The organism is Kitasatospora sp. NPDC087315 (genome assembly GCF_044744345.1).
GTDB lineage: Bacteria > Actinomycetota > Actinomycetes > Streptomycetales > Streptomycetaceae > Kitasatospora.
This window is the reverse complement of sequence record NZ_JBIUYD010000001.1, coordinates 316511-370743: the sequence shown is the minus strand read 5'-3', so window position 1 is coordinate 370743 and position 54233 is coordinate 316511. Positions and strand designations below refer to the sequence as shown.

Sequence of the window (54233 nt, the reverse complement as noted above, 5' to 3'; positions counted from 1 at the left end):
ACCGGCAACGTCCGCGGCACCGGCCGTTTCACCGACTGGGACGTCCAGGCCGTCTACCGGGCGGTCGGCTACTACTCGGACGAGCTGCCCAAGCTGCCCTTCGACCTGGCCTCCGGCACCGTCCCCAACCAGGCCGGCCGGGTGCTGGCCGCCGACAGCAGCCACGAGACCGCCGTCTACGTCACCGGCTGGATCAAGCGCGGTCCCGTCGGGCTCATCGGCCACACCAAGGGCGACGCCAACGAGACCGTCGCCTGCCTGCTCGACGACCACACCGCCGGCCGCCTCCCCGGCGCCACCGCACCGGAGCCGGACGCCGTCACGGCCTTCCTGGAGGAACGTGGCGTCCGCTACACCACCCGGGACGGCTGGTACCGGCTCGACGCCCACGAGCGGGCCCTGGGCGCGGCGGAGGACCGCGAGCGCGTCAAGGTCGTCGAGCGGGAGGACATGCTCCGCCACAGCGGCAGCTGACCGGGTGCCGTCGGGACCGCCGGGGCGGGCGGAGCGCCCGTCCGGCGGCCCCGACGGGGCGGACTACCGTACGGCCGACCGGAGTTCGCCGATCCGGTGGACCGCCCCGGTGAAGGCGGCGCGGTCGAGCCGGCCGCCGTCCAGCGCCTCGGCGAGCGCGGCCGCCGCGTCGTCGCCCTGCTGGACGTCCCGGGCCGAGCAGAGCAGCAGGTCCATCCCGGCCTCGGCGGCGGCGATCGCCCGGGCGCCGGTGTCGCCGTACGGGGCGAGGGCGCCGGCCTCCAGGGCGTCGGTGACGGTGACGCCCCGGAAGCCGAGGCGTTCGCGCAGCTCGCCCTGGACCACGACCGGCGACAGGCCGGCCGGGCGCTCCCCGTCCAGCGCCGGGTAGACGGCCCAGGAGGCCATCACCAGCCGCACCCCGGCGGCGATCGCGGCCCGGTACGGCTCCTCACCGCGGGCGCGGAGGTCGGCGAGCGGGACGGGGAGGGTGACGGGCCGCTCGTCGGTGTTCTGGTCGCGGGCGGCGGAGCCGAGGCCGGGGAAGTGCTTGGCCGTGGCGGCGATCCGCAGACTCTGCTGGGCGGCGAGGAAGGCGCTTCCCAACTCGCCGACGGTGGCGGGGTCCTGGCCGTAGGAGCGCTCGAAGTGGTCGATGAAGTCGTCGGCGGTGTCGTAGACGTCGAGGACGGGTGCGAGGTTGACGTTCAGACCGGCGCCCGCGAGGTTGCTCCCGGCCCCGGTGCCCGAGCGGGCGGCCTCGGCGAGCGGGTCCGGCGCCAGGCCGGTCCGGCGGGCGGAGAGTTCGGGCGCCCCGGGCAGCCGACGGATCTTTCCGCCCTCCTGGTCGGTCATCAGCAGCAGCGGCGCGGACCCCGGGGACTCCGCCGCGGCCCGCTTCAACTGGTCGACGGCGGAGTGGAGTTGTTCGGTTCCGGTGATGTTCTCGCCGAACAGGATCACCCCGGCCGCCCGGCCCTCGCGGATGGCCCGGAGCAGGGCGGGCGGCGGGACCGGGCCGGGGTAGGAGTAGACGATCCGCCGGCCGGCGAGCAGCCGGGACTCCGGTGTGGACATGGGCGTCGCCCTCTCGGTCGGGGCGGGCGACCACCGGGCCGCCCGATGGGGTGTCCACGCCGACCCGGCCAGGACCGGGAGCAGGGCGGTGAGCAGCACCGCGAGCGCCGCGGCACGGACGGTCCGCCGGAGCGACGGCATCGGGCCTCCCGGGGTGGGGGTGGGGGGTCGGTGCGTCACGGTACCGAGACCGGTCCGGCCCCGGGCCGCGCAACGCGCCCGTCGGCGCCCCGCGTCACCCCACCCGCCGCCCCCGCCTCACCCCATCCGGCGCAGCAGCCGGCCGAGCACCGCGATGCCGTCCTCGATTTCGCCCGGTGCGCCCGCCGCGTAGCCGAGGACCAGCCCGGGCGGGTGCGGCAGCCGGGCGTGCCAGGACAGCGGCTGCACCTTCACCCCGTGGGCGAGGGCCGCCGCGGCGAGTTCGGTGTCGGAGCAGCGGAGGCCCGCCGGAAAGGTGAGCATCAGATGCAGCCCGGCCGCCGCGCCGTGGACGGCCGCGCCCGGCAGGTGGGCGCCGATCGCCGCGATCATCGCGTCCCGGCGGCGGCGGTGGCGCCGGCGCAGCAGCCGCAGGTGCCGTTCCAGCTCGCCGGAGTCCATCAGCCGGGCCAGGACCAGCTGCGGCAGGACGGCGTTGCCGAGGTCCGCGAACCGCTTGGCCGCGACGACGGCCTCCCGGTACCGGGGCGGGACGAGCAGCCAGCCGGTGCGCAGGGCGGGCGCGAGCAGTTTGGAGACGCTGCCCGCGTAGCAGACCCGGTCGGGGAGGACGGCGCGCAGCGCGGGCACCGGGGGCCGGTCGTAGCGGTGCTCGGCGTCGTAGTCGTCCTCGACGACCAGGCCGCCCTCGCCGGCCCAGCGGATCAGTTCGCGCCGCCGCCCGCCGCCGAGCACCACGCCGGTCGGGTACTGGTGGGCCGGGGTGACCAGGACGGCGGGGGCGCCGGTGGCGCGCAGCGCGTCCACCCGGAGGCCTTCGGCGTCCACCGGTACGGGCGGGGTGGCGGTGAGCCAGTGGCCGAGGTGCTGGCGGGTGCCGAGCGAGCCCGGGTCCTCGACCGCGATCTCGGTGATGCCGCTGCCGCCGAGCACCTGGCCGAGCAGACCGAGCGCCTGGGCGGTGCCGGCGACGATCAGCACCTCGTCGGGGTCGGCCCGGATGCCGCGGTTGCGGGCCAGCCAGTGGGCGACGGCCCGGCGCAGCGCGGGGGTGCCGCACGGGTCGCCGTAGCCGAGGTCGTGGGGGCGGAGGCCGTCGAGGGCGGCGCGCTCGGCGCGCAGCCAGGCGGCGCGGGGGAAGGCGGCGAGGTCGGGCACGCCGGGCGAGAGGTCGATCCGGGCGGGGGCGGCGCGCAGCGCGTCGAAGGTCTCGGGGACGGGGTCGGCGTCGAACAGTGCGGCGGGTTCGCCCGGGTGCCACGACCGCCCGGGTGGCGGCGGGTCCGCGGCGTCCGTCGGGGCGGGCCGGGGCGGGGCGGGCGCGCCGACCACGACGGTGCCGCCCCTCCCCCGGCCGACGACCTGGCCCTCCTCGGCGAGGCGCCGGTAGGCGTCGGTGACGACCCCCCGGGAGACCCGCAGCTCTCCGGCCAGTACCCGGCCGGCGGGCAGCCGGGTGCCGACCGGGAGGCGGCCGTCGGCGATCGCCTCCCGCAGCCGCCGGGCCAGCCAGTCGGCGAGCCCGCCGGGCGGGGCGTCGGCGGTGTCGAGCTGGAGGAAGTCGGAGGCGCCGGCCCTTTTGGACCTGTCAACGGCGCTCTCATTGGACCTGTTCACCGGTCCATTGTGCGGCCAGGGTGGGGGCATGACCACGGAGACGACGCACCGCACGGCGGTGCACGAGGACGTTCAGGACCACCGTCCCGGCTATGTGCACGGGTATTCGGTCACCGAGGCGCGGCGGCTCGGCGAACAGGCCGACACCCTGGCGGAGTTGCTGCACGCCGGTACGGCGTACCCGGCGGGCGGCCGGGTGCTGGAGGCGGGCTGCGGCGTCGGGGCGCAGACGGTGCACCTGCTGGCGTCCAGCCCGGGCGTGCGGCTGACGGCGGCGGACCTCTCGGCCGAGTCGCTCGCCCGGGCGCGCGAAGCGGTGGCGGCCCACGCGCCCGGCGCCCGGGTGGACTGGCACCACGGGGACCTGCACGACCTGCCGTTCGCGGACGGCTCCTTCGACCACGTCTTCGTCTGCTTCGTGCTGGAACACCTGGCGCGGCCGCAGGCCGCACTGGCCGCGCTGCGGCGGGTGCTGCGGCCGGGCGGCACGATCACGGCGGTCGAGGGCGACCACGGTTCGGCCTTCTTCCACCCGGACAGCGCCCCCGCCCGGGCGGTCGTGGACCAGCTGGTCCGGCTGCAGGCGGCGGCCGGCGGTGACGCTCTGCTCGGCCGGCGGCTGCACCCGCTGCTGGCGGACGCGGGCTTCCGGGACGTCGCCGTCGAGCCGCGCACCGTGTACGCCGACGGGAGCCGCCCGGCGCTGGTCGAGGGCTTCACCCGGCGGACCTTCATCGCCATGGTCGAGTCGGTACGCGCCGACGCGCTCGCCGCCGGTCTCACCACGGCCGCCGCGTTCGACCGGGGGCTGGCCGATCTGCGCCGGACGGCGGAGCCCGGCGGGACGTTCCACTACACCTTCTTCAAGGCGGTCGCCGTGCGGCCCTGACGGGGGCGGCCCGTGCCGGGCGGACCGCCGTACGCGCGGGACTCGGCGCGTACGACGGTCCGCCCGGCCGGGCTCAGTGCTTCGTCGCGTCCTTGACCTTCTCGGCCGCCTGCTTGAGGTCGCTCTTCACCTGGGTGCCCTTGCCCTCGGCCTCCTTGGTCCGGTCACCGGTGACCTTGCCCGCGACCTCCTTGGCCTTGCCCCGGGCCTTCTCCGCGGCGTTGTGCAGCTTGTCGTCCGTACCCATCGCGGCGACTCCTCTCCGTGCCGGGCGGGCCGAGTGCCCGCCCAGCAGGCGCCTGCCCCGGATCGCCACGGCCATGCGGACGATTCCGGAGGAAAACCGGCGACATCGCCCCGGCGCCGCCGGCCGGGCGGGCCTCACGGCGCGAGCGCGCCCGCGATCCACCGCCGGGCCTCGGCGCCCGCCGCCGTCAGCTCCAGCTCTCCGGGCGCCGCCGCGGCCTGCACGACCAGGCCCTTGAGCACGGCGACCGCGACCACCGCGAACGCCTCCGGGTCCACTCCGGCCCGCACCTGCCCGGCCGCCGCGCCCTGGCGCACCACCGAGGCCACCCAGAGCCGCATCCGCGCGTCGAGTTCGGCCACCGCGGGGGCCAGCTCCGACGCGCCCGCCAGTGCCTCGGCACCCAGCACCAGCAGCGCCCGCTGGAGGTCGGTCGGGTGCCGGGCCACCTCCAGCCAGGTCTCCGTGAAGCGCAACAGCTCCTCGACCGCGCCGCCGCCCGCCCGCTCGGGCACGGCCGAGGCCGTCGCGTCGGCGAGCACCACCTCCTGCAGCCGGGCCAGCAGGACGGCCTTCGAGCCGAAGTAGTGGGTGGCCAGGCCCCGGCTGAAGCCCGCGGCCTCGCCCACCCGCGCCAGCGTCACCCCGGCGCTGCCGTGCTCCGCGATCAGCCGGGCGGCCGCGGCGAGCAGCGCCGACTCGGCCGCGGCCCGACGCTGCGCCTGGGTCCGCCGACCGGACTGCCCCGACGCCTCGCGCGCCGCCGAACCGGTCTGCGGGCCGGCCATCGGGCCGGTCATCGGGCCGGCCGCGGACCCGGTCGGTGCGGTCCGAGCCGCCGAGGGCTCCCCGTGATTGTCCATACCCCCATGATAGAGTCGAACTTGCTTGTTGAACAACAAGTAAGTCTGCGGGTCGGCGACCCCCCTGCCGCCGCCCCGTCGGAAGGGAGATCCGGATGACCGCCACCGCAACGATGCTCGCCGGACGGCTCGACGTCGCCCAGGGCGCCTTCGCCCTGGAAGAGGTCCCCGTCCCCACTCCGGGCCCGGGCGAGGTCCTGATCAAGGTCGAGGCCGCCGGCGTCTGCCTGTCCGACGTCCACCTGATCGAGGGCATGCTCAAGCCCCTCTTCCTCAAGGGCGACAAGGTCACCCTCGGCCACGAGGTGGCCGGCACCGTCCACCTCCTCGGCGAGGGCGTCACCGAGGCCCGGGTCGGCGACCGGGTGCTGCTCCAGGCCGGCGAGACCCGCGACGGCGCCGTCCACACCCGCGGCGTCGACTACGACGGCGGCTGGGCCGAGTACGCACTGGCGACCGTCGGCACCCTCGTCCCCATCCCGGACGACCTGCCGTTCGAGCAGGCGTGCTTCATCCCCGACGCGGTCTCCACCCCCTGGGCCGCCATCACCGGCACCGGCGCGGTGCGCCCCGCCGAGGCCGTCGGCGTCTGGGGCGTGGGCGGCCTCGGCGCCCACGGCGTCCAGTCGCTGCGGGCCATCGGCGCGTACCCGATCATCGCCGTCGACCCGCTGCCGGCCGCCCGCGACCGGGCCCTGGAATTCGGCGCCGACCTCGCCCTCGACCCGGCCGACCCGGACTTCGCCGCCACCGTGCGCACCGCCACGGGCGGTCGGGGCCTGGCCGCGGCGTTCGACTTCGCCGGGGTGGCACCGGTGCGCGAGCAGGCCATGGCCTCGCTGGGGGCGAACGGACGGCTGGTGCTGGTGGGCCTCACCGACAAGCCGCTGACGGTCACCAACGGCACCCTGCTGAGCTACCTCAAGCAGCAGATCCGCGGCCACTACGGCTCGGCACCCGAGGACGTCGTCGACCTGGTCGACCTGGTGCGCGGCGGGCGGCTGGAGTTCTCCCGCTCGGTGAGCGCGACCTTCCCCCTCTCCGACGCCGCCAAGGCCGTCGAGGCGCTGGAGAAGAAGGAGGGCAATCCGATCCGGCTGGTCCTCACGCCGTGATCCTCACGCCCCGGCAACGGGCGGGGCGCGCCGTCCGGACGGGCGCCCGTGCGGGGACTCCCCCGCGCGGGCGCCCGTCGCCGTCCCCGCACGGTTCGGACGCGGGGCGCCGCCGACCCGCCCTCACCGGTACGGACGGCGCCACCCGCGCGGCGACGGGCGGGTGACCGGCGGGCGGCGCGACAGCCGGAAGAATGGCCGCATGACGAGCCCTCAGCAGCAGCCGCGCGGCCTGACCTCCCTGATCCCCACCGGCCGGACCAGCAGTGCCGGTGACCGGGCCGCCGCCCAGCTGCTCCACCTGCGCGAGACCACCCTGCCCGCCCCGGTCGTCGCGGCCGCCGCCGAGCTCATCGCCGACCGCCTCGACGACCCGGACCCGGTCACCCGGGCCGCCGCCGCGGCCGTCCACACCCTCCTGACCGCCGCCCTGGAAACCACCACGCCGTCCCAGTGACGGGCCGCCCGGGCCGGGGCCGGGTCAGTGCGCGTCGTCCCCCAGCGCCGCGAGCAGCGTCCGCAGCGCGTCCACCAGCGCGTCGGTCCGCGCCGCGTCCAGACCGGCCAGGACGCGGCGTTCGGCGGAGAGATGGGCCGGCAGCGCCCGGTCGACCAGGGCGTGGCCCTCGGGGGTGAGGGCGACGTCCCGGCTGCGGCCGTCCGAGCCGCTGGGCGTACGGGTGACCAGACCCCGGGCCTCCAGCCGGTCGAGCCGCTGGGTGATGGCACCGGAGGTGACCATCGCGGACCGCATCAGGCCGGTGGGGGTCAGCCGGTAGGGCGGGCCGCTGCGGCGCAGCGTGGCGAGGACGTCGAAGGAGGCCGCGTCCAGGTCGTAGTCGGCGAAGTTCCGCTTCAGCTCCGCGTCCACCAGCCGGTAGAGCCGCTTGAGCCGGCCGATCACCTCCATCGGGGAGACGTCCAGGTCCGGGCGCTCCGCGCCCCACTGCTTCACCACTCGGTCCACGTGATCTGCCACCACTTCAGCCTAGAGGATTCCTTAGCGGTGAGATACCTCACACCACCCGATTGGACCCAGATGTGCCTTAGCGCTGAGATACATTGGCTTAGTGCTAAGGAATCGACTCGGAACCGTCCTGCTGACCGCCCTCGCCCCCGTCATCTGGGGCTCGACCTACCTCGTCACCACCGAACTGCTGCCGCCCGACCGCCCGCTGCTCGCCGGCGTGCTCCGGGCCCTGCCCGCCGGGCTGCTGCTCGTCGCCGTCACCCGCCGCCTGCCGAAGGGCAGTTGGTGGTGGCGCTCACTGATACTGGGCGCGCTCAACATCGGCGCGTTCTTCGCACTGCTCTTCATCGCCGCCTACCGCCTGCCCGGCGGGGTCGCGGCCACCGTCGGCGCCGTCCAGCCGCTGCTCGCCGCCGGACTCTCCGCCGGGCTGCTCGGCGAACGGCTCTCGCTGCGAACCGTCCTGTCCGGCATCGCCGGAGTGGCCGGGGTCAGCCTGCTGGTGCTGCGGGCCGGCGCCCGGCTCGACACCCTCGGGGTCGCCGCCGCGCTCGGCGGCGCGGTGGTGATGGCCACCGGCGTGGTCCTCGCCAAGCGGTGGACGTCACCGGCGCCGCTGCTCGCCACCACCGGCTGGCAGCTCACCGCGGGCGGCCTGCTGCTGCTCCCCGTCGCCCTCGCCGTGGAGGGTGCCCCGCCCTCCCACCTCACCGGCGCCAACCTGCTCGGCTACGGCTACCTCGGCCTGATCGGCGCGGCCGTGGCGTACGCGCTCTGGTTCCGGGGCATCCGGGCCCTGCCGCCGACCTCCGTGACCTTCCTCGGGCTGCTCAGCCCGGTGGTCGCCACCGCCCTCGGCTGGCTCGCCCTCGGCCAGGACCTCTCACCCGTCCAGGCCCTCGGCGCGCTGATCGTGCTCGGTTCACTGGTCGCCGCCCAGACCCAGCGCCCGCGCCCCGCACCGACCCCCGCACCGGCCCCTGCGGCAGCCGACGCGCCCGCACCGGCCCGCCTGGCCGAGCCCGCCTGAACCCCGCACCGCCCGGCTCAGCCCTCCTCACCCCCGGCGAGCGCACCGGCCGCTACCGGCTCGGCCGTGACGTACTCGTGGTGGACACCGAGGGCATTTCCATGGAGGACCTCGCCGTCGCCCTCCTCGACGAGGCCGAGCACCCCGTCCACCCGCACCCGCTTCACGGTGGCGTACTGAGGCCCGGGGGCTGCCCCCACCCCTGGACGGGGGCCCTCCTGATGGTCCGTCGGGTGGCCGGCGGGCCAGGCTGGACCCGCCGGAGATCCACCGCCGCCGGGAGACGGCCCGACCTCACGGGGGAACCACCATGCCTCGTCCACCGAAGCGGACGCGCGAGCGGCCACCGGGCCGGACCGCCCGGGCCGGCCTGCTGCGGGCCGCCCTCCTCGCCGCACTGTCGGTGCTGCTCCTGGCACCGTCCGCCGCCTTCGGACAGCCACCCGCCTCGGCCGGCACCGGGAACGCGACGGCGGACGTGGCCGCCACCGACGTCCGGTTCACCGGCGCCGACGGCGTCACCCTGCACGGCACCGTGCTCGCCCCCGGCGGCACGGGCGGCGCACCGGGGCCCGCGCTGGTGATGGTGCCCGGGGCCGGACCCGGCGGCCGGGAGGAACTGCGCCCCGCCGCCGAGGCCTACGCGCGGCACGGCATCGTCACGCTGGTCTACGACAAGCGCACCGACGGGTACTCGATGACCCACCGCGACTACTCCCAGCTCGCCGACGACGCCCTCGCCGCACTCGCCGCGCTGCGCGAGCGGCCCGGCGTCGACCGGTCGCGGACCGGGGTGTGGGGGCTGTCGGAGGGTGCCTGGGTGGTCTCGCTGGCCGCCGGCCGCTCGTCGGACGTCGCGTTCGTGGTCACCGCCGGGGCGGTCGGCCTCAGCCCGCTGCGCCAGCAGGCCTGGGCGTACGGCGGCTACCTGCGCCACCACGGCGTGCACGGGTCGCTGCTCCCGGCCATGCAGCGGACCGCCGCCCGGGTGGTGGCGGGCGCCGGGCTCTTCCCCGAGGCGGACTACGACCCGGTGCCCGCCTGGACCGGGGTGCGCCAGCCGGTGCTGGCCGAATGGGGCACGCTCGACCGGGAGGCCGCGCCCCAGGAGAGCGCGGCGATCATCCGGGACGCGCTCGACCGGGGCGGCAACACCCACTACACCCTGCGCGCCGTCCCCGGCGTCCGGCACAACCTCAACCGCACCGCCGACGACGGCTTCGACCGCCCGTCCGACCTCCCGCCGGACTACGCCGACGCCGAGTCCGCCTGGATCCACCACCTGGCCGACGGGCCGCCCGCGATCAGCGTCGACGCGATGCCGCCGCAGGAGTACCGGAGCACGGCGCTCACCCCGCTCGCCGGCTACGAGGGGCCGTGGCTCCAGCTCGCGGCCGTCCTGGTGTGCGGCGTCGGCTTCGCCGGCTATCCGCTGACGGCGCTGGTCCGCCGCCTCCGGCCCGGAGGGCGGGCCGACGCCCCGCGCACCCCGTCGGCCCGCCCCGCCCGCTGGCTGGCCGGCGCCGGGCTGACGGCCCTGGCCGGCGGCCCGCTCTACCTCCTCTTCATGGTCGTCACGGCGGGCGCCCTCCCCGGCCCGGTCCTGCTCGGCCGACCGCTGCCCTGGCTCCTGCTCCAACTCGCCGCCGTCACCGCGGTGGTGGCCGCCACCGCGCTCGCCGTCAGGTTCGCCGCCACGCTCGCCGTCCGCCGCCGGCGCATCCGCGGCGCCGGCGGCGGACCGGCCGCGGGCGCGTCCGTACCCGCCCGCGCCGAGCGGGTCCGGCTGGGCCTGCTGGCCGTCGCCGCCGTGGTGTTCGTCCCCTGGGCGCTCTACTGGGGCCTGCTGATCCCCTGACCGCCCGGGCCCGACTCCTGCGTGCGGGACCTCGTCGACGGCTATCTGCTGACCGGCCGCACCCCGGCCCGTGACCTCATCTGCCCGTCGCCGCAAGGTGCCTGAGACCGGACGGAGCCGCTGCCCGCGGGCGGGACCGACGAGTGCCGGTCCCGCCCCGGGCACTCGGGGCGGCCCGACCGCGGTCAGTGGGGTGCGTGATGGGTGTCGCCGACATGCTCACCGGTCTCGTGGTCGGGGAAGCTGACGGCCAGGGTGACGCGGTACTCGAAGACGTCGTCCCGGTGGCCCGGGACGCGGGCCCAGGCGAGTGAGTGGACCTCGGCCTCCGGGGCCTGGCGGCACCAGGCGGCGGCCTCCTCCAGCGCGCGGGCGGCCGAACGACCGGTGCACACCACCGCCGTGTACGCCGCGACCGACACGTCCCCGCCGCTCCGGCCGACGCGGGACACCGCCCGGACGGCGGCCGCGGCGTGGGTCAGGTCGCGGGCCAGGTCGTCGATCACCCGAGGTGGCGCCGGCAGGACGGCAGGCCCCTCGGCGACGGTCTCCGGCAGGTTCGTGCTCACTGTCAGGGCCTCCATCCGCATGGTCAACGGGCACAGCATGCCGGGCCGCGATTCCTGGCATGACCACTTTCACCAGAACGTCACCCGCCCGGGGAGGCGATGGTGTAGAACCGGCCGCCCGCACACCCGTCCTGACCGTGCACGGCGGGTTCGGGGCGGCGCATCGGGCCAGGTCAGGGCTGGCGGCCGCAGGCGCCGCCGGGGAGCCCGGGCGGGCAGGTCTGTACCACCCCCGTGCCCCGAACCGCCCGTTCCGCCCCCGGGCACGCCCGGTTCACGTCCGTTACGCGCCCGGGCAACTCCCGTTGCAGGAACGGAAAATACCGGCCGACGGCAACCAGTAGCATCCTGACCGTCGCAGTCCGCCGAAGCGGCGGGCGCCACCGGAAGGAGTCCCCATGCAGGTCAACTCATCGATCCAGGAAGGCCGCCGGTACGGCTGGCTGCCCGCGCTGGCACTCGCGGCGGTCGCGGTGGCGGGGTGTTCCTCCTCGGGCGGCGGTGGTGCGGCGGCCGCGTCCGCGCCGGTGTCCACCCCACCCGCGACCACGGCCGCCGCACCCGTCACGCCCGTCACGCCCGCCACACCCGCCGCCGGAGCGGCGAACCCCGCACCGACCGCCGCACCGGCCGGCAAGCGGCCCGCCGACGCCTGCACGATGCTGACGTCCGCCCAGGTCGTCGCCGTCGTCGGGACCGCCGGACCGTTCAGGGGCACCCACCCCGACCCGGCGAGCGACGGCAGCGCGGTCTGGGGCTGCACCTGGGGATCCCGCCAGTCGTACGCCGCCATCAAGGAGACCGCGCCCGACACGCTCGCGCGGGTCAGGGCCGACAGCGACCTCGCGGTCACCACCGTGCCGGGGATCGGCCAGGAGGCCGTCGCCACCGCGTGGAAGAAGGACGGCACCCGGCCGATCCTGTACCTGGTGGCGGGCGGTCACACCTACTCCGTCGCGGTGGTCAAGGACCGCGGTCCGGGCGACGACGTCAACGCGCCCGCGGAGACCCTCGCCGAGGCCGCGCTGGCGACGACGCTCGCGGTGTCGCTCACCTCCTGACCGGGCGCGGGCCGCCGGCCTTGCGCCGGTTGCCCGGACCGACCACCGTGAACTGCCCGTTCACCGAACCGTGGGGCCCCGGACCGCCATCGGCCACCCTGTCCGCGTCAGATCGTCGTGATACTAATCATTCCGGAAACGAGCTCTGTCATGCACTGGCAGGCACGATGTTGACAGCCTGTCCGTTCTCGGGGAGTCCGGACGGCAACGGGGAGGGGCACCGCATGATGGCGAGGTTCGGCAGCGGACAGGGTGGCCGCAGGCTGCGACTGGGCAAGCGGGTGACAGGGACGGCAGCGGCGTTCACGGCGCTCGCCGCGCTGACCGGTTCTCAGGTGACGGGCCTCGGGCTCGTCCCGGTCGCGGCCGCCGACGCCGCGCCGCCCGTCACCGACCCGGCCACGCGGGGCTCCTCCTTCCCCGTGCCGCCCGGCACCGTGCTGCCCACGGCGTTCGGCACGCCCGGCACCGGCGGCCCGGTGGACGGCGGCGGCCCGCTGGCCCTGCCGCAGCCGCCCACCACCCTGCCGGGCGACCCGTCCGCCGGGCCGTTCCGTACCGGGCCCGCGCTGCCGGAGACCGTCTCCGCCGCCTACCACAAGGCCGAGGCCGCGCTCGCGCAGCGCTCGCCCGGCTGCCACCTGCCGTGGCAACTGCTGGCCGCGATCGGCGAGGTCGAGTCCGGCCAGGCCGACCGGGGCCGGGTGGACGCCGCCGGGACGACCTACCGCGCCATCCTCGGCCCGGTGCTCGACGGCAACGGCTTCGCCGCGATCGCCGACACCGACGGCGGCCGCTACGACGGCGACAGCCGCTGGGACCGGGCCGTCGGCCCGATGCAGTTCATCCCCTCCACCTGGGCGGTCTGGGGCGTGGACGCCAACGGTGACGGCAAGGCCGACCCCAACAATATCTTCGACGCCGCCGAGGCCGCCGGGCGCTACCTCTGCGCCGGCGGGCGGAACCTCTCCGACCCGGCGCAGCTCGACCGGGCCATCCTCAGCTACAACAACTCGGGCGAGTACCTTCGGACCGTCAAGAACTGGATGGCCCACTTCGGCAGCGGCACCACGACCACCACCCCGGACCTCCCGGCCGCCGCCACCCCGCCGACCGCCCCGACGACCACGCCGACGCCGGTGCAGCCTCTGCCGAAGCCCTCGTCGAGCGCCGAGCCGCCGGTCACCCAGCCGTCGCCCTCCGGAAGCCCGTCCCCCACCACAACTCCCACGACGGTGCCCACCACGACCCCCGGCACCACGCCGACGGGGACGCCGACCGGGACGCCCACGCCCACCGGGTCGCCCTCGCCGTCCGCCACGGCGACCCCGACCCCGAGCGCGACGCCCACCGCCACACCCACGGCGACGCCCACCGGCACCCCGACCGAGTGCCCCACCACCACGCCCACGGCGGCCCCCTCCGGCACCCCGACCACGGGCCCGAGCCCGTCGGCGTCCGCCTCGGCCACCGCGACGCCCACCGCTCCCGGCTGCGCGACCGCCACCCCCGAGCCGACCTCCTCGGCCTCGGCGACCACGTCCGCGCCGACGGCCGCCGCCACCCCGACCGCCGGGCTCTCCCCCTCGCCCACCGCCCGCTGACCCCGCCGGCGCCGCCTCAGCCGTCCGCCTCCACCTCGTCGTCCTCGTCGTCGTAGCAGAGGCCGGCCTCCCGCTCCTGCTGCTCCTGCACCTTGAACGGGACGTCCGGGTCCCAGTCCGAGGTGCGGGGCAGTTCGGGTCCGTCGGGGCCGAGGCGGACGACCGGTTCGACGCGGACCAGCTGGAACCGGCGGTCGGCGGCCTCGACGCTGTTCCCGCGTTCGGCGTCGAGGCGGTCGGCCGCCTCGGCGTACCGGGCGCGCTCGTCCTCCGTCAGGTGCGGCAGCAGGCTCGGCGCGAACTCGCGCAGATAGGCGGCGAGGCTGTCGCGGGCGGCCTGCGGGGTCTCGCAGGCGTTGGTCATCGGCCCCCAGCGGCCGTCCTCGTACTCGGCGACGGCGCAGTGCACCGGCAGCACGAACACATTGGGGTACAGGTACGAGGCGAGCCGGGCCTCGGCCCGGACGTCCTCGGGAATGCCGTGGCCGGTCGGCACCAGGGACATCATGTCCAGCCGGAGGATGCCGTCCACCAGCGTGACGTCGGCGGCCGGGTCGATGACGAACCCGTTGACGCGGGAGAGCGCCTTGTACCCCTGGCCGACCGGGGCTGGGTCCGGATCGGTGGGACGCGGAGGTTCGACGCCCTCGGGGCCCCCGCGCAGGACCTGTTCCGCGCGGAAGATCCGGTACTGTCGCCCGGCGACGGCCAGTTCGTCGAGTCGCTCCCACTCCAGCCGCTGGTACCCGGCGGTGTAGGCGGCCCGTTCCTCGTCGGTGATCTCCCAGGTGGCGGCGCCCCACTGGCCGGGCTCGGCGAGCGCCCAGCAGCGGAAGACATGGCCGAGGTCGTCCCGGGCCGTCTGCGGGGTGGTCGAGCGGAACCCGAGGATCCGCCAGGCCCCCTCCTCGGTGCGTTCCAGGCAGCCGAAGACGGGTGGCATCATCAGCAGATTCGGGTACCGCTCGCGGGCCGCCCAGGCTTCCAGGCCCGCCACCGCGGAGACCGGGTCGTCGGTGTGGGCGATCCGAACGGTGAGGTGGTCCGGCAACTGCACAGCGTCATCATCCATGCAGCCAGTGTTAGCGGACGCCGTCGGCGGACCGCAGCCCGTTCACCGAAGTCCACCCGACCCGGGAATCCCTGAGGGACCGTCGGGCGCCGGCCCGGCTCGCCTCCCCCGGAGGCTCGGTCGGGCCGGGCGCGGTCGGCGCCGACGACTCGCACGCTGTGTTCGCTCGCTCCCTGCCACGCCGGTGGGCGGGCGGCGTCCGCCACCTGACCGCCCGGGCACGCAGCCGTGCCCGGGGCACCGGCGAGGGCGGTGCCCCGAAGCGGGGTCGGCTCTCGCATGAAGCGTCCTGTCACGCAGTCATATATATCGTTGATCTACATATAGCGTCCAGCCAATCCGGCGCCGAAGACGGAAGAACGCGGCGGCGACCCCGACCGCGGCCTTCCGCCGCGGGCCTCAGCCCGCCAGGGCGGCGCGGTGGGCGCGCCAGCGGTCCAGCAGACCGTCCAGCTCGCCGATCATGAACTCGAAGAACTCGGCGCTCTCGGCCAGCCGTTCACCGGCGACACTGTCCGGACCGAGCGTGGACTCACCGTCCCTCAGCACCCGCACCCAGCGCACCAGCAGTTCGTCACGCCGGGCCAGGGAGGCGAACCAGACGTCGTCGAACACCCGGTAGCGGTCGCGGCGCGAACCGGGCTCGCGCTCCTTGGAGACCAGGCCCGTCTGGCTGAGATAGCGCATCGCCCCGGAGACGGCCGCCGGGCTGATCCGCAGCCGCTCGGAGAGCTCGGCGGAGGTGAGCACGCCGCTGTCCTCGGCCATCAGGCAGGAGAAGACCCGGGCCGGCATCCGGGGAAACCCGGCCACCGTCAGCTCGGCCGCGAACCGCTCGACGAACTCCGAGACCGCCCCGGCGTCCCGCTCTTCCCGCTTCACCCGCACACCTTCCTCCAAGCGCCACATCCGCGTCCGCCCCGACTTTAGCGCCTTCCCAATATTCACGTTTTTCTGAAACTACGGTATCTTCAGGAGCATGACGAAGGCAATCGCCCTGTCCGGCCTCCGCAAGTCCTTCGGCCGGACCACCGCGCTGGACGGCCTCGACCTCACGGTCGAGACCGGCGAGGTGCACGGCTTCCTCGGGCCCAACGGCGCCGGGAAGTCCACCACCATCCGGGTGCTGCTGGGCCTGCTGCGGGCCGACGGCGGCACCGCCAGGCTGCTCGGCAAGGACCCGTGGAACGACGCCGTCGAGCTGCACCGCCGCCTCGCCTACGTCCCCGGCGACGTCGAACTCTGGCCGAACCTCACCGGCGGCGAGGCCATCGACCTGCTCGCCCGGCTGCACGGCAACCACGACCGCCGCCGCCGCGACGAACTGGTCGAACGCTTCGACCTCGACCCGACCAAGAAGGGCCGCGCCTACTCCAAGGGCAACCGGCAGAAGGTCGCCATCGTCGCCGCGCTGGCCTCCGACGCCGAGCTGCTGCTGCTCGACGAGCCGACCGCGGGCCTCGACCCGCTGATGGAGGTCGTCTTCCAGGACGTCGTCCTCCAGGCCAAACGGCAGGGGCGGACCATCCTGCTCTCCAGCCACATCCTGGCCCAGGTGGAGAAGCTCGGCGACCGGGTCAGCATCATCCGCCGGGGCCGGGTGGTGCAGAGCGGCACCCTCGGCGAACTGCGCCACCTCACCCGGACCACCATCGAGGCCGAGACCCAGCGGCCGGTCACCGGCCTGGCGGACCTGCCCGGCGTCCACGGCGTCCGCACCGACGGCAACCGGGTCCACTTCGCCGTGGACGGCGCCCGGTTGGACGCCGCCGTCCAGCGGCTCGGCGCGGCCGGACTGCGCAGCCTGGTCAGCCACCCGCCCACGCTGGAGGAGCTGATGCTGCGCCACTACGGCGACGAGCTGGCCGCGAACGGCCACCGCGGCACCGGCGACGAGCGCGACGGCGGGGCCCCGCGATGACCGCCACCACCGCCGCCTCCGCCGGCACGGCGGCCGGCCGCCCCCGGCCTCCCGGTGGCGTGCTGGCCGGCACCGGCGCGCTGCTCCGTTTCGACCTGCGGCGGGACCGCCTCCGCCTCCCGGCCTGGGTGCTCGGCCTGGGCCTGCTGACGCTCTCCACCGCGAACAGCCTCCACACCGTCTACCCGACCGCCGCCGACCGCGCCTCGATCGCCCGGGCCTCCGACAGCCCGGCGGTGCTCGCCCTGACCGGGCCCGCCCGCTACCTGGGCGACTACACCTACGGCGCCATGCTCGGGCACCGGATGCTGGGTCTGATGACCGTCCTGGCCGGTCTGATGAGCATCCTGATCATCACCCGGCACACCCGGGCCGAGGAGGAGAGCGGCCGCGCCGAACTCGTCCGCTCCACCGCGGTCGGCCGCCACGCCCAGCTCACAGCCGCGCTCGCCACCGCCGCCGTCGCCAACCTCGCGCTCGCCCTGCTGCTCGCCGCCGGGCTGCCCGCCCTCGGCGTCCCCGGCATCACCGCCGGCGGCGCCCTGCTGTACGGAGCGGCACACGCCGCCGCCGGACTGCTGTTCGCCGCCGTGGCCGCCGTCGCCGTCCAGTTCACCGCGCACACCCGGACCGCCTCCGGCCTGGCCCTCGCCGTACTGGGCGCCGGCTACGCCCTGCGCGCGGCCGGGGACGCCGGTGGCAACGGACTGTCCTGGGCCTCCCCGGTCGGCTGGCTCCAGCGCACCTACGTCTTCGTCGACGACCGCTGGTGGCCGCTGCCGCCGGTGCTCGCCCTCGCCGCCACCACCGGCGCGGCGGCGTTCGCGCTCAGCACCCGGCGCGATGTCGGCGCCGGGCTGCGCGCCACCCGCCCCGGCCCGCCCGTCGGCAGCCCCGCGCTCGGCACCGCGCTCGGCTTCCCGCTGCGGCTCCACCGCGGCCTGCTGGGCGGCTTCGCGGTGGCGCTGGTGCTGCTCGGCGCGATGTACGGCTCACTGCTCGGCGGCGCCGACTCGATGCTGAAGGACGTCGAACAGCTCAGGGACGCCCTGGCGCGGCTCGGCGGCCATTCCCTCGCCGACTCCTTCGCCGCCATGACCATGCTGGTCGTCGCCGTGGTGGGCGCCGTCTACGCGGTGCTGGCCACGCTGCGCCCGCGCGCGGAGGAGGCCGCCGGGCGGGCCGAACCGGTGCTCGCCACCGGCCTCTCCCGCACCCGCTGGCTGGGCGGCCATCTGACGGTCGCGCTGCTCGGATCCACCGCGCTGATGCTGGCGACCGGTCTCGGCTTCGGCCTCGCGGGCGCGGTCTCCACCGGCGACGGGGGCACGTTCCTACGGCTGACCGGCGCGGCCCTGGCGTTCGCACCCGCCCAGTGGGTGACGGTGGGTTTCGCCGCGGCCGTGTACGGCTGGCTGCCCAGGGCCGCGCCGCTGGCCTGGCTCGTCCCGGCGTACGCCTTCGTGATCGGCTACCTCGGCCCGCTGCTGAAGCTGCCGGACGCGCTGAACCGGCTCTCGCCGTTCGGCCAGGTGCCCCGGCTCCCGGCGGCCGGGATGGACTGGACGCCGCTCGCCGCACTCACCCTGGTCGCGGCCGCCCTGCTCGCCCTCGGCCTGGCCGGGTTCAAGCGGCGCGACCTGGAACTCACCTGACCCACCCGGCTCACCCGGCCCACGGCGCCCGGGGCCGGTGAACAGCCCGCGGGGCCCGTCCGGTTCGTCCCGGACGGGCCCCGCGGCGTCGCCGTCACAGGTACTTGACCAGCTCCGGCATCAGGTCCTGGAAGGTACGGCCGCTGGCCGGCTGGCCGATCGCGGCCATCTGCCAACCGGCGGGCGTGCGCTGCACCTTGGCCATGATCTGGGCGGTGTACGGACCGCCGCCGGTCAGCGTGTAGCGGGCCAGCTCGGCGCCGGTCTGCTCGTCCACCAGGCGGCAGAAGGCGTTCTCGACCTCCTGGAAGGTCTGCCCGGTGAAGGAGTTGACGGTGAAGAGGATCTGGTCGACCACGGCCGGGACCTGGGTCAGGTCCACCGTGATCGACTCGTCGTCGGTGGCGTCGCCCGCGCCGCCGGTCAGGTTGTCGCCGCTGTGCCGCACCGAACCGTCGTTGCTGGTGAGGTGCTGGAAGAACACCACGTCCACCGGCTTGCCCTCGGAGAACAGCACGGCCGAGGCGTCCAGGTCGATCTCCTGCGAGGCCAGCAGCTTGGCGAAGAACCCCTTGCGCTGGACGGCCCGCCAGCCGAGACCCATCCGCACCACGCCCAACCGACCACCGCCCGGCTTCTCCAGGCTCAGCTTCTGCCCCTTGGCCAGCGAAACGCTCATCGCGCCCTCCTCGTTCCTCCGCCTGCGCACCCTGAATCTACAGCACTGTAGAGCGGCCGGGTCCGCACGAGTCGCCTCTGGGAAACCCCGTACCCCGCTTCTACGATCATCACCACACGATCCTGGCACCGGGAGGGGTACGCGATGACCGACACGCACCACGACACGGACCGCGCCACGTCCGACAGCACCACCGGCACCACCGGCAGCACGGCCGACGGCCCACCCGCCGCCGCACCCGTCGACCCGCTCCACGCCGAACTGGACCGCCGCGCGGCCGAGATCGCCGACCAGGTGATCCGCTGGCGCCGCCATCTGCACGCCCACCCCGAGCTCCCCAACCGCGAGGCCGGCACCGCCGCGCTGATCGCCGACCACCTGCGCGCGCTCGGCCTGGACGAGGTGCGCACCGGCATCGCCGGCCACGGCGTGGTCGGCGTGCTGCGCGGCGGCCGCCCGGGTACGGGGGTGATCGCGCTGCGCGCCGACACCGACGCGCTGCCGGTGCCGGACCGCTGCGGCACCGACTTCGCCTCCACGGTCGTGGACGCCGACTACCCTGGCGGCCCGTTCCCCGTCTCGCACGCCTGCGGTCACGACTGCCACGTCGCGATCCTGCTGGGCGCGGCCACCGTCCTGGCCGGCGTCCGGGGGGAGCTTCCGGGCACGGTGCTGTTCGTCTTCCAGCCCGCCGAGGAGGGCCCGCCGGTGGACGAGCCGGGCGGGGCGCGCGTGATGCTCGCCGAGGGTGCGCTCGCCGACCCCGCGCCGTCCATGGTGTTCGGCCTGCACGTCACATCGGACCCGAAGGGGCACGTCGGCTACCACGCGGGCTACCAGCTGAGCGCCTCCCGGCTGGTCCGGATCGTGATCACCGGCCGGCAGACGCACGGGTCCTCGCCCTGGCGGGGCGAGGACCCGATGCCCGCCGCCGGGGCCGTGCTCACCGGGATCGGCCAGCTCTACCGGCAGCGCTCGGCCTACGACCCGGTCGCGGTCACCATCGGGCACCTGGAGGACGTCGGCCGGTTCAACATCATCGGCGAGCAGGTCACCCTCTGGGGCACCATCCGGTGCGCCGTCGAGTCGGAGATGGCCGAGGTGGAGAAGCGCCTGGCGACGCTGGCCGAGCACACCGCCCTGGCGTACAACTGCACGGCGCGGGTGGACTATCTCCAGCCGGTACCCGCCCTGCACAACCGGCCGGAGTGGGTGGCGGCGGCGCTGCCGACCTTCCGTCGGGTGGTGGGCGCGGACCGGGTCGCCGAGGTGCAGCCCTCGCTCGGGTACGACGACGTCTCGGAGTTCGTCAACGCGTTCGGCGGGCTGTACGTGATGCTCGGCGTGCAGGACACCGAGCGCACCGCCGAGGGCACGGTCGTCCCGGTGCCGGGCGGGCGCGGGGTGGCGGTCAACCACAACCCGCACTTCTACGCCGACGACGACACTCTGGTCACCGGTGTCCGGCTGCACGTCAACGTCGCCTGGGACCACCTCACGGGTGCGCTGGAGCCCGCCGGGGACTGACCCGGCGGGGCTGGACCGGGAACCGGGGGCGGGCCCCGGTTCCTGGTTCCCGGTTCCCGGTTCAGCCCCCGGCCTGCCGCCAGGCACCGAACCCTGCTCCCCCGCCGTTGGCCGGCGGCCGGTTCCCGGCGGGCGCGCCAGGGACTACGCCCGGAGCTCTCTCGTTCCGCCCTCGCTTGCCCCTTCGGGCGGATGCGAGGATGCGGGAATGTACAGGTATCTGACCGTTCGCTCGGACTGTCGCTACAGCGAGAGCACCCCGGCGTCTGTGCTGGTGGAGTGCCTGGACTCGGTGCCCGGCCTTCGGAGGACCGACCTCGCCTTCTACGAGGCCGAGGGTGGCCCTGACTGGCTCCATGTGACCCTCGCCGCGTGCGACAGCACCGGTAGCTACGCCGTCCACGAGGGCACGGTGCCCCAGCGGGTCAACGTGGTGGAGCTGATCTGCTCCTCGGGCGGCGGCCCCCCGGCCTACGAAGCCGCACAGGCACTGGCGGCGAGGATGGCCGCTCTGCTCGGCTGGGAGGTGGCGGACCCCGAGAGCGACGAAGTCCTGCACACAGGGCGCCGGTCGGCGACCTCCGGCGGAGACCGCCGCTGGAACTCCGGCGCGTGAGAACGGAGGGCCCGCAGAGCAGCTTCAGGTGATCCACGGACAGGGCTGAAGAGCTCCCGGCAGGCAGGAATTGCGTGGCGGCAGTCGCAGGATCCGGCGGTGGTCACGCCAGTGGCCGGCGAGGATGGCGAAGCTCGGCGCGCAGGCTCCGAGCTGCGGCAGTGCGTCGTGCACGGCGTTGCGGAACCCGGCCGCGTCCAGTCCGGTGGGGACCTTGATGCCGAGCACCAGCGGTGTCAGGGCGATCAGCCGGTGCGGGCTCTTCTCGTCGGATCTCCCGTTGCTCACCCGGCCCAGCGTCGTCCGGCCCCGCCGCAGGGCCCCCGTTGCGCCGACGGTGGGCGCGCCCACCGGGCCGGGCCCGGGGCGCTGTCGCCGGTCGGCCAGGATGCGCCCGCTACCCGCGCTCCAGCCGGACCAGGGCGTCGACGGCCTCGGCGGCCACCGGGTGGACCGGGTCTGCGTCGGGTGTCCGCCGGTGACCGGCCTCGGCGGTCACCGGGCGGCGGACGCGTTCCGCCCGGACGGTGCGCAGGCCGGTGGACGCGAGGTCGGCGAGCACGTCGTCCGGGGTGAACAGGACGCGCGGGTCCTGCGGGCCGCCGATGCCCTCGGTGAGGTTGGTGGTGTCGTGGCCGACCACCAGCAGGGTGCCGCCGGGGGCGAGCGCGGCGGCGGCGCGGCGCAGCGCCGCCCGGCGTTCGGCGGCCGGCAGGTGGAGGTAGGCGACCAGGACCAGGTCGTAGCCGTCGGCCGGGAGTTCGAAGGTGCGGGCGTCGCCGTGCCGCCAGGTGAGCCGGTCGGCGACCTCGTCGGGCAGGGCGGCGGTGAGCCGTTCGGCCCGTTCGACGGCGACCGCGGAGTAGTCGAGGCCGGTGACCTGCCAGCCCTGGCGGGCCAGCCAGATGCTGTTGCGGCCCTCCCCGGCGGCGACGTCCAGGGCGCGGCCGGGGGTGTGCCCGGTCAGTTCGCGGACCACCCAGCGGTTGGGTTCGGCGCCCCAGACCAGCTCGCTCGCGGCGTACCGGTCGTCCCAGTCCTGGCTGTCCATGGCTCGTCCTTCGTTCGGCGGGTCCGCTTCGTACGGTCACGGTACTGGCGGCGGGCCGGGGAACCCCCGCACGCCGCCGGGACCGCCGACGCTCCGTCGCGGCGCCGGGGCGGTCGGCCCGATCCGGAGGTCCGTCCCGGGGACAGCTCCGGAGGTCCGTCCTGGAGGTCCGTCCTGGAGTCCGCCAACCATCCATCGGGCGGGCACCCTTGACGGCGAATATTGGTCCAGTCCAATCTGTGATGTCGTGACACGGTGGCCTCCGGGCCGGCCGTGCCGCGGCACCGTACGCCCAGTTCGTGTCACCCGTCCCCGCGCGCCCCCACAGCGCTCGGTTCGGCTCCCCTGCGGCCCGCCCCGGGCCGTCGCACCGCCGGAAACCCCCACTCATCCGGAGGACATCGCATGCACGACAGAGTCCTGCCCGCACGCCCTGCCACCCGCCGGTCCACCGCGCCCCGCCGGCGCGCCACCGCGCTGGCCCTCGCGGCCACCCTCACCACCGGCAGCGCCGCCCTCGCCCTGTCGCTCAACACGGCCTCGGCCGCCGCGGTCAACCTGCTGACCAACGCCGACTTCGAGACCGGCACCCTGGCCGGCTGGACCTGCGCCAACGGGTCGGTCGTCACCACCCCGGTGCACGGCGGGAGTTACGCGCTCAGCGCCGCCGCCTCCGCCTCCGACACCGCGCAGTGCCAGCAGACGGTCACCGTCCAGCCCAACACCACGTACACCCTGGCCGGCTGGGTCCAGGGCAGCTACGTCTACCTCGGCGCGACCGGCACCGGCGTCAACGCCTCCACCTGGGCGCCCAACGCGACCGGCTGGACGCAGCTGAGCACCACCTTCACCACCGGTGCGAGCACCACCTCGGTGACGGTCTTCACCCACGGCTGGTACGGCACCGGCACCTACCGCGCGGACGACCTCAGCCTGACCGGCCCGGGCGGGCCGACCAGCAGCACCAGCCCCACCGCGTCCAGCAGCCCGACGGCGTCGAGCAGTCCGACCTCGTCCAGCAGCCCGACCGCGTCGAACAGCCCGACGGCCTCCAACAGCCCGACCGGCAGCGCCAGCCCCACCGCGACCGCCACGGCCACCGGCCCGGCCGGCGACGGCAAGGTGACCACGCCCACCGGGGTGACCGTCAGCAAGGTCACCAGCAACGCCGTGGTGCTCAGCTGGCAGCCGTCCACCCTGACCAGCGGCGACGGCCCGGTCTCCTACAAGGTGTACTCCGGCGGCCAGTTGGTGGCGACCTCGATGGGCACCTCGGTGGCCGTCAGCTCGCTGCTGCCCGGCACCGCCTACACCTTCAGCGTCCAGGGCTACTCCGGCACCCACGGCTCCGCCCAGTCCTCGCCGGTGAGCACCACCACCTCCGCCGCGCCCGCGGCGAGCCCGTTCCGGTCGGCCTACTTCGACCAGTGGGGCATCTACGAGAACGCGTACTACCCGAAGAACGTCGACACCAGCGGCGCCGCGAGCAAGCTCGACGTCATCAACTACGCCTTCGCCAACATCCACCCCACCTCGCACACCTGCTTCCAGGCGGTGAAGGCCTCCGACTCGGGCAACGAGAACAACCCCAACGCCGGTGACGGCGCGGGCGACGCCTACGCGGACTACCAGGACAGCTACACCGGCGCCAACAGCGTGGACGGCACCACCGACACCTGGGAGCAGCCGCTCAAGGGCAACTTCAACCAGCTGCGCCAGCTGAAGGCCAAGTACCCGAACCTGCGGTTCACCATCTCGATCGGCGGCTGGACGTACTCCAAGTACTTCTCGGACGCGGCCGCGACCGACGCCTCCCGCAAGGCCTTCGTCTCCTCCTGCGTCGACATGTTCCTCAAGGGGAACCTGCCGACCAACATCGCCGGTGACGCCTCGGGCGGGCAGGCCTCGGCGGCCGGCCTCTTCGACGGCGTGGACCTCGACTGGGAGTACCCGGGCTCGGCCGGCGGTCACACCGGCAACCACTACTCCCCCGCCGACAAGCAGAACTTCACCCTGCTGCTGAAGGAGTTCCGCACCCAGCTGGACGCCCTCGGCTCCGCGCAGGGCAAGCACTTCCTGCTGACGGCGGCGCTGCCGAGCGGCCAGGACAAGATCGCGCTGCTGGAGACCGACAAGATCGGCGCGTACCTGGACTACGCCGACATCATGACCTACGACATGCACGGCGCCTGGGACGCCAAGGGCCCGACCAACCACCAGGACCCGCTGCACGACAGCCCGGCCGACCCGACCACGCCGATCACCCCGGGCACCCGCAAGTACAACGTGGACACCACGCTCGCCGCGTACACCACCGGCCTGCCGGAGTACGGCATCACCGGCGGGTTCCCGGCGAACAAGCTGGTGCTGGGCATCCCGTTCTACTGGCGCGGCTGGACGGGCGTCCCGGCCGGCTCCAACTACGGCCTCTACCAGAGCGCGACCGGCCCGACCGCGGCCAAGCCGCTGAGCCAGGAGGCCGGTCTGGCCGCCTGGAAGGAGCTGACCCCCACCGCGGCCAACACCCACTGGGACCCGGTGACCGAGACCTCGTGGGTCTACGACGGCACCAACTTCTGGACGGGTGACACCCCGCAGGCCATCCAGGCGCGCGGGGCGTACGCCAAGAGCAAGGGCCTGGCCGGCATGTTCGCCTTCTCCCTGGAGAACGACGACGCCTCCGGCACCCTGCTCAACGCGATGAACAGCAGCCTGCACTGACGCACCGTCAGTGAACGGCCAGGGGCCGCGCGGATCGAGGTGATCCGCGCGGCCCCCGCGTGTGTCCGGCGTGGTGTCCGGCGTGTGTGCCCGGCGGGGGTGTCCGGGCGTGGGTGTCCGCCCGCCGCTACCGCTTCCGCGGCACCGGGTCCGCTCCACCGCGCGGGGTCGCGCCCGGACGGCAGCGCAGCAGCCGGCCGACGGTCAGCCGGGCGCCGCGCAGCGCACCGTGCCGGTGCAGCGCCTGGACGGCGTAGGTCGAGCAGGACGGCGTGTAGGGGCAGCAGGCCGGGCGCTTCGGGCTGATCTCGGTCCGGTAGTACCGCACCGCCCCGTACAGCGCGCCCGCCGCGAAGCCCTCGGGAACGGGCGCCGCCCGGTCCGCACCGGTCTCCGGGCCCGCACCGCCCGCACCGCCCGGCCGCCGTCCGGCGCGAACGCCGGCGAGGGCGAACCGGACGCCCGCGGCCATCATCACCGGGACGAGGGCGATCAGACAGGGGTCGGCGAGGTCGCAGCAGTCGCAGGCGTCCAGGCAGTCGTTGTCGCGCTTCTTCGGCTTGCCGTTGCGGCGCCGGTACTCCTCCCAGGCCCGCCGCTGCTCCCGCCGTCGGAGGCGCTCCGACTCGGGCAGCCACCACCAGGCCCGCTGGGGGCGCTGCGGCGGGAACGAGACGCCGGGGCCGGGCTGCTGGTAGGACACGCCGGATGATCCCTTCGGTGCTTCCGCCGGGGCCGACCCCCAACGACCCGGTCAGATTATCCGAGGGCGCGGGCGGCTACGCAGCCGCCCGAACAGCGGTCAGCCGCTGCCGCCGCCCAGGGTCGGGAAGAGGTCGGTGAACGGCTGGGTGGTCACCGAGACGCTGCGGCCGAACGGGTCGTCGAAGTCCCAGATCAGGAAGAGCAGGAAGGCGATCAACGCGCTGAACGCACCCGCCAGGATCAACTCCCTGGCCGAACGCCGGATCTGGAGCGCGAACACCATGCCGACGGTGACCAGCGCCCCGACGATCAGGCCGAACCAGACCACGCCCGGCATGGTCGGCCCGGCGTTCTGCCCACGGGCGTTGCGGGCCTCGTCGACGGCGCTGATCCGGTCCATGATCGGCTGGTAGGCCTGGGACTCCAGGTCGCTCTCGGGGGCGTGGGTGGCGACGTCCGCCCGCAGCTTGTCCAGCAGTTCGGTGCCCCGGTCGGAGATCTCGCCGTGCTCGCGCATGTACGTCCACTCGACGTCCACCACGTACGAGACATAGGCGTCCACGTCGGCCCGGACCTTGTCGCGGAACTCGACCGGGTAGACCTGCGCCCGCTCGCTCACCTCGTGCAGCGACTGCGCCTCGCGCAGCGCGTCGTCCTGGGCGGCGCCGCGCGCCTCCCAGACGCCCGCGATGGCGAGGCCGAGCACGATCGCGTAGACCACGCCGATCATCATCGTCATGTACTCGATGACGTCCGGCGTCTCGTCGGAGCTGTCGCCCTCGCGCACCCTGCGGTGCCTCAGCAGCACCACCGCCACCACGACGGCGCAGGCCGCCGACATGGCGATGGCCAGCGCCAACCACTCGGACATGGGAACTCCCTTCCTGCTTCTTGGGGGTGGATCTCTCGTCGTGGCCGGGGGCCCGCCCACGGACGGGCGGACCCGGCTTCGGGACCGGCCGCCCCAGCGGCAACCGGCCTCGGCAGTGGCCGACTTCAGGAGCTGCCGACCTCAGGGGAAGCCCGCCTCAGGACCGGCCGGAGCCGCCGCGTCCGGACCCGCCGCGCGGGCGCAGAGCCGCTGCCGCGAGCACGGCCGGCACGGTGACCAGCAGCATCGTCCGGGTGGGCGACGAGCCGTGCCGACGCTCCGGGGCGGGCGGGGGCGGGGCCGGCGGCAGCCGGAGCGGCTTCGCGGCGGGTGTCGCCCGCACCGGGCTGGGGGCCGCCGGGCTCGGCGCGACGGTCGGCGCCGGCGGTTCGGGCGGCGCGGGCGGTCTGGGCGCGGGAGCCGGGGGCGGTACGGCCGGCCGTACGTCCGGCGTCGGCGCGGGTTTGGGCTCCGGCCGGGGCGACGCGGGCGGCGGAGTGGGTGCGGACGTGGGTGTGGGCGCGGGCGGCGGCACCGGCACGGGGGGCGGCGTCGGAGTCGGGGTCGGCGTGAAGCTGGGTGTCGGCGTCGGCGTCACAGTCGGCTTCGGCGTCGGCGTGGGCGTGGGGCGGGGCGTCACAGTCGGCGTCGGGCTCGGACACGGGTGGTGGTGGTGTCCGCCGGAGTGGTCGGGCTTGGGGTGGTGCGGCTGCGGATGGTGCAGGACCCCGGAGAGGTCGACGGAGACGCCCACCTCCACGTCGACGTCCACCTCGACACCCACGCCGCCCTTGCCGACCGAAACCGAGACGTCCGTCCCGGCGGAGACACAGGTCTCGACGACGACCGGACCGTGCGGGCGCCCCCCGCCGTGGTGCCCGGCGGGCCGGGCGGCGGCCGCGCCGCTCAGCAGCGCGCAGAGCGCGGCCACCCCGGCCGCCGCCCCGGCCACCCGGACTCCGCGCCCGGGAGCGCCGACGGCAGCGCCGCCGCTCCTCGCGAAGGTCAGCTCTCGGGTCACGGCTGACCGCCCATCGGTATCCGTCGGCTGCTGGGGCTGCGGCATGGGCTCCCTACACCTCTCGCGTTCTCAGGAGGGTCGGCCGGTACGGGGAGAGCCGACGCCGGACGGCCCGCCTCCGGGGGCGGGCCGTCCGGGCGCGGCCTCGCTCAGGCGCGGCCGTGCGCGATCTCGACGTTCTCCAGCACGCCGACGGCGTCGGGCACCAGGATCGCGGCCGAGTAGTAGGCGCTGACCAGGTAGGAGATGATCGCCTTCTCGCTGATCCCCATGAAGCGGACCGAGAGGCTCGGCTGGTACTCGTCCGGGATCCCGGTCTGGTGCAGGCCGATGACGCCCTGGTTGTCCTCGCCCGTCCGGATCACCAGGATCGAGCTGGTGTTCTCCTTGGTGATCGGGATCTTGTTGCACGGCAGGATCGGCACCCCGCGCCACGCCGGCACCTGCTGCCCGCCGAGGTCGACATGGTGGGGGTAGAGCCCGCGCGAGTTCAGCTCACGGCCGATGGCGGCGATGGTGCGCGGGTGGGCGAGCAGGTAGTCAGGGTCACGGCGGCGGTTGAGCAGCTCGTCGAGGTCGTCCGGGGTGGGCGGACCGGAGTGGGTCTGGATCCGCTGGTCGAAGTCGGCGTTGTTGAGCAGGCCGAACTCCGGGTTGTTGACGATCTCGTGCTCCTGGCGCTCGCGCAGCGCCTCGATGGTCAGCCGGAGCTGGTGCTCGATCTGGTTCATCGGCTGGTTGTAGAGGTCGGCGACCCTGGTGTGCACCTTGAGCACGGTCTGCGCGACGCTCAGCTCGTACTCGCGCGGCTTCAGCTCGTAGTCCACGAAGGCGCCTGGCAGCTCGTACTCGCCGTGGTGGCCCGCCGACAGCGCGATCTCGGCCTCGCCGCGCTCGTTCTGGGCCTGCTGCGGCAGGGTCAGGAACTCACGCAGGTGCTCCTGGAGCGCCGTGGAGCCGTCCCGAACGGTCTGGAACTGCCGCCGGGGCAGCGAGAGGACGGTACCGGCGGTGACGGTCTTGGCGGTGAACTCCCAGACGGCGGCCGGGTCGAGCACCGCGGTCTCGCCGAAGCGGTCGCCGTCACCGAGGACGCCGACCACGGTGTCGTCGCCGTACTTGCCGGTGCCGATCTTGTTGATCTTGCCGTGGGCGATGAGGTAGATCCGGTCGGCCGGCGCGCCCGCCTCGGCGAGCACCTCGCCCGGCCCGAAGTCCCGCTGCTCGCAGCGGTCGGCGAGGGCGGTCAGCACCTCGTCGTCCTCGAAGCCGCGCAGCAGGGCGAGTTCACCCAGCTCGCGCGGGATGACCCGGACCTCGGAACCGGTCTTGATGAACTCGATCCGGCCGTCACCGACGGTGTAGGTGAGCCGCCGGTTCACCCGGTAGGCACCACCCGCAGCCTGCACCCAGGGCAGCACCTTGAGCAGCCAGCGGGAGGTGATCTCCTGCATCTGGGGTGCGGACTTGGTGGTGGTGGCGAGGTTGCGGGCAGCGGCCGTGGCGAGGCTCGACTGCTGCGGCACCTGCTGTGACTCCGAGCTGGTGTCCACCGGCATCGGCAGGGTTCTCCTTCATCTGGTCAGGTCGCGCCGGACCCGCCCCGGCGCGAGCCGCGACGTGTCGTCACATATGCGTGGATAATGGGAAGTTGGCGAAGATTCGCAGGGTGGCCGCCGTTTCCGAAGGCCCATCCGGAACCCTAGATCAAAGACGCCCCGCCGGACCGGTCCATGCAGAAGGTGCCGCCCGATAGGGTGAATATCGGCCATGAAGAGGTTGGAATCCCTCGGCCTCCTCTAGACAGATCTTCGAATCCCTGTGCATGCGAATCGCCCGCGCGCCGGAACGCCCCCTTCCGCTCGAACGACGAAACGGCGAGGCCCGCGGCCCACCGGGGGGCCACGGACCCAGGGAACGTTCGTTCGACTCTCGAACAGATGCACACATCTCGCAGGCCGACGCTCGGAACGGCGCCCGGACCAACGCCGACTCTCCGGCGGACCAGGACGGCTGTTCGAATGGGGCGGCCGCAACCGGCCGTCCCGGGTGGCCTGTTCGTCGTACCGCGCGACGGACCGGGCGGATGACATCGACGCGGCCCACCACGGGGGCGGTGTCCGGCTCGGGCAGGGCCGGTTCGTACCCGGGGCGGCGCACGGTCGCCCCCCCCCCGCCCGACGGAAGGGACGGGAGTCATGAACCCAACGACGCGGCCGGCCGTGCAACCCGGGATTCGCGCGCGGGACAAGGCCAGTCAGCCGTGAAGTCAGGCGCTTGGCCGACCGCCCGGCCGGTCCAGGCGGAACGCCTCCATCTCCACGCCGTACCAGCGGTCGGTGCGGCCGAGCGGGCTCATGCCGAGGCGGCGGCAGACGGCCAGGGAGGGCAGGTTGTCGGGGCGGACCAGGGAGTAGACGGTGTCGAGGCCATCGGTGAAGCCCTTGGCGACGGCTCCGCAGGCGGCCTCGGTGGCGAAACCGTGGCCCCAGGAGTCCGGATGGAAGTGCCAGCCGACCTCGACCTCGCCGTCACCGCCGGGGATCGGCACCAGCAGGACGGTACCGGCCACCACGCCCGTGTCCTTGCGTTCGACGGCCCAGACACCGTAGCGCGGGTCGTCCGAGAAGGAGCGGTAGCGGGCGATGACGGCATCCGCCTCGTCGACGTTCTCCAGCGCGCGGGGGGCGCTGCCGAGCCAACGCGACACCTCCCAACGGGAGTAGATGTCGAAATGCCGTTCCCGCTCCTCCTGCGCCCACAGTCGTATCGTCAGCCGCTCGGTAGTGAACATTCCTGCCCCCGTAGGACTTTGACCATCGCATACTCCCAGCACGTGGAATGCGCAGAGGAGTCGATCAGCCACCAGCGTAGGGGCATACCGGGCCGGTACGGCTCAAGCCACCTCGAAGCCCTGCCGGACGCGGTCGAAGCGGCCCGCCGCCAGGTCCTCGTCGGTGATCCAGAACGACACGTTGACGGTCTCGCCCCAGTCCGCGCCCGCCGCCGAGCCCTCGACCTGGAGCAGCGGGCGGTGGCCGGTGGGGCGGCCGGTGTCGGTGTCGCACCAGCCGAGGACCCGGACGTCGGGCCGGGGCAGGTGGTCGCGGAAGTCGGCGGCGAGGTCGAGGGCGATCATGAAGTCGTCCGGGAAGAGGTTCTCCAGCTCGCGGTCCTGGTAGGACGGCGCGGAGAGCGCCCAGTGGGCCCGGACCTCGACGGCCGGCAGCACGGACGCGCCGGCCCCGCTCGCGGGGGCGGGCCCGGGCGGGGCGTCGGCGGGCACCCGCAGGACGCGGCAGCCGTGGCCGCTGAAGTCGGCGAAGCGGTCGTCGTGGAAGAACAGCAGCAGCCCGTCGGCGGGGAGCGGCCACCGGCCGCCGTGCCCGGTGGTGCGGAAGGCCTCGGCCAGTGCGGCGCAGTCGAGCCGGGCGAGCAGTTGCATCGGCCGCCCGGCGGACTCCGGCCAGTCGGTGCCCGCCGGCAGCACGGGCCGTCCGCCGAGGTGCCCGGCCCGCGGGCCTTCGGGGCCCTGCGGACCGGCGTGCAGGGCGAGCGAGGGTCGCAGCAGCCCGTCCACCAGCGGGGCGGTCCGCTCGTCGGCCCGCTCGCGGATCGCCGCGTGCACGGCGTACGGCATCGGGGTCGTCAGGGCCCCGGCGGGGTCGGTGAGCAGCGGTTCGGCCATGGGCGCAAGCCTGCCATCCGGGTCCGACAATCCACCCGGACAGCCCGTCAGGTGCCGGTACGGGGGCGGCCGGCACCTGACGGGGGTTCGAGGGGGGCGGGGCTCAGGAGCAGGTGACCTCGTTGCCGGGGACGTTGAGGATGCCGGAGTCGCTGGCACCGCCGGACTGGTACTCGTAGTAGATGTACGTGTAGAAGTCGATCCGTGCGCCGGAGCCGCAGGCCGAGTCGGAGGCGATGGCGTAGGTCAGCGTGACGGTGGTGCTGCCGCCGGCCGCGACGGGCACGGTGTGGTGGACGATGCCGGTGGTGGCACCGGTGTCACAGGCGCTGACGTTGCCGCCGCAGGCCGAGAACGCGTACTTGAGACCGGTGAGCTGGGTGGTCGCGTACGTCGGCTGGATGGACTGGTAGACGAACTGCACCGGGGTGTTGTGGGGGTTGGTGAGGGTCAGGGTCAGGGTGACCGAGGAGCCCGGGGTCGCCGTCGCCCTGTCGGCGCTGACGGCGAGCAGCGGGGTGTCGGCCTGGGCCGGGGCGGCCGAGAAGAGCAGACCGACCACGAGGGCCAGGATCGCGGCAAGTCCGAAGCGGCTCACATGTGTTCTGCGCATGACCATGGAGCGTAGGGCGCGGTGCCGCCTGCGGCGCCCGCCTCCGCCCCGGCCCGTACTGGCATATGACAGCGGAGCGGACGCGGCGGGCCATTGCGTACGCTCCGCCCTCCCGCCGCGCCGTCCGGACGCCTACCCTCCGCCTCTACCCGGACGGCTGCCGCCACCCGGGCCGGCGGGCGCCCGGCCCCGGCTCAGACGGGCGGCGGCAGGATGTCGCACAGCGCGGCGAGGGCGGCCGGGTAGGCGTGGTCGGGCGGGGTGGCGTAGCCCACGACCAGACCGTCCGCGGCGGGCGTGGTGTCCGGGTCGGCCAGCGGGTGGCGGTAGTCCGCGAGGCCGTCCACGGCCAGCCCCCGGTAGGCGGCGGCCTTGAGCACCGACCGCTCGGTGCCGGGCGCGAGCCGGAGCACCGCGTGCAGACCGGCCGCGATCCCGGAGACCTCGATGTGCGGGGCCCGGGCGGCGAGGGCCGCGACCAGTTGGTCGCGGCGGTCCCGGTAGCGCCGGCGCATCCGCCGGACGTGCCGGTCGTACCCGCCCGAGTCGATGAACTCGGCGAGCGTGAGCTGGTCCAGCGCGCTGGCCCAGGCCTCCCGTTCCCCCTTGGCGGCGAGCACCCGGTCCACCAGGTGCTCGGGCAGCACCATCCAGCCGAGGCGCAGGGCGGGGGTGAGGCTCTTGCTGACGGTGCCGAGGTAGACGACCCGCTCCGGGTCCAGCCCCTGGACGGCGCCGACGGGCTGGCGGTCGTAGCGGAACTCGCCGTCGTAGTCGTCCTCCAGGACGAGACCGCCGCGCCCGCGTGCCCAGTCCACCACCGCCGCGCGCCGGGCCGCGTGCAGCGGCCCGCCGGTCGGGAACTGGTGGGCGGGGGTGAGCAGCGCCGTCCCGACATCCTGACGGTTCGTCAGTTCACCGACCCGTGCGCCGTTCTCGTCCAGCGACAGCGGCACGGTGGCCACCCCGGCGGCGGTCAGCAGCGCCCGGTGGAAGGAGAGCCCGTACGCCTCGACGGCCAGCGGCCCGTCGACCCGCCCCGGCAGCACGGCCCCCGCGCCGTCGAAGAGCAGTCGCAGCGCGTGGGCGAAGCCCGAGCAGACGACGATGCGGTCCGGGTCGGTGCGCACGCCCCGGGCGCGGGCCAGGTAGTCGGCGAGGACGGCGCGCAGCTCGCGGCGGCCCTGTGGGTCGCCCGGCCCGAAGGCCTCGTTGGGCGCGGCGGTGAGGGCCCGGCGCCCGGCGGCGAGCCAGTCGGCCCGGGGGAAGGAGGCCGCGTCGGGCTGGCCCTGGCGCAGGTCGTGGGCGGGCCGGGGCGGCGGCGACGGCCGGCGGGTCCGGGCCGGGGTGACGGGCTCGGCGCGCTCGGCGACGGTGGTGCCGGAGCCCTGGCGGGCGGTGAGCCAGCCCTCGGCGACCAGTTCGGCGTACGCGTCGGCGGCGGTGTTGCGGGCGATGCCGAGGTCGGCGGCGAGCGAGCGGTAGGGCGGCAGCCGGGTGCCGGGGGTGAGCCGGCCGCTGCGGATCGCCTCGCGCAGGGCGGCCATCAGCGCGGCGCGGCGGCCCCCGGCGGCGAGTTCGAGGTGCAGGTCGCTGCCGGTCTTGCGCGCGGTGGCGGCCCTGGGCGCGGTGCCGGTCCGGGGAGTGCCGCCGGTCGGGCGGGTGTGCGTCCGGGGGTGCCCGACCGGGGTGTCCGTCATGATCACGTACCCTACCGGGCGGGTCGTGACCGGCCGCCGGCCGATACGGGCCGTGGAGCGCGGACCAGCTCGGCCGGGCAGAGACCGTGTTCCGATCCTGCGCTATTCCTCCCCCCGGGCCGGTCCGCGCCGGTAGCATCTCGCCCGCCCGGGAGAGTTGGGCTCGAGGCGGGACCTGCGCGCAGGCCCTCCGCCGGGATGTCGTGATCGCCGAAGGGGTGGGGCTCGTGGAGATCGGGTTGGCAGACGCGGTGGCGGCCGTGCGCGATGAGCTGCTGGAGGCCGCGGCGCGCGGGATCGGCCAGGACATCGCGTTCGCGGTGGGGCCGGTGGAGATGGAGTTCGAGGTCGAGCTGCGCGCGGACGCGAAGGCCAGGGGAGGCTTCCGGGTGTGGGCGGTGACGGCGGAGGCGGAGGCCGGGGTCTCCCGCGGCCGCACCCACCGGGTGTCCTTCACGCTGACGCCGCGCACCGCCGACGACCAGGACGTGATCATCCGCGGGTCCGCCCAGCGCCCCAAGGGTCCCGGGCCGGTGGGCGGGCGCATTCCTGGCTGACCCCGCACCGGCGGACACGGACGCGACGAGCAGGTGGAGGGGTCGGGGTGGAACGCGAGCGTGTGGTGACGGTGGAGGGCCCGGACGGGCCCGGATCGGGCTATGTCATCGGCCCGCGGCTGGTGCTCACCTCCGCACACGTCGTCGGCCGGGCCACGACGGTGCGGCTGTACCGCCCGGGCGAAGAACCGCTGTACGACGGCGTGGTGGTGTGGTGCGGTACGCCCGGGGAGCGCGACGACGCCGCGCTGGTGCTCGTGGACGACGGGCGGTGGTACCCGCCCGGCGGCGCGAAGGTCCGCTGGGGGCGCCTGGCCACCTCGCGCCCACGGCAGAAGTGCGAGACCTGGGGCACCCCTGCCGTGGCCCAGCGCCCCGGCAGGGCGACGGAGGCCGGGCAGCAGACCGGAAGGATCAACCCGGGCAGCGGCTTCGTCGGCAACCACTACGTCGTCAGGCTGGACGACCACCCGCCCGAGCCGACCGGCGCGGGGCTCTCACCCTGGGCCGGGCTGTCGGGAGCGGCGCTGTTCTGCGGCGGGATGCTGATCGGGGTCGTCGCCAGTGACATGGCGTACTACGGGCACTCGGCGCTGAGGGCGGTGCCGGCCTATGTGCTGCACCACGACGCGACCTTCCGCGCCGCGTTGGACGAGCACGGCGCCGGCTCGACGGCGCTGGGGCTGGTGGAGTTCCAGGACCTGGTCGAGAAGGAGCCGCCGAGGCCGGCCGGCGGACTGGCCTCTCCCGCGGCCCTGCTGACGGCCGAACGGCAGGTCGTGGACTTCCACGGCCGTGAGGAGCTCCTGCACCGGTTGACCGCCTGGTGCGAGCAGGCGGGTTTCGGCGCCTGGCTGCTCCACGGCCCCGGCGGGCAGGGCAAGACCCGCGTGGCGCACGAACTCGCCCGCCGGCTGGCCCGGCGGCCGCTCCCGGAAGGCTGGACGGTGCTGTGGCCGCGGGCGAACGCGGCACCGACGGACCTGGCCGCGCTGTGGGAGGTCACCGGCCCCCTGCTGGTGGTGCTGGACTACGCGGAGACCCGCCTCGACGAGCTGTCCGCCCTGCTGGCGGCCGCCGAGGAGCACGCCGCGCCGTTCAGGCTGCTCCTGCTCTCCCGCACCGCCGGGGACTGGTGGAACAACGCGAAGGCCGCCCATCGCATCGCCGAGGAACTGCTCGACGGCGCTCCGGTGGTCGGGCTCCCCCCGCTGGAAGCCGCGCCGGCCGACCGCCCGCGGACGTACCGGCGGGCGGCCGAGGCGTTCGCGGCGGCGCTGCCCGGTGTCAGCGGACATCAACGGCCCGACTGGCCGGCCCTGGCCCGCGCCCTGCCCGTCCCCGTCCTCGACCGCGCGGGGTTCGACAACGCCCTGACGCTGCAGATGACCGCGCTGGCCGACCTGCTGGACACTGTCCGGGACTCCGCCGACGACCCTCCTGATGCCGCGCCGACGCCGACGACGACCGGGGAGGCGGCCGACGTCGAAGAGCGCATGCTCGTGCACGAGCGCCGGTACTGGCTGAGGAACGCCACCGCCCATCGGCTGCGGCCACCGCTGACGGACGGGGCACTCGAGGACGCCCTGGCCGCGGCCCTGCTGGTCGGAGCGGACGACCGTGAGCAGGCGGCCGAGGTCCTGCGGAGGGTGCCGAGCCTCGCGGACCAGGGGGAGCGCCGCGAGGCCGTCCGGTCGTGGATCACCGCGACCTACCCGCCGACCGGCCCCGGCCCCTGGGGCGCCCTGCAGCCCGACCGGCTCGCCGAGCACCTCGTGGGCCGGCGCGTACAGGCCGATCACTCCCTCGCCCACCGTCTGGTGCCCGCTCTGGACCGGGCCCGGGCGGCCCGGTTCCTGACGCTGCTCACCAGGGCCGGCGCACACCCGCCGCTCCGCGGTCGGCTGGACGGTCTGATCACCGACCTGTGCACCGGCAGTCCGGCCCTGCTGGGCCCGCCCGCCGTCGACGTCGCCACGCAGGTCGAGGCACCCGAACCGCTGCTCACCGCACTGCACCGGCTGTCCGACGACCCCGACACCCCGTTGTCGGACCTCGAGTCGCTGGCCGACCGCGTTCCGCTGTCCTCCTACCACCTCGCTCCCCTGGCCGTGCGTCTCCTGGAGCGGATCGTCGCCGCACAGCGCGCCTCCGGCGTGGACGGTTCCGACCGTACGGTCGCGTTCGCCACCAGACTGCGTGAGCTCTCCAAGCGCCTGATGGACGTCGGAGAGCCGGACCGGGCGCTGGCGGCGGCCGAGGAGGCCGTCGGTCTGCTCAGCCGGGCGGCGTCGCCCCGGACCGCTGCCGCCCGCACCGAACTGGCCGCCGCCTGGAACAACGCCGGCGTCTGCCTTCGCGCGCTGGGGCGGCGGCGGGAAGCCCTCGCCGCGGCGACCGAGGCCGTCGGCATCCACCGGCGGCTGGCCGCGACCGGGATCTCGTCCGACGCCATCCTGTCGAACCACGTACAGAGCCTCAACAGCCTGTCCGACACCCAGCGGCAACTGGGCGACGCACCGGGCGCCCTGGAAACCGGCAGGGAAGCCGTCGGGATCCGGGAGGGACTGGTCCGGTCCGGGGCGGAAGGGGCCCGGGCCAACCTCGCGCTGGATCTGAACAACCTCGCCATCCACTGCCTGGACACCGGGCAGCGGGAAGAGGCGCTGGAGACGATCGACCGGGCGCTGGAGATCCTGCGGCCGCTGGCCGAGGAACACCCCGACACCTTCCGCCCCGCCCTGGCCGTCGGCCTGAACACGAGATCCAACTGCCTGTCCGAGATGGGGAGATGGGAGGAGGCCCTGGAGGCGGTCCGGCAGAGCACCGCCATCCGCCGCCGGCTCGCCGAAGGGCGCCCCAACGCGTTCGGCCCCGGGCTGGCCATGACCCTCAACACACTCGCCATCGACCTGGCGGCCCTCGGGCACCACGACGCGGCCGTCGAAGCGGGCCGCGAATCCGTCGCACGCTACCGGATCCTGGCCGAGGCCCAGCCCGACGCGTTCCGCGGTGAGCTGGCCATGAGCCTGAACACGCAGGCCAACCAGCTCGCGGACACCGGAGATCCGCACGGCGCCCTCACCCTGGCCGAGGAAGCGGCCGGTATCTACCGCGAACTGGACGAGGCCTCCCCCGGCGTCTTCGCCATGGATCTGGCCATGGGTCTGACCACACTCGCAAGCCGGTTGGACGACGTCGGGCGACACCAGGAGGCCGTGGAGAGGATCGAGGAGGCCGTCACGATCTACCGGTCGCGGCCGGCGAAGCACTCCGAGGCCGTCCGCCCCGACCTCGCGGCGTGCCTGAACAACCTCGGCGTTCATCTTCGCGCACTGGGCCGGGCCGAGGAGGCGCTGGCGGGGATCACCGAGGCCGTCGAGATCTCACGCGGTCTCGCCCGTACCAATCCCCGGGCGTTCCGGCCCGCACTCTCCCGGTATCTGATCCACCGTGTCCTGTGCCTGCGGGACTTGGGCCGGCTGCCGGAGGCCGTGCCGATCGTGCGGGAGGCGGTGGCGGTCGAGTTGCAGGTGGCCGCGGCCGCGCCCCTCGCCCGGCTGCCCGAGTCGGCCTCCCGGCTCAGCTCGCTCTCCGGCGCGCTGACCCTGGCGGGACAACGGCACGACGCGCCCGGTGTGACCAAGGAGGTCGCGAAGCTCCGCCACCGGCTGGCGAAGGACGATCCGCAGACGCACGAACCGGAACAGGCCGCGACGCTCGACCTGCTCGGACGCCAGCTCGCATCGGTCCAGCGGCACGCCGAGGCGCTGGCCGCCGCCCGGAAGGCGGTGACCGTCCGGCGCCGGATCCGGGCCCGCGCCGACACTCCGGCCCACCGGGCCGCTCTCGCGGCGTCGTTGGGGAACCTCGGCGAGTACCTGATGCAGGCCGGGCAGCGCGGCAAGGCGCTGCCCCCGATGAAGCAGGCCGTCCGTCTCTGGCGCGAACTGTCCGAAGCCGACCGCACGGCGCACCAGCCCGTCCCGGCCCTGGCCCTCGTCCTGCTCGGCTTCCTCTTCTTCGGCGCGGGCCGGGTGGACGAGGCGGTGAGGACCGCCCAGGAGTCGGTGGACGCCTGTGACGCTCTCGCCGGGCTCGATCCCGCACACGGCCCGTTCCTGTCCGTCGCGCTCTGCGTGCACGGCGTGATCCTGACCGAGCTGGAACAGCGGGCGGCCGCGCTGCCTCTCCTCGAACGCGCGGTGCGGGCCGCCCGACCGCTCGCCGAGACCGGTCCCGCCCCCTACCGGACCATTCTGGCCTCGGCATTGAGCGGGCTCGCCCAGTGCCTGGCGGAGGAACCGGAGTGGCCCGAGGAGGCCTTGACGTACGCCCAGGAGGCCGTCGCCCTGCTCACCCCGCCGGACGAGGCCGACCCCCTCGTCCTTGAGGCCGACCTGGCGCGGGCACTGCCGGTCCTGGGCCTCTGCCTGGCCCGGGCCGGACGGCACGGCGAGGCCGCCGGGACCACCGAACGGGCGGTCGAGGTCTGGCGCCGCCTCCGGGACGCCGCCCCCGCCGCCCACGAACTCGACTTCGGCGCCGCCCTGCTCGCGTACGCCAGGGCCCGGCTTCTCGCCGGAGCACGGTCGGCCGAAGCGCTGGCGGCCGTGGACGAGGCGCTGGCCGTATTCCGCGGTTTGGGTGCCACGGAACCCACGCTGGTCGAGCGGCAACAGCGGCTGGCCCTGGAGACCCGAACGAAACTGATCAGGCGTTCGACGTAGCGGCTCTTCGGAGCTGGAGCCGCATGACGGCCCGAGCGGTCCGGCTCCTGCATTGGGGTCGGATTAGGACGCCAATCAGGTGGTCGCTAAATAGGCTCATGACTGGATTCAGGGGCTGCCTGTTATGTCTCCGGACATGACCAACACCAGGAAGTACCTCGCCGCCGTCGGCCTCGGCGCCGCGCTGGCCATCACCTGCGCCGGCCCCTCCTACGCCGGCGACGGCATCGTGCGCGGCGGCCACCACGGCCACGACCACGGCCACGGCCACTCGGGGTTCGCCCCGTCCGGCACCACCTGCGCCAACATCGGGGAGGGCGCCCACGCCAACGGTGTCGCGGCGGGTTCGCCGGGCGTGCTGTCCGGCAACCAGATCCAGATCCCGATCAGCATCCCGATCAACATCTGCGGCAACAGCATCGACATCATCGGCCTGTTCAACCCGGCCGGCGGAGGCGGCAACGGCGGCGGCGGGAACAACGGCGGGGGCAACAACGGCGGCGGAAACGACGGCGGGGGCAACAACGGCGGGGGCAACAACGGCGGCGGGAACAACGGCGGGGGCAACAACGGCGGGGGCAACAACGGCGGGGGCAACAACGGCGGCGGGAGCAGCGGCGGCAACAGCTGATCCAAGCCCAGGGCCCACCCCCGGCCCACCCGCCGGGTAAGCACCCCGTTCCACCGACCAGAACCCCCAGCAACCCGAAGGGCTGCGACCCCGGCATCGACGCCGGGATCGCAGCCCTTCCGTCCTGTCCGGTCGCGGGCGGGCTACGGCACCACGGTCACCGGCCAGCGGCCCGCCTTCACCAGGCGGACGGCGACCGAACCGATCACCCGGTGCCCGGCCTGCTCGGAGGCGCCGACGACGACGGCGTCCGCCCGCAGCTCGTCCGCCATCCGCGCGAGGCCGGTGTACGGGTCACCGCGGACGGTCAGGAAGCGCCACTCCAGCTGCCAGACGTGGCTCAGCCGGTGCTCGGCCTCGCGCAGGGCGGCCAGCAGTTCGTCGGCGATCTCCTGGGTGGTCTCCTCCACCACCGCGCCCGCGAGGGCGGTCGCCGCCCCGAGCACGGGCTGGACGTACGCCACCGCGAGGATCGCGTTCTGCCGCCGGGCGAGGCCGGCCGCATAGGCGGTCGCACGCCAGGAGGAGTCCGAGCCGTCCAACCCGGCCATGATCACCTTGGGCCCGTCCGTCCCCAGCTCGAAGCCGGCCGGCGCGACCGCCTGCTCCGGCTCCTCGACCCCGCCGACGGCCCCTGCATCACTCTCGTTGCTCATGGCCCGAGGCTATTCCGGGCACGGCACGTGAGGGGACGGGGCACGACGGGTGAGGGCTGTGGTGCGGGCCACCCCGGGCGGCCATCGATCTTGGCCGGGAGGGCCGATTCGGACACGGACGGCCGGAAGCCCGTCACGCGGCGTCGACAATGTGGGCGGCCTCACAGCGACTCGCACGTGACGCAGGCCACTTCCAGGGGAGGTTTGATCTTCGAAATAGGGACATTTCAGTCCAAATTAGTACATTTCCTTGATCCATACCCCCGGTAACACCCCTCTGACGTGGCTAAACCTGTAAATCCTTGAAACCTCCACCGGGGCCCCCGTAACTTCGAACTCGTTGCACCGAGCGAAACGCTCCCGAGGGCCTCACAGCCCCGGAGTTCGGAACGGTGCCGAACCACGCGAGTGACGTGATCCCCGAAACCGACGGCCTTCCGAGGGCCTGGTTCCGCGCGCTCGCAGACCCCCTCCGAAAGGAACCCCATGACCTTCCGTAACGAGACTGCCGCCACCACCACCGCCACCAAGCGTCGCAGCCGCGTCCGGATGGCTCTGATGGCCGGGGCGCTGACCGCCCTGCCGGTGGCCGGCCTCGTCACGGCCAACAGCGCCTCCGCCGCGCCGGCGTCCGTCTGGGACAAGGTCGCGCAGTGCGAGGCGACGGGTAACTGGGCCATCAACTCGGGCAACGGCTTCTACGGCGGTCTGCAGTTCACCTCCAGCACCTGGGCCGCCTTCGGCGGTACCGCGTACGCCTCGCAGGCCCACCAGGCCACCAAGGCCCAGCAGATCGCGATCGCGGAGAAGGTCCTCGCCGCCCAGGGCCCGGGCGCCTGGCCGATCTGCTCCGTCAAGGCCGGTATGAGCAAGTAAGGCCCTCGGCGCACCGCGCCACGACGACGCCGCCGCACCCGACCGTTCAGTCGAACCGGTCGGGTGCGGCGGCGTTGTGTCGTTCCCGGGGCGTTTCCGGGGCGCTTTCAGGCGGCTCGCTGGCCGTGGAGGAGGAGGGGGAAGCGGTGCGGTGCGGTGGTGAGGGCCTCCCGGACGCGGGCGGCCTGGGCGGGGCTCATCACGGCGGGGAGGCGGCGGGGGTCGACGAAGCGGTGGCCGAGCAGGCCGCTGCGGTGCTGGGGCGGGACGGTGATGCGGGCGGCTTCGTGGTCGCTGAGGGTGCCGCCGTCGAAGACGAGGTTGAGGCGTTCGAGGTAGCGGTCGGCGGGGGTGAAGTCGACGGCGAGGAGGTGGGTGGGGCGGCGGTTCAGGCCGGTCTCGGCATGGAGGTGGCGGGCGGCGGCTTCGTGCGGGGATTCATTGGCGCGGGCGCTGCCGCCGGGGAGGATCAGGCCGTCCATGAAGTCCGGGTCGATGAGGAGGACGCGGCCGCGCGGGTCGCGGAGGAGGACGAGGCAGCCGAGCCGGCAGACGGGCGGCTTGGCAAGGAGTCGGGGGTCGCGCACGGTGGGGGTCACCTTCTGGTGCTGGTGCTGGCTCTCGGGTGGGGACGGCGGGTTCGGCTCCGGCGGCTCCGTCGGCGGGCCCAGGCCTCGGTCACGTTCATTCCGGTCATGAGGGCGGTGGCGAAGAACAGCCACCAGACCAGGCGGGCAACGGCCGGCTGCCCGGGGTCGACCAGGGCGGAAGCACCGTGGGCGATGCCGAAGGAGGCGAGGAGCACGAGGGCAGCGGCGAGGAGCTCAGTCCTGGTCGGCTTGCCGCTCATGGAGCAGGCCCTTTCGCAGGAGTTCGGTGATCCGCAGGACCTGGGAGGTACGGGCCGAGCCGAGGTTGATCAGGTAGGCACCGGTCAACCGCCCGTAGTCCCAGTCCACTTCGAGGGAGGGCAACTTGGCGTCACCGAGAGCGAGGACGGCCGTCAGCTCCTCGACGGCGAAGGCGGCCTCGCGGCGCTGCTCGGCGGTCGCTCGGTTGAGGATCGGCCCCATCAGACCATCTCCCGGTGCGACTCGAACCCCCGCCAGGCCTTCTCCGCGACGGAGAAGGAGGAGAAGCCGCTCAGCGATCCGTCGCCGTCTCTCAGCCCCTCCCCCGTGATCTCGTTTCGCACCCGGTAGAGCCGGGCGGCGGGATCCCAGCGGATCCCGTAGCCGTGGAGGTTGGTGGACGGGTCGTCCGGTCTGGGCTGAGTCTGGGCATGGTTCATGGGAACCCTCCGCTTACGAGCTTTCACGTTCTGTGCCCATGGTGGCCTGTCGACAGCTACCATCGGAAGCGAAATTGGTTTTGACTTTCCGGCTGTCCAAGTTGGGGCAATCATGGTTAACCGAAAGGAGCTTGATCCATCCTCAGGCCGGTGGGCGCCCTTTGGGGTGCAACTTCGCAGGTCACGCGAGACAGCCGGGCTCACGCAGGCGCAGTTGGCCGCGTGTGTCGGGTTCCACTACTCAACGGTCTCCTTCGCCGAACTTGGCACGAAGCAACCCTCGCTCCGCTTCGCTCGTGCGGCTGACCAGGCCCTGGGGACACAGGGCACCTTGGCCCTCATGTGGCAGCAGGCGAACAACTCGGCCGGTCTCGCCGAGGGATTCACAGAGTTCACGCGCCATGAGGCGCAGGCCACTGAGATAAGGCTGTTCGAGATCGGCATCATCCCCGGCCTGTTCCAGACTCGGGCCTATGCCGAGGCCGAACTGGGAGGCACGGTGGACCTTGGCGAGATCACTACCGACCAGGCCGAGGAGCGACTCGACTTCCGGTTGGCCAGACAGAAGCTTCTGACTCACACCCCTCCACCCCTCATCTACGCCGCACTGGATGAGAGCGCCTTGCGATGGCAGCTCGGCGGCCCGGACGTCATGGCCGAACAGCTTGAGCATCTCGAAGAACTAGCGGAGGAACCCCACATCCTGTTGCAGGTCGTGCCGTTCACCATGGGAGTGCTCAGGCCCTTCCGGTCGGCTGTCACCTTGCTGACCATTGGTGACAATGGCCAACTGGCTTACACAGAAACGCTGCACCGCGGTTTCCTGGAGCGAGATCGAGCAGCCGTCATGACCTGGCGCAGGCGCTACGATCGTCTCCAGGTGGACGCGCCTCCCCAGGCAGAATCCCTGGCCATGATCAGAAGAATCCGGAAGGAACTGGCACCATGAGCTCCAGCCTCGACCTGTCATCCGCCCACTGGGTGAAGTCCTCCCACAGCTCCGATGGAGGCCAGTGCGTTGAGGTGGCACCCAACTACCCGAACGCTGTGCCCGTTCGCGACTCCAAGAACCCCCACGGTCCCGTCCTCGTCTTCCCGGCTGACGCCTGGCAGTCCTTCGTCACCGCCGTCCGCGCCGACGACTTCGGACCCGCCTGAACACGCCACACCCAGGCGCCACCACCCCAACCGGGGCGGCGGCGCCTTCCTCAACCCCACCAACAAGCCCAACCACCCCCAACCCAGCCGCAATCGCCACACCCTGGCGGCTTGGCGCAGACGCTACGATCGACTCCAGGTCAAAAGCCCGATGCGACCCACGCTCTTGGACATGATCAGTCAGACCCGGAAGGATCTACCGACATGACGCTCGACCAAGCAAACTGGCGCAAGAGCACCTACAGCACCGACGGAGGCCAGTGCATTGAGGTCGCCGACGGCCTCAGCGGAGTGATTCCTGTTCGGGACAGCAAGGACCCGAACGGTCCCACCCTCGTCTTCCCGGCTGACGCCTGGCAGTCCTTCGTCACCGCCGTCCGCGCCGACGACTTCGGACCCGCCTGAACACGCCACACCCAGGCGCCGCCACCCTGACCGGGGCGACGACACTTCTCTCAAAGCCCAACCACCCCACACACAGCCGCAATCACTCCAAAGCGGCCTCCCGCCACTGCTCGCCGGCCGCCCGGTTGAGGATCGGCCCCATCAGACCATCTCCCGGTGCGACTCGAACCCCCGCCAGGCCTTCTCCGCGACGGAGAAGGAGGAGAAGCCGCTCAGCGATCCGGAGGAGTCGCGCAGCCACTCCCCCGTGATCTCGTTGCGCACCCGGTAGAGCCGGACGGCGGGATCCCAGCGGATCCCGTAGCCGTGCAATTTAGTGGTCGGCTCGCCGAGGGCCGGAGGCCGCGCGACATCCAGTCGGACATCCCCTGTCATGATGTGACTCCTCTCCGTATTGGTATGAAGAGGTTCTCGCCACCGGCTTGCGGCTACCAGGGATGAAACGTCCTAGTTCTGACTCCTAATCAGCCAGGCCAAGGAATCTTGCGAGCTTCCGAAGACCCGGAGGCCTAGCGGATCCCGCCCAAAGGTCAGAGACGATCGCCACCGCCAGCGTATGGTGACGCATCCAGCCGGGGGCGGTCCGTTGGAGCCGTTCCAGTGCCGCCACTGCCCCTCTGGCGTTCCCAAGGTCCGCGTACGCTCGCGCCACGTCGAGAAAGAGCCATGCCCGCCACGAGGGCGGAATCTCCACACCAAAGCGAACACCTCGCGCGAGGGCCAACGCCTCGTCAGAACGTCCATGTTGAACAGCAAGACGCACGCGCTTGATCCGAACAGACGACTCGCTGAAGACGCTGACCATTCGACTGTCCTCAGGCGGCGGCATCTCCGCCAACCGCACAGTCGCCCGCTCCGCAGTCCCCATCATTTCGGACGCACCGTCATAGTCGCCACCAAGACTGGTACTGATCGCTCCTGCCATGATCAGCCCACCCCAGACGCGGAGCCCTTCCGCGCTGGAAGCGTGCTCGCGCTCGACTCCATCGGCAGCGTGAACCGCCAGCGTACGAGAATCATCCAATCGGTTCTGACGCTGGTACGCCCACGACACAGAGTTGCAGAGCATCGCTGCCAGCAAGGGATCCTCGGCGGAATCGGCAGCCGAAATTGCTCGTTCGAGACTGGAGACGCCGAGATCTGTCTTGCCGAACCGAATAGCAAGGTGGCCACCCAGCTGGAGAGCCTTCCCCAAGGCATGATGACCTGCCAATCGCTCACGCCCCTTGCTTGAAGCAGCGGCGCGCCTGGCGTCCACGATGACGCCAGGCAGAATCTCCATGAGCCTGCCAAAGTCTGCAGCGTGGTAGAGGGTCCACCCATCGGCGATCTCAGCCTTCAACAGAGCAAGTGACAGCCACTCTGCCCCGTCCGGGCTGGGAAGCGGGGTGAACAACGACGGCATAATGGCGCGGCGTAGAAAGACCAGTTCCGCCGGCTCCACATCGCCCGTCGACGGAACGGCCGGCGGATCACCCAGCAACGCAGTCAGCTCGACGCCAAGTCCCTTGGCCAGCGCATGAAGTGTGGGCAGCCGTGCCGAATGCTTGCGCTGCTGTTCGAGTTTCCGAACCACATCCACGGACACGCCCGACTTCTCCGCCAGGGCTTCCTGCGTGAGGTCGGCCAAGCGGCGCAACCGACGTAGCCGCTCCCCAAGGTGGTCGTTCGCCATATGCCAGACATTACGCCTGAACAGGCAACGGCCTGAACCACTCGGCAATCTTGCTGGCGCCGCTGCCAAGTTCGACCACGCCCGCACAGCCGCAATCGCACCACTGTGGCGACATCGCTCAGACGCTACGATCGATTCCAGGTCGAAGACACGATGTGACCCGCGCTCTTGGACATGATCCGTCAAACCCGGAAGGATCTGCCGACATGACGCTCGACCAAGCAAACTGGCGCAAGAGCACCTACAGCGGTCAAGGCGGCGAGTGCATCGAGGTCGCCGACGACTACCCCGCCATCGTCCCGGTCCGCGACTCGAAGGACCCCGACGGCCCCGCCCTCGTCTTCCCGGCCGACGCCTGGCAGTCCTTCGTCACCGCCGTCCGCGCCGGCGACTTCGGACCCGCCTGAACACGCCACACCCAGGCGCCGCCACCCCCAACCGGGGCGGCGGCGCCTTTCTCAACCCCACCAACAAGCTCAACCACCCCCACCCAGCCGTTGGCCGCCACCGATTCCCGGTATGAGCCACAACGGCGCACCGTGGCGGTCTCCCTCGCGATGGCCCTCGCCCCAGAGCTCCGGTGCGGGGGCCACGGGCGTGCCGGCCTTACTCCTCCAATCGCTTGAGTTCACCGGGCCCACCACCGGGTTCTCCAGGCCCACCAGGTTCACCGGGCCCACCGGGTTCTCCAGGCTCTCCGGGCCCACCAGGTTCTCCAGGCCCACCGGGTTCTCCAGGCTCTCCGGGCTCCCCGGGCTCACCGGGCTCACCGGGCTCACCAGGCTCCCCGGGCTCACCGGGCTCACCGGGCTCACCAGGCTCACCAGGTTCACCGGGCTCACCGGGCTCACCAGGCTCACCGGGCTCACCGGGCTCACCAGGCTCACCGGGCTCACCAGGCTCACCGGGCTCACCAGGCTCACCGGGCTCACCAGGCTCTCCGGGCCCACCAGGTTCCCCAGGTTCCCCAGGTTCACCGGGCTCACCGGGCTCACCGGGCTCACCGGGCTCACCAGGTCCCCCCGGATCGCTGGACGACACGCTCGACACCGTGTTCGCGGCGGTGGTGACCGTCTGAGCCGCCGTTCCCGCCAGGGTGGCGGTGGCCCCGATCACCACCCCGACCGGGCCGCCGCCCAGCGCCACCACCGCGGCTCCGATGTCCCCGGCGAGACGGCCGATCGCCGCGAACACGCTCGCTATCGCGTTCAGCGCCGAGACGATGCTCGATCCGTCACTGAGATTGATCCTGCCGATCAGATCGATGGCATTGGCGGACGTGGTCTCCACATCCACCACATGCTGGATGACCGATCCGGCCACCGTGCCGAGCACGCCGGCGTGCTTGGACAGTGAATCCTTGAGGTTGTTGACCTGGTTCTGCACCTCCTGCATGGAGTTGCCTTTGGCAATGGCCTGCACCACGTTGCCGAACGCGGCGCCGATGTCCCCCACCGCAGGGCTGCCCGCCTGTTTGACGGCCGCCTGGATCTGGTTCGCCAGCTGGCCCGACTGGGTCAGGCTGTTCTGTATCGACTGTGCGTCCGCAGGCGCAGAGACCGGTACTTGGAAGAAAGTGTTGCCATTCGACATACGACGCTCCCGTGACCTCGTTCTCCATCGATTTCTTCTGATGCTGTTCAGCGCCGGATCGGGACGCTCTCCTCGTCCCGCACCCGCCGCGGCTCCCGGTCGATGACCCGCACCTGCCCGGTCTCGGAGCCGGCATCCAGCTCGTACAGCGCCGCCAGGACGCGTTCGACGCTCACGATGCGCGGAAAGGTGTTGGGGGCGACCACGTTGACCCGGACCCCGGCGGGGGCGAGTTCCGCCGCCAGGTGCCGGCTCGCGATGTCGAGCGCGGCCTTGCAGGCGCTGTATCCGAGCTGACCGGTGCCGGGGAAGGCTCTGGAGGCGGCCACCGACGACAGGTTGATGACATTTCGACGGTGCAGCCGGTTGTCCTCGGGGATCGCCCGCCACGACTTCTCGTAGAGCTCGGCGACCACCTGCAACGGCCGCACCACGTTGACCAGGAACTGCCGTGGCAGACGCGCCAGGAAATCGAGCGAGGTCCCCGGCCCCCAGTCGTACAGCACGGCGCTGTTGACGACCAGGTCCACCCGGCCGAACGCGGCGAGTGCCAGCTCGGCGATCCGCCCGGGGCTGCCCGGCTCGGCCAGGTCCGCGGCGATCGGATAGAACGTGGTGTGCCGCTCGTGCACCGGCGGGGCCTGGTTCAGCGGGTCGACCACCTGCTCGTACCGGCGCTCGGCCCCGGCGGGGCAGGTCCGGTAGACCGCCGCGATGCGATAGCGCGACGACAGGGAACGCAGAAAGGCTCCGCCCAGGCGGCCCCCGGCGCCCAGGAACAGGCACACCCGTGGCTCGGACATCACGGCATCACCGCCCACTCGCTCTGGCCCAGCGCACGATCTCCCGGTCCGTCCACCGGGCCACGGCGTCCTCCTTGCTCCGGTGCAGCCAGAGAACGAGCGAATTGCGCTGCGTCGTGCTCGCCAGGTAGGTGTGGAACGAGGTGGGCGTGCACTCGAAGGCGAGCATTCCGTTGTCCGTCGGGGGCACCAGCACGGTCGGTTCGGTGACGGCGGTGGTCCGGTCGAGGTACAGCCCGGTCTCACCGCCGCGCCCCGGAAACCACGGCCCGTTGTCCAGGTAGTACAGGACGGCCACCGCCCGCACCCGTTCCACGGTCTCCAGGCCCGGCTCCGGCGTGGTGCCGTACCGGTAGCTGCACCGCCCGGAGTCGGCGAGATTGACCCCGTCCGGGTGCGGCCGCGCCACGAACCAGCCCGGGTTGAGATCGTTGTGCACCTGGCCGCTGGCGGCGCCGGCCTCGTGGTGGTGCAGCGAGGCGTTGACGTCGCAGGTGACCGGCACGTCGAAGACGCGGGACAGCGCATCGCGGAACTCCGAGGACAGGAAAGCCTCGAACGCCCCACGGTAGCCTGGTCGGAAGCTGTGACCGGTCGCGTCATAGCCGCGCATGTTCCGCTGGAAGCCGTCCGTCCCGTCGACGGCCAGCAGCTGTCGGAGCTCCAGGACCATCTGCTCGTACCGGGTGCGGCGGAACACCGGCTCGGCCCAGAGATGCCGGAACGGATACTCCCGCAGCCGCCACCGGCGCCCGTCGAGAATCTCATCGAGGCTGCTGTTCACCGCTCGCCCTCCGGGATGACCTGGGTGGAGGCGTACAAGACTCGGAAATGTTCCTCTACCGACAGCCTGAACGGCCTTGCCGGAGTCGGCAACTCGGGGTGCCTCCGGTGAACACCGCTTTCATCATTGGAAGTTGTGGACGCCGGGCGGACTCGACCCTTCGCCTCCCGAGTTGCGCCACACATGGAACGGCCGGAAACTGATTGCGGGCGGGGCTCGCAGGGCAGAACTGCCAACTCTGTGCTTTGTACTGAGCGATGGTCACCGATTCACGGAGCGCGGACCGGGTGAGGCCTGTCCGTCCCGGGGGCGGCGGGCGTGCACGAAGGGGGGCTTCCTCCCGTAGGAGTCATGATGCAGCAGAGCGTCCAAGACGCCTTCATTCCGTTCACCGAACCGCTTGAAGGCCGCGTGCACTTCATGTATCTCGACATCAAGAGCCTGGTGTCCACCGGGGTGGGCAACCTGCTCGACGCCGACGATCCCTCGAACCTCGGGAGCAACGCGCATCTGCTGCCCGATGCCTTCACCCTGAACTGGGTCGACAAGAACTCCGGCGCTTCGGCCGCGCATGCCGACATCGAGCAGGAGTACCAGACGGTCAAGTCCAGCGGCACCTCCCACGCCCTGCTGCCACAGAAGGAGGCGGTCACCACGCTGCGGATCGACGACGCGGCGATCGACGGGCTGATCACGAGCAAGCTGGCCGACTTCGAGAGCCAGGTGAAGGGACGGGCAGCGTTCAGCGATCTGGACAACTGGCCCGCCGAGGGCCAGCTCGGTCTGTTCAGCATGGTGTGGGCGCTCGGGCCGCTCTTCCACTTCCCGAACTTCGAGGCCGCGGCCTCGGCCGACCCCGTGGACTGGCTCACCATGGCGCGGGAGAGCCATATGACCGACACCGACAACCCCGGGGTGGTCCCGCGGAACGTGCTCGACGGGCTGCTCTTCACCCTGGCCGGCTGGAAGGCCTCGACCTCGGGCGACTTCACCCAACTCGCCTACGACCCCGCGCAGAAGCTCGACACCAACATGCGCTCGGGGAACTTCCCCGTCCCGCTGAACCTGGCGGTCGGCGTGCAGACCGCCCTGGAGAAGCTCGGCTTCGACCCGAACGGTCTCGACGGCATCTTCGGGCCGGGCACGCAGGCCGCCCTGGTCAAGTTCCAGCAGTCCAACCAGCTCAGCGAGACGCCCGGCGCCGGTGGCATCGACGACGTCCCACAGGAGACCGTCGACGCCCTGGGATCCCAGCTCGACACCGCCGGAGTCTCCCACTTCCCGTAGCCTGCCGGCCCCCGCCCGGCCCTGACGCCTCTGCCCCCGGGGGCTCGCGGCGCGCCCGGCAGGCGCGCCGCGAGCCCGTGCGCCCGTCCCGATGCCCCAAGAGGACCTCAGGGAACAGGCCGTTCACGACCGGGGGTTCACCCCTCGCTGCCCACGCCCGTGGCGATCTTGCCGAGGCTCTGCCAGCCCGGCCCGGCCGCCGTGTCGCCGCCGTTGTTCCGGTACGCGGTCACCGATCCGTCGGCGTTCATCAGCAGGAAGTCGACCCTCCGGTCGCCCGTCACATCGGCGAAGCGGACCTGATCGGCATTGGCGGTGAGCCCGGTGGCCACCTGACCGAGGTCCTGCCAGCCGGGCCCGGCCGCACTGTCCCCACCCTTGTTGAGGAAGACCCGCACCGTACCGTCCGGGTTGATCAGGATGTAATCGGCCCTGCCGTCGCCGTCGAAGTCCGCCCAGCGGACCCGGCCGCGGTCCGTGGTGAGGCCAGTGCCGATCTTGCCGAGGTCCTGCCAGCCCGGCCCGGCCGCCGTGTCGCCGCCGTTGTTCCGGTACGCGGTCACCGATCCGTCGGCGTTCATCAGCAGGTAGTCGGCCCTCCGGTCGCCCGTCACATCGGCGAAGCGGACCTGATCGGCATTGGCGGTGAGGCCGGTCGCCACCTGACCGAGGTCCTGCCAGCCGGGCCCGGCCGCACTGTCCCCACCCCGGTTGAGAAAGGCCCGCACCGAGCCGTCCCTGTTGATGTAGAGGTAGTCGGCCCTGCCGTCACCGTCGAAGTCCGCGAACCGGACCCTGCCGCGGTCCCGGTCGAGGCCCCTGGCGACGATGCCGAGGTCCTGCCAGCCCGGCCCGGCGGGGGTGTCGCCGCCCTTGTCGAGGAAGAGCCGCACCGAGCCGTCGTCGTTGATGTAGAGGTAGTCGGCCCGGCCGTCACCGTCGAAGTCCGCCCAGCGCACATGGCTGCTCACCTCGGGTGCGCTGCCCGGCACCGGGGTGTTGCCGGGCAGCCAGCCGCTGCTGAAGGCCTGGTCGAGTGCGGGGAAGAAGGCGTCCGCCATCCGCTTGTAGCCGGCGTCCCTGGGGTGCAGGTCCCCGACACCCGCGAACTCGGTGGTGGGATCCAGCGCGGGCGCGTCCACATAGCGGAAGTGGCGGCCCAGTTGTGCCTGGGCCGGCTCGAACTGGCTGATCCGGGAGTTGTACTGCTGGATCAGGCCGGGCAGGGCGGTGCCGGCCGGGCAGCCCGGGCAGGCGGTGGTCGGTATCAGGCCCTGCAGAATGACGGTGATGCCCGGCCGGGCGGTGTAGATCCGGTCGAGCAGTTGCTTGAGACGGTCCGGGGCGTGGGCCGGGTCGTCGTTGTTCTGCAGGTCGTTGAGCCCAAGGTGCAGCAGGACCACGTCCGGGCGCTGGAGGCCGAGCCAGCTGTCGACACCGCCGCTGATGTCGTTGATCCGCCAGCCGCCGTGCCCCTCGTGGCTCCGCTCCCCGAACGTGGCCGGGCCGTCCGAGCCGGAGCCGACGAAGTGCACGGTGTACCGGGTCTGCGCGGCGACGTCGCCCGCCAGCGGCTCACGGTAGCCACCCCAGTCGCTGCTGCCGAAGCCCTGGGTGATCGAGTCGCCCAGCGGCATCACCCTGAGCACGGGCGGGGCGGTGGCGGCCGGGGCGGCGGTGGCGGCACCGATCCGAGGCCGAGCACGCCGCCGGCCGCGCCGAGCAACGCGGCCATGGCAAGCGGTAGGAACCTTTTCACGAGCTGTCCCCCTACAGATGGTGATGAAGCATCAGGGGGTGCGTTCGCGCACCCCGGCGGCGATCCTGTCGCATCCCGTCGGCGCCGACGCGGCCGGGGTCAGCTCCGATGATCTTCAGGTCCGGGAGTGAGTGACAGACAGGCCCCGTTCGGCCTCCGCTGACTCCGGGTGACCGGGCGGGCTCCCCACCCGGTCACGAGGACGCAGCCCACGCGGAGTGGGGAGTCGGCCACGTCGACTTCCCACTCCGCGGCTCGGCCGAAACTCACGCAAAGGCAGCCGCCGCAGCGCCTCCTCGGGGGGCTCCCCCGGGCCCTGGTGCTGCCCGGCGCGTCGCCGTCCGGCGACACCGGGGAAAAATAATTCCACCGCGGCGAGCTGTGGCCTGCTACAGTCGACTTAGTTGCAGTAGTGGTTCCCATGAACTTTGTGTGCGCCTGCTGATGTATTCGCAGGTGCATTTTTGTTTCCCGGCTCTTTTTCCGGGCGGGTCATCATCGCGGCGACTCGAAGTCCGCACAGTGCGGGCTTCGGACAGCCCTTGAAGGAGAATTTTTTATGGCTAATGGCACTGTGAAGTGGTTCAACGCGGAAAAGGGCTTCGGCTTCATCGAGCAGGAGGGTGGCGGCCCCGACGTCTTCGCCCACTACTCGAACATCAACGCCAACGGCTTCCGTGAGCTGCTCGAGGGCCAGAAGGTCGAGTTCGACGTCACGCAGGGCCAGAAGGGCCCGCAGGCCGAGAACATTCGTCCGCTGTAGTTTTTCTGCCATGGCACCCGCCTAGCAGCGAGGGGCCCGCACCGCGTACATGCCCGGTGCGGGCCCCTCGGCATTGCGCCACGACCGGTCCCCGGCCACTCAGGCCCCCTGGCTCCGCCACCGGCGGCCATCCCCACGCGAGACGCACAGCGCCGCGTCCGGATCGGCGCCCCGCCGTGACATCTCACGGTTCGAGGTTCTTCGCTCCCGCACTCCGCACGTCCGGTGAGCGCCGACCGTAGGTGACGTGCCGCAACGGTTTCACCGTCCACGCTCCGCTCGTCACAGTTTCTGGCCCGTTCCTTGCGATCTCTGCCGCACCCGCGCCGCAGAGCCCTCCTCGTGACGTGCCGCACCGAGGAAGGTTTCCGCATGAACCGCTCCAGTCGCTCCTCACACCAGAACTCCGGCTCCCGCTCCGGCGGCGGCTCCCGGTCCCGCTCGGGCGGCGGCCGGCGCTTCACCGGCCCGACCGGGCGTCAGGGCTCATCGCCGCAGGGCGAGTTCGCGATGCCGGTCAGCACCACACCGGCGCTGCCCGCCGTCGAGTCCTTCGGCGAGCTGGACATGCCCAAGGCCCTGCTCTCGACGCTGACCCGCCAGGGCGTTACCTCGCCGTTCCCGATCCAGGCCGCCACGCTGCCCAACTCGCTGGCCGGACGCGACGTACTCGGCCGAGGCCGTACGGGCTCCGGCAAGACCATCGCGTTCGGCCTCGCCCTGCTGGCCCGCACGGCCGGCCGCCGCGCCGAGCCGCGCCGCCCGCTGGCCCTGGTGCTCGTCCCCACCCGGGAGCTCGCCCAGCAGGTCACCGAGGCGCTCACCCCCTACGCCCACTCGGTGCGACTGCGGCTGGCGACCGTGGTCGGCGGGATGTCGATCGGCCGCCAGGCCCAGGCGCTGAACCGGGGCGCGGAGGTCGTCGTCGCCACCCCCGGCCGGCTCAAGGACCTGATCCAGCGCGGTGACTGCCGACTCGACGAGGTCGGCATCACGGTGCTCGACGAGGCCGACCAGATGGCCGACCTGGGCTTCCTGCCGCAGGTCACCGAACTGCTCGACCAGGTCGCCGCCGACGGTCAGACGATGCTGTTCTCCGCGACCCTGGACCGCAACGTCGACCGGCTCGTGCGCCGCTTCCTCAACGACCCCGTCACCCACTCGGTGGACCCGTCCGCCGCCACGGTCAGCACCATGGAGCACCACGTGCTCCATGTGCAGAACCACGACAAGAACGCCACGATCGCCCACATCGCCTCCCGCGAGGGCGGTGTGATCATGTTCATCGACACCAAGCACGGCGCCGACCGCCTGGTCGAGGACCTGCTCGCCAACGGGGTGAAGGCCGCCGCGCTGCACGGCGGCAAGTCCCAGCCCCAGCGCACCCGCACCCTCGAACAGTTCCGCTCCGGCCGGGTCACCGCGCTGATCGCCACCAACGTCGCCGCCCGGGGCATCCACATCGACGGACTGGACCTGGTCGTCAACCTCGACCCGCCGGCCGACCACAAGGACTACCTGCACCGCGGCGGCCGCACCGCACGGGCCGGCGAGTCCGGCACCGTGGTCACTCTCGTCCTGCCCAACCAGCGCCGCGAAACGGCCCGCATGATGGCCACCGCGGGCATCACCCCCACCGCCACCCGGGTCCACTCCAGCGACGGGGAGCTCGCCCGCATCACCGGCGCCCGCGTCCCCACCGGCATCCCGGTCGTGATCGCCGACCCCGTCGTGGAACGCCCCCGCCGCAGCGCCTCCGCCAACCGCGGCCGCCGCAGCCGGCCCGCCGCCGCCGGCACCGGCACCAGCGCCGGCACCGGCCGTAACCCGCAGGGCGCGGCCGGCTCCCGCCGCCGGGCGCCGAGGCGCGTCGCCCTCGCCGCGTAGGA

The 54233-nt window shown here is 73.1% G+C and carries 55 protein-coding genes and 2 pseudogenes (1 of these 57 cut by a window edge); 26 read left to right on the top strand and 31 right to left on the bottom strand.

Annotated features, from left to right (window positions below):
• Positions 1–474: the 3' end of an FAD-dependent oxidoreductase gene (locus ACIO5D_RS01670; protein WP_400758130.1), read on the top strand. It extends 891 nt beyond the left edge of the window; the window shows 474 of its 1365 coding nt (coding positions 892–1365); the start codon falls outside the window, past its left edge; its stop codon occupies positions 472–474.
• Positions 475–537: 63 nt separating this feature from the next.
• Here ACIO5D_RS01670 and ACIO5D_RS01665 read toward each other — a convergent pair whose 3' ends face one another.
• On the bottom strand, positions 538–1692 hold the full coding sequence (locus ACIO5D_RS01665) for a glycoside hydrolase family 3 N-terminal domain-containing protein (RefSeq protein WP_363610241.1): 1155 nt from the start codon (positions 1690–1692) through the stop codon (positions 538–540).
• A gap of 117 nt (positions 1693–1809) precedes the next feature.
• Entirely contained in the window at positions 1810–3330 is a 1521-nt protein-coding gene (locus ACIO5D_RS01660) for a PLP-dependent aminotransferase family protein (protein WP_400793581.1), read from the bottom strand.
• Between the two features lie 28 nt (positions 3331–3358).
• On the opposite strand from ACIO5D_RS01660, the gene ACIO5D_RS01655 reads away from it, so the two are divergent.
• Entirely contained in the window at positions 3359–4219 is an 861-nt protein-coding gene (locus tag ACIO5D_RS01655; protein ID WP_400793580.1) for a methyltransferase domain-containing protein, read from the top strand.
• 73 nt (positions 4220–4292) lie between these two features.
• On the opposite strand, the gene ACIO5D_RS01650 is transcribed toward ACIO5D_RS01655, so the two are convergent.
• Together ACIO5D_RS01650 and ACIO5D_RS01645 are read right to left on the bottom strand one after the other, a co-directional pair.
• Complete coding sequence (locus ACIO5D_RS01650; protein ID WP_363610247.1) at positions 4293–4466, bottom strand: CsbD family protein; 174 nt, start codon at positions 4464–4466, stop codon at positions 4293–4295.
• A 134-nt stretch (positions 4467–4600) separates the two neighbouring features.
• A complete protein-coding gene (locus ACIO5D_RS01645) occupies positions 4601–5329 on the bottom strand; it encodes a TetR/AcrR family transcriptional regulator (protein WP_400654812.1) in 729 nt (242 codons plus the stop codon).
• 95 nt (positions 5330–5424) lie between these two features.
• Between ACIO5D_RS01645 and ACIO5D_RS01640 the strand changes: the two genes are divergently transcribed.
• Both ACIO5D_RS01640 and ACIO5D_RS01635 read left to right on the top strand, forming a co-directional pair.
• A complete protein-coding gene (locus ACIO5D_RS01640) occupies positions 5425–6444 on the top strand; it encodes a zinc-binding dehydrogenase (RefSeq protein ID WP_400758137.1) in 1020 nt (339 codons plus the stop codon).
• Positions 6445–6646: 202 nt separating this feature from the next.
• A complete protein-coding gene (locus ACIO5D_RS01635; RefSeq protein WP_363610253.1) occupies positions 6647–6901 on the top strand; it encodes a hypothetical protein in 255 nt (84 codons plus the stop codon).
• Positions 6902–6925: 24 nt separating this feature from the next.
• On the opposite strand, the gene ACIO5D_RS01630 is transcribed toward ACIO5D_RS01635, so the two are convergent.
• The gene (locus ACIO5D_RS01630; RefSeq protein WP_363610255.1) at positions 6926–7423 is read right to left on the bottom strand and encodes a MarR family transcriptional regulator; all 498 of its coding nucleotides are present in this window, start codon (positions 7421–7423) and stop codon (positions 6926–6928) included.
• Between the two features lie 91 nt (positions 7424–7514).
• On the opposite strand from ACIO5D_RS01630, the gene ACIO5D_RS01625 reads away from it, so the two are divergent.
• On the top strand, positions 7515–8444 hold the full coding sequence (locus ACIO5D_RS01625; protein ID WP_400758140.1) for an EamA family transporter: 930 nt from the start codon (positions 7515–7517) through the stop codon (positions 8442–8444).
• 17 nt (positions 8445–8461) lie between these two features.
• On the opposite strand, the gene ACIO5D_RS01620 is transcribed toward ACIO5D_RS01625, so the two are convergent.
• Complete coding sequence (locus ACIO5D_RS01620) at positions 8462–8644, bottom strand: hypothetical protein (RefSeq protein WP_363610259.1); 183 nt, start codon at positions 8642–8644, stop codon at positions 8462–8464.
• A gap of 110 nt (positions 8645–8754) precedes the next feature.
• On the opposite strand from ACIO5D_RS01620, the gene ACIO5D_RS01615 reads away from it, so the two are divergent.
• Both ACIO5D_RS01615 and ACIO5D_RS01610 read left to right on the top strand, forming a co-directional pair.
• Positions 8755–10302 (top strand): prolyl oligopeptidase family serine peptidase, encoded by a 1548-nt coding sequence (locus ACIO5D_RS01615; protein ID WP_363610261.1) that lies wholly within the window; start codon positions 8755–8757, stop codon positions 10300–10302.
• 18 nt (positions 10303–10320) lie between these two features.
• Positions 10321–10407, top strand: a pseudogene (locus ACIO5D_RS01610) (hypothetical protein); the annotation flags it as partial.
• An 80-nt stretch (positions 10408–10487) separates the two neighbouring features.
• Here ACIO5D_RS01610 and ACIO5D_RS01605 read toward each other — a convergent pair.
• Positions 10488–10871, bottom strand: a complete 384-nt coding sequence (locus ACIO5D_RS01605; protein ID WP_363610263.1) for a hypothetical protein — start codon at positions 10869–10871, stop codon at positions 10488–10490.
• 398 nt (positions 10872–11269) lie between these two features.
• Between ACIO5D_RS01605 and ACIO5D_RS01600 the strand changes: the two genes are divergently transcribed.
• Together ACIO5D_RS01600 and ACIO5D_RS01595 are read left to right on the top strand one after the other, a co-directional pair.
• Entirely contained in the window at positions 11270–11932 is a 663-nt protein-coding gene (locus ACIO5D_RS01600) for a hypothetical protein (RefSeq protein WP_400793578.1), read from the top strand.
• A gap of 224 nt (positions 11933–12156) precedes the next feature.
• Positions 12157–13536: a lytic transglycosylase domain-containing protein gene (locus tag ACIO5D_RS01595; protein WP_400793577.1), complete on the top strand. Its 1380-nt coding sequence runs from the start codon at positions 12157–12159 to the stop codon at positions 13534–13536.
• 16 nt (positions 13537–13552) lie between these two features.
• Here ACIO5D_RS01595 and ACIO5D_RS01590 read toward each other — a convergent pair whose 3' ends face one another.
• Both ACIO5D_RS01590 and ACIO5D_RS01585 read right to left on the bottom strand, forming a co-directional pair.
• Positions 13553–14608, bottom strand: coding sequence for a DUF5954 family protein (locus ACIO5D_RS01590; RefSeq protein WP_363610266.1), 1056 nt, complete (start codon positions 14606–14608; stop codon positions 13553–13555).
• A gap of 399 nt (positions 14609–15007) precedes the next feature.
• The gene (locus ACIO5D_RS01585) at positions 15008–15517 is read right to left on the bottom strand and encodes a GbsR/MarR family transcriptional regulator (protein ID WP_400651855.1); all 510 of its coding nucleotides are present in this window, start codon (positions 15515–15517) and stop codon (positions 15008–15010) included.
• Positions 15518–15587: 70 nt separating this feature from the next.
• On the opposite strand from ACIO5D_RS01585, the gene ACIO5D_RS01580 reads away from it, so the two are divergent.
• Positions 15588–16529 (top strand): ABC transporter ATP-binding protein, encoded by a 942-nt coding sequence (locus tag ACIO5D_RS01580; protein WP_400651852.1) that lies wholly within the window; start codon positions 15588–15590, stop codon positions 16527–16529.
• The gene (locus ACIO5D_RS01575; RefSeq protein WP_400793575.1) at positions 16526–18184 is read left to right on the top strand and encodes an ABC transporter permease; all 1659 of its coding nucleotides are present in this window, start codon (positions 16526–16528) and stop codon (positions 18182–18184) included. The genes ACIO5D_RS01580 and ACIO5D_RS01575 overlap by 4 nt, the downstream gene beginning before the upstream one ends.
• Positions 18185–18278: 94 nt before the next feature.
• Here ACIO5D_RS01575 and ACIO5D_RS01570 read toward each other — a convergent pair whose 3' ends face one another.
• Positions 18279–18863, bottom strand: coding sequence for a TerD family protein (locus ACIO5D_RS01570; RefSeq protein ID WP_363614475.1), 585 nt, complete (start codon positions 18861–18863; stop codon positions 18279–18281).
• A gap of 144 nt (positions 18864–19007) precedes the next feature.
• On the opposite strand from ACIO5D_RS01570, the gene ACIO5D_RS01565 reads away from it, so the two are divergent.
• A complete protein-coding gene (locus tag ACIO5D_RS01565; protein ID WP_400793573.1) occupies positions 19008–20390 on the top strand; it encodes an amidohydrolase in 1383 nt (460 codons plus the stop codon).
• Positions 20391–20598: 208 nt separating this feature from the next.
• Positions 20599–21006 carry a hypothetical protein gene (locus ACIO5D_RS01560; protein ID WP_363614480.1) on the top strand — a complete coding sequence of 136 codons (408 nt, stop codon included), beginning with the start codon at positions 20599–20601 and terminating at the stop codon, positions 21004–21006.
• 24 nt (positions 21007–21030) lie between these two features.
• Here the strand turns inward: ACIO5D_RS01560 and ACIO5D_RS01555 are convergent, their stop codons facing one another.
• Positions 21031–21294, bottom strand: coding sequence for a TMEM175 family protein (locus tag ACIO5D_RS01555; RefSeq protein ID WP_363614482.1), 264 nt, complete (start codon positions 21292–21294; stop codon positions 21031–21033).
• Positions 21295–21403: 109 nt separating this feature from the next.
• Positions 21404–22057 carry a class I SAM-dependent methyltransferase gene (locus ACIO5D_RS01550; RefSeq protein ID WP_363614484.1) on the bottom strand — a complete coding sequence of 218 codons (654 nt, stop codon included), beginning with the start codon at positions 22055–22057 and terminating at the stop codon, positions 21404–21406.
• 405 nt (positions 22058–22462) lie between these two features.
• On the opposite strand from ACIO5D_RS01550, the gene ACIO5D_RS01545 reads away from it, so the two are divergent.
• Positions 22463–24778: a glycosyl hydrolase family 18 protein gene (locus tag ACIO5D_RS01545; protein WP_400651841.1), complete on the top strand. Its 2316-nt coding sequence runs from the start codon at positions 22463–22465 to the stop codon at positions 24776–24778.
• A 127-nt stretch (positions 24779–24905) separates the two neighbouring features.
• Here the strand turns inward: ACIO5D_RS01545 and yidD are convergent, their stop codons facing one another.
• The 8 genes from yidD to ACIO5D_RS01505 form a co-directional block, all read right to left on the bottom strand.
• Positions 24906–25481, bottom strand: coding sequence for a membrane protein insertion efficiency factor YidD (gene yidD / locus ACIO5D_RS01540; protein ID WP_400793571.1), 576 nt, complete (start codon positions 25479–25481; stop codon positions 24906–24908).
• A 99-nt stretch (positions 25482–25580) separates the two neighbouring features.
• Positions 25581–26354 carry a hypothetical protein gene (locus ACIO5D_RS01535; protein WP_400793570.1) on the bottom strand — a complete coding sequence of 258 codons (774 nt, stop codon included), beginning with the start codon at positions 26352–26354 and terminating at the stop codon, positions 25581–25583.
• A gap of 157 nt (positions 26355–26511) precedes the next feature.
• Positions 26512–27375: a hypothetical protein gene (locus ACIO5D_RS01530; protein WP_400793568.1), complete on the bottom strand. Its 864-nt coding sequence runs from the start codon at positions 27373–27375 to the stop codon at positions 26512–26514.
• A 149-nt stretch (positions 27376–27524) separates the two neighbouring features.
• A complete protein-coding gene (locus ACIO5D_RS01525) occupies positions 27525–28934 on the bottom strand; it encodes a family 2B encapsulin nanocompartment shell protein (protein WP_400793566.1) in 1410 nt (469 codons plus the stop codon).
• Positions 28935–29644: 710 nt separating this feature from the next.
• The gene (locus ACIO5D_RS01520; protein ID WP_400793564.1) at positions 29645–30169 is read right to left on the bottom strand and encodes a GNAT family N-acetyltransferase; all 525 of its coding nucleotides are present in this window, start codon (positions 30167–30169) and stop codon (positions 29645–29647) included.
• A 102-nt stretch (positions 30170–30271) separates the two neighbouring features.
• On the bottom strand, positions 30272–31063 hold the full coding sequence (locus ACIO5D_RS01515; protein ID WP_363614498.1) for a DUF1963 domain-containing protein: 792 nt from the start codon (positions 31061–31063) through the stop codon (positions 30272–30274).
• A 103-nt stretch (positions 31064–31166) separates the two neighbouring features.
• A complete protein-coding gene (locus tag ACIO5D_RS01510) occupies positions 31167–31676 on the bottom strand; it encodes a hypothetical protein (RefSeq protein ID WP_363614500.1) in 510 nt (169 codons plus the stop codon).
• Positions 31677–31870: 194 nt separating this feature from the next.
• Complete coding sequence (locus ACIO5D_RS01505) at positions 31871–33376, bottom strand: PLP-dependent aminotransferase family protein (protein WP_400758159.1); 1506 nt, start codon at positions 33374–33376, stop codon at positions 31871–31873.
• Between the two features lie 239 nt (positions 33377–33615).
• On the opposite strand from ACIO5D_RS01505, the gene ACIO5D_RS01500 reads away from it, so the two are divergent.
• The 3 genes from ACIO5D_RS01500 (at position 33616) to ACIO5D_RS01490 (ending at position 39294) form a co-directional block, all read left to right on the top strand.
• Entirely contained in the window at positions 33616–33933 is a 318-nt protein-coding gene (locus tag ACIO5D_RS01500) for a trypco2 family protein (RefSeq protein WP_400651824.1), read from the top strand.
• A gap of 47 nt (positions 33934–33980) precedes the next feature.
• A complete protein-coding gene (locus tag ACIO5D_RS01495) occupies positions 33981–38663 on the top strand; it encodes a tetratricopeptide repeat protein (RefSeq protein ID WP_400793562.1) in 4683 nt (1560 codons plus the stop codon).
• A 136-nt stretch (positions 38664–38799) separates the two neighbouring features.
• Positions 38800–39294, top strand: coding sequence for a chaplin (locus ACIO5D_RS01490; protein ID WP_400793560.1), 495 nt, complete (start codon positions 38800–38802; stop codon positions 39292–39294).
• A 143-nt stretch (positions 39295–39437) separates the two neighbouring features.
• On the opposite strand, the gene ACIO5D_RS01485 is transcribed toward ACIO5D_RS01490, so the two are convergent.
• On the bottom strand, positions 39438–39845 hold the full coding sequence (locus tag ACIO5D_RS01485) for a universal stress protein (protein ID WP_363614516.1): 408 nt from the start codon (positions 39843–39845) through the stop codon (positions 39438–39440).
• Positions 39846–40436: 591 nt separating this feature from the next.
• On the opposite strand from ACIO5D_RS01485, the gene ACIO5D_RS01480 reads away from it, so the two are divergent.
• Positions 40437–40826, top strand: a complete 390-nt coding sequence (locus ACIO5D_RS01480) for a transglycosylase family protein (protein WP_400651816.1) — start codon at positions 40437–40439, stop codon at positions 40824–40826.
• 107 nt (positions 40827–40933) lie between these two features.
• Here ACIO5D_RS01480 and ACIO5D_RS01475 read toward each other — a convergent pair whose 3' ends face one another.
• From ACIO5D_RS01475 to ACIO5D_RS01460, 4 genes are read right to left on the bottom strand one after another with little or no spacing between them, the layout of a single operon-like run.
• A complete protein-coding gene (locus ACIO5D_RS01475; RefSeq protein WP_400793558.1) occupies positions 40934–41413 on the bottom strand; it encodes an NUDIX domain-containing protein in 480 nt (159 codons plus the stop codon).
• Between the two features lie 8 nt (positions 41414–41421).
• Positions 41422–41676: a hypothetical protein gene (locus ACIO5D_RS01470; RefSeq protein ID WP_363614512.1), complete on the bottom strand. Its 255-nt coding sequence runs from the start codon at positions 41674–41676 to the stop codon at positions 41422–41424.
• Entirely contained in the window at positions 41651–41899 is a 249-nt protein-coding gene (locus tag ACIO5D_RS01465) for a hypothetical protein (RefSeq protein ID WP_400651811.1), read from the bottom strand. Before ACIO5D_RS01465 ends, ACIO5D_RS01470 begins: the two co-directional genes overlap by 26 nt.
• Positions 41899–42117, bottom strand: a complete 219-nt coding sequence (locus ACIO5D_RS01460; RefSeq protein WP_363615304.1) for a hypothetical protein — start codon at positions 42115–42117, stop codon at positions 41899–41901. The genes ACIO5D_RS01465 and ACIO5D_RS01460 overlap by 1 nt, the downstream gene beginning before the upstream one ends.
• Between ACIO5D_RS01460 and ACIO5D_RS01455 the strand changes: the two are divergent.
• The 4 genes and pseudogenes from ACIO5D_RS01455 to ACIO5D_RS01440 all read left to right on the top strand — a co-directional run.
• Positions 42116–42439: pseudogene (locus ACIO5D_RS01455) on the top strand (helix-turn-helix domain-containing protein); the annotation flags it as partial. The gene ACIO5D_RS01460 and the pseudogene ACIO5D_RS01455 sit on opposite strands and share 2 nt — an antisense overlap.
• Before the next feature lie 18 nt (positions 42440–42457).
• Positions 42458–43066: a DUF5753 domain-containing protein gene (locus ACIO5D_RS01450; protein WP_363615315.1), complete on the top strand. Its 609-nt coding sequence runs from the start codon at positions 42458–42460 to the stop codon at positions 43064–43066.
• Entirely contained in the window at positions 43063–43275 is a 213-nt protein-coding gene (locus ACIO5D_RS01445) for a DUF397 domain-containing protein (protein ID WP_363615306.1), read from the top strand. Before ACIO5D_RS01450 ends, ACIO5D_RS01445 begins: the two co-directional genes overlap by 4 nt.
• A 204-nt stretch (positions 43276–43479) precedes the next feature.
• Positions 43480–43680: a DUF397 domain-containing protein gene (locus ACIO5D_RS01440; protein ID WP_363615308.1), complete on the top strand. Its 201-nt coding sequence runs from the start codon at positions 43480–43482 to the stop codon at positions 43678–43680.
• A 141-nt stretch (positions 43681–43821) separates the two neighbouring features.
• Here ACIO5D_RS01440 and ACIO5D_RS01435 read toward each other — a convergent pair whose 3' ends face one another.
• Both ACIO5D_RS01435 and ACIO5D_RS01430 read right to left on the bottom strand, forming a co-directional pair.
• Complete coding sequence (locus tag ACIO5D_RS01435) at positions 43822–44055, bottom strand: hypothetical protein (RefSeq protein WP_400793556.1); 234 nt, start codon at positions 44053–44055, stop codon at positions 43822–43824.
• A gap of 85 nt (positions 44056–44140) precedes the next feature.
• Positions 44141–45355 carry a helix-turn-helix domain-containing protein gene (locus tag ACIO5D_RS01430; RefSeq protein ID WP_400651806.1) on the bottom strand — a complete coding sequence of 405 codons (1215 nt, stop codon included), beginning with the start codon at positions 45353–45355 and terminating at the stop codon, positions 44141–44143.
• A gap of 206 nt (positions 45356–45561) precedes the next feature.
• On the opposite strand from ACIO5D_RS01430, the gene ACIO5D_RS01425 reads away from it, so the two are divergent.
• A complete protein-coding gene (locus tag ACIO5D_RS01425) occupies positions 45562–45762 on the top strand; it encodes a DUF397 domain-containing protein (protein ID WP_400793555.1) in 201 nt (66 codons plus the stop codon).
• Positions 45763–45831: 69 nt separating this feature from the next.
• On the opposite strand, the gene ACIO5D_RS01420 is transcribed toward ACIO5D_RS01425, so the two are convergent.
• From ACIO5D_RS01420 to ACIO5D_RS01410, 3 genes are all read right to left on the bottom strand, one after another.
• Positions 45832–46332 carry a hypothetical protein gene (locus tag ACIO5D_RS01420; RefSeq protein ID WP_400793554.1) on the bottom strand — a complete coding sequence of 167 codons (501 nt, stop codon included), beginning with the start codon at positions 46330–46332 and terminating at the stop codon, positions 45832–45834.
• 663 nt (positions 46333–46995) lie between these two features.
• Positions 46996–47751, bottom strand: a complete 756-nt coding sequence (locus tag ACIO5D_RS01415; RefSeq protein WP_363606130.1) for an SDR family oxidoreductase — start codon at positions 47749–47751, stop codon at positions 46996–46998.
• 7 nt (positions 47752–47758) lie between these two features.
• Positions 47759–48535, bottom strand: coding sequence for a 2OG-Fe(II) oxygenase (locus tag ACIO5D_RS01410; RefSeq protein WP_400793553.1), 777 nt, complete (start codon positions 48533–48535; stop codon positions 47759–47761).
• 351 nt (positions 48536–48886) lie between these two features.
• On the opposite strand from ACIO5D_RS01410, the gene ACIO5D_RS01405 reads away from it, so the two are divergent.
• The gene (locus ACIO5D_RS01405; RefSeq protein WP_400793551.1) at positions 48887–49822 is read left to right on the top strand and encodes a peptidoglycan-binding protein; all 936 of its coding nucleotides are present in this window, start codon (positions 48887–48889) and stop codon (positions 49820–49822) included.
• A gap of 137 nt (positions 49823–49959) precedes the next feature.
• On the opposite strand, the gene ACIO5D_RS01400 is transcribed toward ACIO5D_RS01405, so the two are convergent.
• Positions 49960–51471, bottom strand: a complete 1512-nt coding sequence (locus ACIO5D_RS01400) for an FG-GAP-like repeat-containing protein (RefSeq protein ID WP_400793550.1) — start codon at positions 51469–51471, stop codon at positions 49960–49962.
• 669 nt (positions 51472–52140) lie between these two features.
• On the opposite strand from ACIO5D_RS01400, the gene ACIO5D_RS01395 reads away from it, so the two are divergent.
• Together ACIO5D_RS01395 and ACIO5D_RS01390 are read left to right on the top strand one after the other, a co-directional pair.
• Positions 52141–52344 (top strand): cold-shock protein, encoded by a 204-nt coding sequence (locus tag ACIO5D_RS01395; RefSeq protein ID WP_030918248.1) that lies wholly within the window; start codon positions 52141–52143, stop codon positions 52342–52344.
• A gap of 372 nt (positions 52345–52716) precedes the next feature.
• Entirely contained in the window at positions 52717–54231 is a 1515-nt protein-coding gene (locus ACIO5D_RS01390; RefSeq protein WP_400758181.1) for a DEAD/DEAH box helicase, read from the top strand.
• The last annotated feature ends 2 nt before the right edge of the window (positions 54232–54233 follow it).

What these genes read in the sequence shown, in the direction of transcription:
- ACIO5D_RS01650 (WP_363610247.1), bottom strand. Translation starts at nt 4,466, where the DNA reads ATGGGTACGGACGACAAGCTGCACAACGCCGCGGAGAAGGCCCGGGGC.
- ACIO5D_RS01535 (WP_400793570.1), bottom strand. Translation starts at nt 26,354, where the DNA reads ATGTCCGAGTGGTTGGCGCTGGCCATCGCCATGTCGGCGGCCTGCGCC.
- ACIO5D_RS01470 (WP_363614512.1), bottom strand. Translation starts at nt 41,676, where the DNA reads ATGAGCGGCAAGCCGACCAGGACTGAGCTCCTCGCCGCTGCCCTCGTG.
- ACIO5D_RS01440 (WP_363615308.1), top strand. Translation starts at nt 43,480, where the DNA reads ATGACGCTCGACCAAGCAAACTGGCGCAAGAGCACCTACAGCACCGAC.
- ACIO5D_RS01415 (WP_363606130.1), bottom strand. Translation starts at nt 47,751, where the DNA reads ATGTCCGAGCCACGGGTGTGCCTGTTCCTGGGCGCCGGGGGCCGCCTG.
- ACIO5D_RS01435 (WP_400793556.1), bottom strand. Translation starts at nt 44,055, where the DNA reads ATGACAGGGGATGTCCGACTGGATGTCGCGCGGCCTCCGGCCCTCGGC.
- ACIO5D_RS01645 (WP_400654812.1), bottom strand. Translation starts at nt 5,329, where the DNA reads ATGGACAATCACGGGGAGCCCTCGGCGGCTCGGACCGCACCGACCGGG.
- ACIO5D_RS01490 (WP_400793560.1), top strand. Translation starts at nt 38,800, where the DNA reads ATGACCAACACCAGGAAGTACCTCGCCGCCGTCGGCCTCGGCGCCGCG.
- ACIO5D_RS01485 (WP_363614516.1), bottom strand. Translation starts at nt 39,845, where the DNA reads ATGGCCGGGTTGGACGGCTCGGACTCCTCCTGGCGTGCGACCGCCTAT.
- ACIO5D_RS01545 (WP_400651841.1), top strand. Translation starts at nt 22,463, where the DNA reads ATGCACGACAGAGTCCTGCCCGCACGCCCTGCCACCCGCCGGTCCACC.
- ACIO5D_RS01505 (WP_400758159.1), bottom strand. Translation starts at nt 33,376, where the DNA reads ATGACGGACACCCCGGTCGGGCACCCCCGGACGCACACCCGCCCGACC.
- ACIO5D_RS01460 (WP_363615304.1), bottom strand. Translation starts at nt 42,117, where the DNA reads ATGAACCATGCCCAGACTCAGCCCAGACCGGACGACCCGTCCACCAAC.
- ACIO5D_RS01585 (WP_400651855.1), bottom strand. Translation starts at nt 15,517, where the DNA reads ATGTGGCGCTTGGAGGAAGGTGTGCGGGTGAAGCGGGAAGAGCGGGAC.
- ACIO5D_RS01600 (WP_400793578.1), top strand. Translation starts at nt 11,270, where the DNA reads ATGCAGGTCAACTCATCGATCCAGGAAGGCCGCCGGTACGGCTGGCTG.
- ACIO5D_RS01525 (WP_400793566.1), bottom strand. Translation starts at nt 28,934, where the DNA reads ATGCCGGTGGACACCAGCTCGGAGTCACAGCAGGTGCCGCAGCAGTCG.
- ACIO5D_RS01615 (WP_363610261.1), top strand. Translation starts at nt 8,755, where the DNA reads ATGCCTCGTCCACCGAAGCGGACGCGCGAGCGGCCACCGGGCCGGACC.
- ACIO5D_RS01665 (WP_363610241.1), bottom strand. Translation starts at nt 1,692, where the DNA reads ATGCCGTCGCTCCGGCGGACCGTCCGTGCCGCGGCGCTCGCGGTGCTG.
- ACIO5D_RS01445 (WP_363615306.1), top strand. Translation starts at nt 43,063, where the DNA reads ATGAGCTCCAGCCTCGACCTGTCATCCGCCCACTGGGTGAAGTCCTCC.
- ACIO5D_RS01520 (WP_400793564.1), bottom strand. Translation starts at nt 30,169, where the DNA reads ATGTTCACTACCGAGCGGCTGACGATACGACTGTGGGCGCAGGAGGAG.
- ACIO5D_RS01580 (WP_400651852.1), top strand. Translation starts at nt 15,588, where the DNA reads ATGACGAAGGCAATCGCCCTGTCCGGCCTCCGCAAGTCCTTCGGCCGG.
- ACIO5D_RS01590 (WP_363610266.1), bottom strand. Translation starts at nt 14,608, where the DNA reads ATGGATGATGACGCTGTGCAGTTGCCGGACCACCTCACCGTTCGGATC.
- ACIO5D_RS01405 (WP_400793551.1), top strand. Translation starts at nt 48,887, where the DNA reads ATGATGCAGCAGAGCGTCCAAGACGCCTTCATTCCGTTCACCGAACCG.
- ACIO5D_RS01595 (WP_400793577.1), top strand. Translation starts at nt 12,157, where the DNA reads ATGATGGCGAGGTTCGGCAGCGGACAGGGTGGCCGCAGGCTGCGACTG.
- ACIO5D_RS01390 (WP_400758181.1), top strand. Translation starts at nt 52,717, where the DNA reads ATGAACCGCTCCAGTCGCTCCTCACACCAGAACTCCGGCTCCCGCTCC.
- ACIO5D_RS01560 (WP_363614480.1), top strand. Translation starts at nt 20,599, where the DNA reads ATGTACAGGTATCTGACCGTTCGCTCGGACTGTCGCTACAGCGAGAGC.
- ACIO5D_RS01570 (WP_363614475.1), bottom strand. Translation starts at nt 18,863, where the DNA reads ATGAGCGTTTCGCTGGCCAAGGGGCAGAAGCTGAGCCTGGAGAAGCCG.
- ACIO5D_RS01395 (WP_030918248.1), top strand. Translation starts at nt 52,141, where the DNA reads ATGGCTAATGGCACTGTGAAGTGGTTCAACGCGGAAAAGGGCTTCGGC.
- ACIO5D_RS01550 (WP_363614484.1), bottom strand. Translation starts at nt 22,057, where the DNA reads ATGGACAGCCAGGACTGGGACGACCGGTACGCCGCGAGCGAGCTGGTC.
- ACIO5D_RS01450 (WP_363615315.1), top strand. Translation starts at nt 42,458, where the DNA reads ATGTGGCAGCAGGCGAACAACTCGGCCGGTCTCGCCGAGGGATTCACA.
- ACIO5D_RS01430 (WP_400651806.1), bottom strand. Translation starts at nt 45,355, where the DNA reads ATGGCGAACGACCACCTTGGGGAGCGGCTACGTCGGTTGCGCCGCTTG.
- ACIO5D_RS01565 (WP_400793573.1), top strand. Translation starts at nt 19,008, where the DNA reads ATGACCGACACGCACCACGACACGGACCGCGCCACGTCCGACAGCACC.
- ACIO5D_RS01425 (WP_400793555.1), top strand. Translation starts at nt 45,562, where the DNA reads ATGACGCTCGACCAAGCAAACTGGCGCAAGAGCACCTACAGCGGTCAA.
- ACIO5D_RS01575 (WP_400793575.1), top strand. Translation starts at nt 16,526, where the DNA reads ATGACCGCCACCACCGCCGCCTCCGCCGGCACGGCGGCCGGCCGCCCC.
- ACIO5D_RS01480 (WP_400651816.1), top strand. Translation starts at nt 40,437, where the DNA reads ATGACCTTCCGTAACGAGACTGCCGCCACCACCACCGCCACCAAGCGT.
- ACIO5D_RS01640 (WP_400758137.1), top strand. Translation starts at nt 5,425, where the DNA reads ATGACCGCCACCGCAACGATGCTCGCCGGACGGCTCGACGTCGCCCAG.
- ACIO5D_RS01510 (WP_363614500.1), bottom strand. Translation starts at nt 31,676, where the DNA reads ATGCGCAGAACACATGTGAGCCGCTTCGGACTTGCCGCGATCCTGGCC.
- ACIO5D_RS01515 (WP_363614498.1), bottom strand. Translation starts at nt 31,063, where the DNA reads ATGGCCGAACCGCTGCTCACCGACCCCGCCGGGGCCCTGACGACCCCG.
- ACIO5D_RS01465 (WP_400651811.1), bottom strand. Translation starts at nt 41,899, where the DNA reads ATGGGGCCGATCCTCAACCGAGCGACCGCCGAGCAGCGCCGCGAGGCC.
- ACIO5D_RS01635 (WP_363610253.1), top strand. Translation starts at nt 6,647, where the DNA reads ATGACGAGCCCTCAGCAGCAGCCGCGCGGCCTGACCTCCCTGATCCCC.
- ACIO5D_RS01655 (WP_400793580.1), top strand. Translation starts at nt 3,359, where the DNA reads ATGACCACGGAGACGACGCACCGCACGGCGGTGCACGAGGACGTTCAG.